Source organism: Altererythrobacter ishigakiensis, assembly GCF_001663155.1.
Lineage (GTDB): Bacteria > Pseudomonadota > Alphaproteobacteria > Sphingomonadales > Sphingomonadaceae > Erythrobacter > Erythrobacter ishigakiensis.
In genome coordinates, this window is sequence record NZ_CP015963.1 from 398,711 (window position 1) to 451,797 (window position 53,087).

69 protein-coding genes (2 of these 69 running past the window's edge) are annotated in these 53,087 nt (G+C 56.8%); 30 read left to right on the forward strand and 39 right to left on the reverse strand.

The window, feature by feature from the left end; all coding sequences use genetic code 11:
• The 4 genes from A6F69_RS01860 to A6F69_RS01875 all read left to right on the forward strand — a co-directional run.
• On the forward strand, window positions 1-1,088 hold the 3' portion of the coding sequence (locus A6F69_RS01860; RefSeq protein ID WP_067596729.1) for a sensor histidine kinase. The gene continues 139 nt to the left of window position 1, outside the view; only the last 1,088 of its 1,227 coding nucleotides appear in the window; the start codon falls outside the window, past its left edge; the stop codon is at window positions 1,086-1,088.
• Complete coding sequence (locus A6F69_RS01865) at window positions 1,085-1,882, forward strand: LytR/AlgR family response regulator transcription factor (protein ID WP_067596731.1); 798 nt, start codon at window positions 1,085-1,087, stop codon at window positions 1,880-1,882. The genes A6F69_RS01860 and A6F69_RS01865 overlap by 4 nt, the downstream gene beginning before the upstream one ends.
• Window positions 1,882-2,742: a carboxylating nicotinate-nucleotide diphosphorylase gene (gene nadC / locus A6F69_RS01870; RefSeq protein WP_067596733.1), complete on the forward strand. Its 861-nt coding sequence runs from the start codon at window positions 1,882-1,884 to the stop codon at window positions 2,740-2,742. The genes A6F69_RS01865 and nadC overlap by 1 nt, the downstream gene beginning before the upstream one ends.
• A gap of 75 nt (window positions 2,743-2,817) precedes the next feature.
• Window positions 2,818-3,567 (forward strand): SpoIIAA family protein, encoded by a 750-nt coding sequence (locus A6F69_RS01875; RefSeq protein ID WP_067596735.1) that lies wholly within the window; start codon window positions 2,818-2,820, stop codon window positions 3,565-3,567.
• A 3-nt stretch (window positions 3,568-3,570) separates the two neighbouring features.
• Here the strand turns inward: A6F69_RS01875 and A6F69_RS01880 are convergent, their stop codons facing one another.
• Entirely contained in the window at window positions 3,571-4,026 is a 456-nt protein-coding gene (locus A6F69_RS01880) for a nucleoside deaminase (RefSeq protein ID WP_067596737.1), read from the reverse strand.
• A 162-nt stretch (window positions 4,027-4,188) separates the two neighbouring features.
• On the opposite strand from A6F69_RS01880, the gene rpmB reads away from it, so the two are divergent.
• Window positions 4,189-4,479: a 50S ribosomal protein L28 gene (gene rpmB, locus A6F69_RS01885; protein ID WP_067596739.1), complete on the forward strand. Its 291-nt coding sequence runs from the start codon at window positions 4,189-4,191 to the stop codon at window positions 4,477-4,479.
• A 77-nt stretch (window positions 4,480-4,556) separates the two neighbouring features.
• Here rpmB and A6F69_RS01890 read toward each other — a convergent pair whose 3' ends face one another.
• From A6F69_RS01890 to xseA, 3 genes are read right to left on the reverse strand one after another with little or no spacing between them, the layout of a single operon-like run.
• Window positions 4,557-5,456 carry a M23 family metallopeptidase gene (locus A6F69_RS01890; protein WP_083984635.1) on the reverse strand — a complete coding sequence of 300 codons (900 nt, stop codon included), beginning with the start codon at window positions 5,454-5,456 and terminating at the stop codon, window positions 4,557-4,559.
• Entirely contained in the window at window positions 5,453-5,650 is a 198-nt protein-coding gene (locus tag A6F69_RS01895) for a DUF2093 domain-containing protein (RefSeq protein ID WP_425388059.1), read from the reverse strand. Before A6F69_RS01895 ends, A6F69_RS01890 begins: the two co-directional genes overlap by 4 nt.
• 42 nt (window positions 5,651-5,692) lie before the next feature.
• Complete coding sequence (xseA, locus tag A6F69_RS01900) at window positions 5,693-7,162, reverse strand: exodeoxyribonuclease VII large subunit (protein ID WP_067596745.1); 1,470 nt, start codon at window positions 7,160-7,162, stop codon at window positions 5,693-5,695.
• Here xseA and purD point away from each other — a divergent pair.
• From purD to A6F69_RS01915, 3 genes are all read left to right on the forward strand, one after another.
• Window positions 7,161-8,435: a phosphoribosylamine--glycine ligase gene (purD, locus tag A6F69_RS01905; protein WP_067596747.1), complete on the forward strand. Its 1,275-nt coding sequence runs from the start codon at window positions 7,161-7,163 to the stop codon at window positions 8,433-8,435. The genes xseA and purD overlap by 2 nt on opposite strands.
• 67 nt (window positions 8,436-8,502) lie before the next feature.
• On the forward strand, window positions 8,503-8,886 hold the full coding sequence (locus A6F69_RS01910) for a c-type cytochrome (protein WP_067596748.1): 384 nt from the start codon (window positions 8,503-8,505) through the stop codon (window positions 8,884-8,886).
• A gap of 74 nt (window positions 8,887-8,960) precedes the next feature.
• Window positions 8,961-9,782, forward strand: a complete 822-nt coding sequence (locus A6F69_RS01915) for a hypothetical protein (RefSeq protein ID WP_144573530.1) — start codon at window positions 8,961-8,963, stop codon at window positions 9,780-9,782.
• Between the two features lie 7 nt (window positions 9,783-9,789).
• On the opposite strand, the gene A6F69_RS01920 is transcribed toward A6F69_RS01915, so the two are convergent.
• On the reverse strand, window positions 9,790-10,800 hold the full coding sequence (locus A6F69_RS01920) for an adenosine kinase (RefSeq protein WP_067596750.1): 1,011 nt from the start codon (window positions 10,798-10,800) through the stop codon (window positions 9,790-9,792).
• A 115-nt stretch (window positions 10,801-10,915) separates the two neighbouring features.
• On the opposite strand from A6F69_RS01920, the gene A6F69_RS01925 reads away from it, so the two are divergent.
• The 3 genes from A6F69_RS01925 (at window position 10,916) to A6F69_RS01935 (ending at window position 13,044) form a co-directional block, all read left to right on the forward strand.
• Window positions 10,916-11,602 (forward strand): EI24 domain-containing protein, encoded by a 687-nt coding sequence (locus tag A6F69_RS01925; protein WP_083984636.1) that lies wholly within the window; start codon window positions 10,916-10,918, stop codon window positions 11,600-11,602.
• Window positions 11,603-11,812: 210 nt separating this feature from the next.
• Window positions 11,813-12,025: a hypothetical protein gene (locus tag A6F69_RS13265; RefSeq protein ID WP_342669864.1), complete on the forward strand. Its 213-nt coding sequence runs from the start codon at window positions 11,813-11,815 to the stop codon at window positions 12,023-12,025.
• 77 nt (window positions 12,026-12,102) lie between these two features.
• On the forward strand, window positions 12,103-13,044 hold the full coding sequence (locus A6F69_RS01935) for a hypothetical protein (protein ID WP_067596753.1): 942 nt from the start codon (window positions 12,103-12,105) through the stop codon (window positions 13,042-13,044).
• Here the strand turns inward: A6F69_RS01935 and A6F69_RS01940 are convergent, their stop codons facing one another.
• The 13 genes from A6F69_RS01940 to A6F69_RS02000 all read right to left on the reverse strand — a co-directional run bounded on the left by A6F69_RS01940 (window position 13,045) and on the right by A6F69_RS02000 (window position 21,773).
• On the reverse strand, window positions 13,045-13,515 hold the full coding sequence (locus tag A6F69_RS01940; protein WP_067596754.1) for an SRPBCC family protein: 471 nt from the start codon (window positions 13,513-13,515) through the stop codon (window positions 13,045-13,047).
• Window positions 13,515-13,871, reverse strand: coding sequence for a HesB/IscA family protein (locus A6F69_RS01945; RefSeq protein WP_067596756.1), 357 nt, complete (start codon window positions 13,869-13,871; stop codon window positions 13,515-13,517). Before A6F69_RS01945 ends, A6F69_RS01940 begins: the two co-directional genes overlap by 1 nt.
• Complete coding sequence (locus A6F69_RS01950; RefSeq protein WP_067596758.1) at window positions 13,868-14,371, reverse strand: SUF system Fe-S cluster assembly protein; 504 nt, start codon at window positions 14,369-14,371, stop codon at window positions 13,868-13,870. Before A6F69_RS01950 ends, A6F69_RS01945 begins: the two co-directional genes overlap by 4 nt.
• Window positions 14,368-15,594, reverse strand: a complete 1,227-nt coding sequence (locus A6F69_RS01955) for a cysteine desulfurase (protein WP_067596759.1) — start codon at window positions 15,592-15,594, stop codon at window positions 14,368-14,370. The genes A6F69_RS01950 and A6F69_RS01955 overlap by 4 nt, the downstream gene beginning before the upstream one ends.
• The gene (locus tag A6F69_RS01960) at window positions 15,585-16,013 is read right to left on the reverse strand and encodes a hypothetical protein (protein ID WP_067596761.1); all 429 of its coding nucleotides are present in this window, start codon (window positions 16,011-16,013) and stop codon (window positions 15,585-15,587) included. The genes A6F69_RS01955 and A6F69_RS01960 overlap by 10 nt, the downstream gene beginning before the upstream one ends.
• A complete protein-coding gene (locus A6F69_RS01965; protein WP_067596762.1) occupies window positions 16,010-16,762 on the reverse strand; it encodes a SufD family Fe-S cluster assembly protein in 753 nt (250 codons plus the stop codon). The genes A6F69_RS01960 and A6F69_RS01965 overlap by 4 nt, the downstream gene beginning before the upstream one ends.
• Window positions 16,755-17,516 (reverse strand): Fe-S cluster assembly ATPase SufC, encoded by a 762-nt coding sequence (gene sufC, locus A6F69_RS01970; protein WP_067596763.1) that lies wholly within the window; start codon window positions 17,514-17,516, stop codon window positions 16,755-16,757. The genes A6F69_RS01965 and sufC overlap by 8 nt, the downstream gene beginning before the upstream one ends.
• Complete coding sequence (locus A6F69_RS01975) at window positions 17,503-17,961, reverse strand: hypothetical protein (protein ID WP_144573528.1); 459 nt, start codon at window positions 17,959-17,961, stop codon at window positions 17,503-17,505. Before A6F69_RS01975 ends, sufC begins: the two co-directional genes overlap by 14 nt.
• A 41-nt stretch (window positions 17,962-18,002) precedes the next feature.
• On the reverse strand, window positions 18,003-18,197 hold the full coding sequence (locus A6F69_RS01980; RefSeq protein WP_067596767.1) for a hypothetical protein: 195 nt from the start codon (window positions 18,195-18,197) through the stop codon (window positions 18,003-18,005).
• Window positions 18,194-18,739, reverse strand: coding sequence for an endonuclease domain-containing protein (locus tag A6F69_RS01985; RefSeq protein WP_067596770.1), 546 nt, complete (start codon window positions 18,737-18,739; stop codon window positions 18,194-18,196). Before A6F69_RS01985 ends, A6F69_RS01980 begins: the two co-directional genes overlap by 4 nt.
• Window positions 18,736-20,232: a Fe-S cluster assembly protein SufB gene (sufB, locus tag A6F69_RS01990; RefSeq protein WP_067596772.1), complete on the reverse strand. Its 1,497-nt coding sequence runs from the start codon at window positions 20,230-20,232 to the stop codon at window positions 18,736-18,738. The genes A6F69_RS01985 and sufB overlap by 4 nt, the downstream gene beginning before the upstream one ends.
• Entirely contained in the window at window positions 20,229-20,654 is a 426-nt protein-coding gene (locus tag A6F69_RS01995) for an SUF system Fe-S cluster assembly regulator (protein WP_067596774.1), read from the reverse strand. The genes sufB and A6F69_RS01995 overlap by 4 nt, the downstream gene beginning before the upstream one ends.
• A gap of 177 nt (window positions 20,655-20,831) precedes the next feature.
• Window positions 20,832-21,773: a helix-turn-helix domain-containing protein gene (locus tag A6F69_RS02000; RefSeq protein ID WP_067596776.1), complete on the reverse strand. Its 942-nt coding sequence runs from the start codon at window positions 21,771-21,773 to the stop codon at window positions 20,832-20,834.
• Between the two features lie 289 nt (window positions 21,774-22,062).
• Here A6F69_RS02000 and A6F69_RS02005 point away from each other — a divergent pair, with 289 nt between their 5' ends.
• The 3 genes from A6F69_RS02005 (at window position 22,063) to A6F69_RS02015 (ending at window position 26,738) form a co-directional block, all read left to right on the forward strand.
• The gene (locus A6F69_RS02005) at window positions 22,063-23,103 is read left to right on the forward strand and encodes a quinone-dependent dihydroorotate dehydrogenase (RefSeq protein ID WP_067596778.1); all 1,041 of its coding nucleotides are present in this window, start codon (window positions 22,063-22,065) and stop codon (window positions 23,101-23,103) included.
• Between the two features lie 10 nt (window positions 23,104-23,113).
• Complete coding sequence (gene ggt, locus A6F69_RS02010; RefSeq protein ID WP_067596780.1) at window positions 23,114-24,850, forward strand: gamma-glutamyltransferase; 1,737 nt, start codon at window positions 23,114-23,116, stop codon at window positions 24,848-24,850.
• Between the two features lie 94 nt (window positions 24,851-24,944).
• The gene (locus tag A6F69_RS02015; protein WP_067596782.1) at window positions 24,945-26,738 is read left to right on the forward strand and encodes an AMP-dependent synthetase/ligase; all 1,794 of its coding nucleotides are present in this window, start codon (window positions 24,945-24,947) and stop codon (window positions 26,736-26,738) included.
• Window positions 26,739-26,778: 40 nt separating this feature from the next.
• Here the strand turns inward: A6F69_RS02015 and A6F69_RS02020 are convergent, their stop codons facing one another.
• From A6F69_RS02020 to A6F69_RS02035, 4 genes are all read right to left on the reverse strand, one after another.
• Complete coding sequence (locus A6F69_RS02020; RefSeq protein ID WP_067596784.1) at window positions 26,779-27,309, reverse strand: hypothetical protein; 531 nt, start codon at window positions 27,307-27,309, stop codon at window positions 26,779-26,781.
• Between the two features lie 102 nt (window positions 27,310-27,411).
• Window positions 27,412-27,711, reverse strand: coding sequence for a GNAT family N-acetyltransferase (locus tag A6F69_RS02025; RefSeq protein WP_067596786.1), 300 nt, complete (start codon window positions 27,709-27,711; stop codon window positions 27,412-27,414).
• Window positions 27,712-27,721: 10 nt separating this feature from the next.
• Window positions 27,722-28,708: a sulfur carrier protein ThiS gene (gene thiS / locus A6F69_RS02030; RefSeq protein WP_067596788.1), complete on the reverse strand. Its 987-nt coding sequence runs from the start codon at window positions 28,706-28,708 to the stop codon at window positions 27,722-27,724.
• Between the two features lie 21 nt (window positions 28,709-28,729).
• Complete coding sequence (locus tag A6F69_RS02035; RefSeq protein WP_342669865.1) at window positions 28,730-29,029, reverse strand: MerC domain-containing protein; 300 nt, start codon at window positions 29,027-29,029, stop codon at window positions 28,730-28,732.
• Between the two features lie 211 nt (window positions 29,030-29,240).
• Between A6F69_RS02035 and A6F69_RS02040 the strand changes: the two genes are divergently transcribed.
• From A6F69_RS02040 to rpsI, 4 genes are all read left to right on the forward strand, one after another.
• The gene (locus A6F69_RS02040; RefSeq protein WP_067596792.1) at window positions 29,241-30,296 is read left to right on the forward strand and encodes a COX15/CtaA family protein; all 1,056 of its coding nucleotides are present in this window, start codon (window positions 29,241-29,243) and stop codon (window positions 30,294-30,296) included.
• Window positions 30,293-30,610: a divalent-cation tolerance protein CutA gene (gene cutA, locus A6F69_RS02045; protein WP_067596794.1), complete on the forward strand. Its 318-nt coding sequence runs from the start codon at window positions 30,293-30,295 to the stop codon at window positions 30,608-30,610. The genes A6F69_RS02040 and cutA overlap by 4 nt, the downstream gene beginning before the upstream one ends.
• Before the next feature lie 301 nt (window positions 30,611-30,911).
• Window positions 30,912-31,391 carry a 50S ribosomal protein L13 gene (rplM, locus tag A6F69_RS02050; protein WP_067596796.1) on the forward strand — a complete coding sequence of 160 codons (480 nt, stop codon included), beginning with the start codon at window positions 30,912-30,914 and terminating at the stop codon, window positions 31,389-31,391.
• Complete coding sequence (gene rpsI, locus A6F69_RS02055; protein ID WP_067596799.1) at window positions 31,391-31,915, forward strand: 30S ribosomal protein S9; 525 nt, start codon at window positions 31,391-31,393, stop codon at window positions 31,913-31,915. Before rplM ends, rpsI begins: the two co-directional genes overlap by 1 nt.
• A 75-nt stretch (window positions 31,916-31,990) precedes the next feature.
• Here the strand turns inward: rpsI and A6F69_RS02060 are convergent, their stop codons facing one another.
• Window positions 31,991-32,743 (reverse strand): metallophosphoesterase family protein, encoded by a 753-nt coding sequence (locus A6F69_RS02060; protein ID WP_067596800.1) that lies wholly within the window; start codon window positions 32,741-32,743, stop codon window positions 31,991-31,993.
• A gap of 39 nt (window positions 32,744-32,782) precedes the next feature.
• Window positions 32,783-33,049, reverse strand: a complete 267-nt coding sequence (locus A6F69_RS02065) for a hypothetical protein (RefSeq protein ID WP_067596802.1) — start codon at window positions 33,047-33,049, stop codon at window positions 32,783-32,785.
• A 208-nt stretch (window positions 33,050-33,257) separates the two neighbouring features.
• Here A6F69_RS02065 and A6F69_RS02070 point away from each other — a divergent pair, with 208 nt between their 5' ends.
• A complete protein-coding gene (locus A6F69_RS02070) occupies window positions 33,258-33,569 on the forward strand; it encodes a UrcA family protein (protein ID WP_067596806.1) in 312 nt (103 codons plus the stop codon).
• Between the two features lie 102 nt (window positions 33,570-33,671).
• Here the strand turns inward: A6F69_RS02070 and A6F69_RS02075 are convergent, their stop codons facing one another.
• The 3 genes from A6F69_RS02075 to A6F69_RS02085 all read right to left on the reverse strand — a co-directional run bounded on the left by A6F69_RS02075 (window position 33,672) and on the right by A6F69_RS02085 (window position 37,236).
• Window positions 33,672-34,415, reverse strand: coding sequence for a LytR/AlgR family response regulator transcription factor (locus tag A6F69_RS02075; protein ID WP_067596808.1), 744 nt, complete (start codon window positions 34,413-34,415; stop codon window positions 33,672-33,674).
• The gene (locus A6F69_RS02080; protein ID WP_067596811.1) at window positions 34,402-35,610 is read right to left on the reverse strand and encodes a histidine kinase; all 1,209 of its coding nucleotides are present in this window, start codon (window positions 35,608-35,610) and stop codon (window positions 34,402-34,404) included. Before A6F69_RS02080 ends, A6F69_RS02075 begins: the two co-directional genes overlap by 14 nt.
• Window positions 35,611-35,709: 99 nt before the next feature.
• Complete coding sequence (locus tag A6F69_RS02085; protein ID WP_067596813.1) at window positions 35,710-37,236, reverse strand: fumarate hydratase; 1,527 nt, start codon at window positions 37,234-37,236, stop codon at window positions 35,710-35,712.
• Window positions 37,237-37,412: 176 nt separating this feature from the next.
• On the opposite strand from A6F69_RS02085, the gene A6F69_RS02090 reads away from it, so the two are divergent.
• From A6F69_RS02090 to A6F69_RS02105, 4 genes are all read left to right on the forward strand, one after another.
• Complete coding sequence (locus A6F69_RS02090) at window positions 37,413-38,000, forward strand: protein-L-isoaspartate O-methyltransferase family protein (RefSeq protein WP_067596815.1); 588 nt, start codon at window positions 37,413-37,415, stop codon at window positions 37,998-38,000.
• A 4-nt stretch (window positions 38,001-38,004) separates the two neighbouring features.
• A complete protein-coding gene (locus tag A6F69_RS02095) occupies window positions 38,005-39,489 on the forward strand; it encodes a TolC family outer membrane protein (RefSeq protein WP_067596819.1) in 1,485 nt (494 codons plus the stop codon).
• Window positions 39,490-39,558: 69 nt separating this feature from the next.
• On the forward strand, window positions 39,559-39,987 hold the full coding sequence (locus tag A6F69_RS02100) for a DUF2497 domain-containing protein (protein WP_067596822.1): 429 nt from the start codon (window positions 39,559-39,561) through the stop codon (window positions 39,985-39,987).
• 17 nt (window positions 39,988-40,004) lie between these two features.
• Window positions 40,005-40,400, forward strand: coding sequence for a (2Fe-2S) ferredoxin domain-containing protein (locus A6F69_RS02105; RefSeq protein ID WP_067596824.1), 396 nt, complete (start codon window positions 40,005-40,007; stop codon window positions 40,398-40,400).
• Between the two features lie 12 nt (window positions 40,401-40,412).
• Here the strand turns inward: A6F69_RS02105 and A6F69_RS02110 are convergent, their stop codons facing one another.
• A complete protein-coding gene (locus tag A6F69_RS02110; RefSeq protein WP_067596826.1) occupies window positions 40,413-40,706 on the reverse strand; it encodes a hypothetical protein in 294 nt (97 codons plus the stop codon).
• 121 nt (window positions 40,707-40,827) lie between these two features.
• Between A6F69_RS02110 and A6F69_RS02115 the strand changes: the two genes are divergently transcribed.
• The 3 genes from A6F69_RS02115 (at window position 40,828) to xth (ending at window position 42,488) form a co-directional block, all read left to right on the forward strand.
• Window positions 40,828-41,259: a CBS domain-containing protein gene (locus tag A6F69_RS02115; RefSeq protein ID WP_067602241.1), complete on the forward strand. Its 432-nt coding sequence runs from the start codon at window positions 40,828-40,830 to the stop codon at window positions 41,257-41,259.
• 63 nt (window positions 41,260-41,322) lie between these two features.
• The gene (locus A6F69_RS02120) at window positions 41,323-41,652 is read left to right on the forward strand and encodes a HesB/IscA family protein (protein ID WP_067596828.1); all 330 of its coding nucleotides are present in this window, start codon (window positions 41,323-41,325) and stop codon (window positions 41,650-41,652) included.
• A 38-nt stretch (window positions 41,653-41,690) separates the two neighbouring features.
• On the forward strand, window positions 41,691-42,488 hold the full coding sequence (xth, locus tag A6F69_RS02125) for an exodeoxyribonuclease III (protein WP_067596830.1): 798 nt from the start codon (window positions 41,691-41,693) through the stop codon (window positions 42,486-42,488).
• Window positions 42,489-42,551: 63 nt separating this feature from the next.
• On the opposite strand, the gene A6F69_RS02130 is transcribed toward xth, so the two are convergent.
• The 10 genes from A6F69_RS02130 to A6F69_RS02175 all read right to left on the reverse strand — a co-directional run bounded on the left by A6F69_RS02130 (window position 42,552) and on the right by A6F69_RS02175 (window position 49,074).
• On the reverse strand, window positions 42,552-43,205 hold the full coding sequence (locus A6F69_RS02130; protein ID WP_067596832.1) for a cell wall hydrolase: 654 nt from the start codon (window positions 43,203-43,205) through the stop codon (window positions 42,552-42,554).
• Between the two features lie 202 nt (window positions 43,206-43,407).
• Complete coding sequence (locus tag A6F69_RS02135) at window positions 43,408-43,695, reverse strand: DUF1491 family protein (protein ID WP_342669866.1); 288 nt, start codon at window positions 43,693-43,695, stop codon at window positions 43,408-43,410.
• Between the two features lie 53 nt (window positions 43,696-43,748).
• Window positions 43,749-44,237, reverse strand: coding sequence for a PaaI family thioesterase (locus A6F69_RS02140; protein ID WP_067596836.1), 489 nt, complete (start codon window positions 44,235-44,237; stop codon window positions 43,749-43,751).
• Entirely contained in the window at window positions 44,227-44,688 is a 462-nt protein-coding gene (locus A6F69_RS02145; RefSeq protein ID WP_067596838.1) for a PTS sugar transporter subunit IIA, read from the reverse strand. The genes A6F69_RS02140 and A6F69_RS02145 overlap by 11 nt, the downstream gene beginning before the upstream one ends.
• Before the next feature lie 127 nt (window positions 44,689-44,815).
• Window positions 44,816-45,406: a ribosome hibernation-promoting factor, HPF/YfiA family gene (gene hpf, locus A6F69_RS02150; RefSeq protein ID WP_067596840.1), complete on the reverse strand. Its 591-nt coding sequence runs from the start codon at window positions 45,404-45,406 to the stop codon at window positions 44,816-44,818.
• Between the two features lie 49 nt (window positions 45,407-45,455).
• A complete protein-coding gene (dnaQ, locus tag A6F69_RS02155; RefSeq protein ID WP_067596842.1) occupies window positions 45,456-46,148 on the reverse strand; it encodes a DNA polymerase III subunit epsilon in 693 nt (230 codons plus the stop codon).
• Window positions 46,149-46,212: 64 nt separating this feature from the next.
• Window positions 46,213-46,806: a dephospho-CoA kinase gene (coaE, locus tag A6F69_RS02160; RefSeq protein WP_067596844.1), complete on the reverse strand. Its 594-nt coding sequence runs from the start codon at window positions 46,804-46,806 to the stop codon at window positions 46,213-46,215.
• On the reverse strand, window positions 46,803-47,657 hold the full coding sequence (aroE, locus tag A6F69_RS02165; protein ID WP_067596846.1) for a shikimate dehydrogenase: 855 nt from the start codon (window positions 47,655-47,657) through the stop codon (window positions 46,803-46,805). Before aroE ends, coaE begins: the two co-directional genes overlap by 4 nt.
• Complete coding sequence (locus A6F69_RS02170; protein ID WP_067596848.1) at window positions 47,654-48,238, reverse strand: Maf family protein; 585 nt, start codon at window positions 48,236-48,238, stop codon at window positions 47,654-47,656. Before A6F69_RS02170 ends, aroE begins: the two co-directional genes overlap by 4 nt.
• On the reverse strand, window positions 48,235-49,074 hold the full coding sequence (locus A6F69_RS02175) for a pyruvate, water dikinase regulatory protein (protein WP_067596850.1): 840 nt from the start codon (window positions 49,072-49,074) through the stop codon (window positions 48,235-48,237). Before A6F69_RS02175 ends, A6F69_RS02170 begins: the two co-directional genes overlap by 4 nt.
• 328 nt (window positions 49,075-49,402) lie before the next feature.
• Between A6F69_RS02175 and hemE the strand changes: the two genes are divergently transcribed.
• The 4 genes from hemE to A6F69_RS02200 all read left to right on the forward strand — a co-directional run bounded on the left by hemE (window position 49,403) and on the right by A6F69_RS02200 (window position 52,866).
• Window positions 49,403-50,422 carry a uroporphyrinogen decarboxylase gene (gene hemE / locus A6F69_RS02180; protein WP_067596852.1) on the forward strand — a complete coding sequence of 340 codons (1,020 nt, stop codon included), beginning with the start codon at window positions 49,403-49,405 and terminating at the stop codon, window positions 50,420-50,422.
• Between the two features lie 52 nt (window positions 50,423-50,474).
• Window positions 50,475-50,933 carry a CopD family protein gene (locus A6F69_RS02185; RefSeq protein ID WP_067596854.1) on the forward strand — a complete coding sequence of 153 codons (459 nt, stop codon included), beginning with the start codon at window positions 50,475-50,477 and terminating at the stop codon, window positions 50,931-50,933.
• 205 nt (window positions 50,934-51,138) lie between these two features.
• On the forward strand, window positions 51,139-52,404 hold the full coding sequence (gene rho / locus A6F69_RS02195) for a transcription termination factor Rho (RefSeq protein ID WP_067596858.1): 1,266 nt from the start codon (window positions 51,139-51,141) through the stop codon (window positions 52,402-52,404).
• Between the two features lie 60 nt (window positions 52,405-52,464).
• On the forward strand, window positions 52,465-52,866 hold the full coding sequence (locus A6F69_RS02200; RefSeq protein WP_067596860.1) for a BLUF domain-containing protein: 402 nt from the start codon (window positions 52,465-52,467) through the stop codon (window positions 52,864-52,866).
• Window positions 52,867-52,883: 17 nt separating this feature from the next.
• Here A6F69_RS02200 and A6F69_RS02205 read toward each other — a convergent pair whose 3' ends face one another.
• On the reverse strand, window positions 52,884-53,087 hold the 3' portion of the coding sequence (locus tag A6F69_RS02205) for a nuclear transport factor 2 family protein (RefSeq protein ID WP_067596862.1). The gene runs 204 nt beyond the window's last position; only the last 204 of its 408 coding nucleotides appear in the window; its start codon lies beyond the right edge, outside the window; the stop codon is at window positions 52,884-52,886.

Here is a 53,087-nt window from a genome sequence, read left to right on the forward strand (position 1 = left end):
TGCTGGCAGTCATCATTGTGACCACGGTTACAGGCTTCTCAATCAGCCTGGTCCTGTCAGTCGTTTACCGGCAGCTTATCAATAGACAGCCCATCTTCACCTGGGGCATGACTCTGCTTGCCCTTTTGGCTGCGGTGGCATTGTACGCGTCGATAGAGGCATGGGTTCAGGGCATTTACAGCGCGGGAGTAAGTGACAGCACATTCGCGCAGCGCTTTATCGGCTTGATCTATATACCGGCGACATTGTTAGGCGGTTGGACTGCACTCTATTTCGCAACCAACTACTTCCTGACCGTTGAGGAACAGGCTGACCGACTTGAACGGCTTGAAGCGCAAGCGACAAGCGCGCAGCTGGCCATGCTGCGCTACCAACTCAATCCGCATTTCCTGTTCAACACCCTGAACTCGATCAGCACGCTGGTGCTCCTTAAACAAACCGAACCCGCCAATGCGATGCTGTCACGCCTTTCGGCCTTCCTGCGACACACATTGATCATGGAACCGGGCAGCACTGTAACATTGGCCGAGGAGATCGAGACGCTACAACTCTATCTCGATATAGAGCGGATGCGTTTCGAAGACAGGTTGCGTACCAATTTTGCTATCGAAGATGCCGCAAATGATGCTTTGCTGCCGTCCATGCTCTTGCAGCCGCTGGTCGAGAATGCCGTGAAATATGCTGTCTCCCCACAAGAGGAGGGAGCGCGCATCGACCTGACCGCGAAGGTGCAAAGCGGCCGTCTCAAGGTGCAGGTGTCTGATACCGGGCCTGGCTTGAAGGGGCCCCGCCAGGGAGATCTGCTCGCGCTAGCAAAAAAGGGCGGCGCCGACACGTCTTCGACCGGTGTTGGCCTTGCCAACATCCGCAACCGGTTAATGCAGGCCTATGGCGACAATCACCGCTTCGAAACCAGCTCAGGTTCAGGTGGCGGCTTTACTGTGTCGATAGATATCCCGTTCGAAACGGCTGACGAGCCTGCGGCCGAAGCTGAGTCCGAACCAACCCATTCACAGCCGGCCGAACCGGCGCAACCCTCGCCCTCGGTCGGCTTTCGGCCAGGGCGCCCAATGGAATCCAACGCATGACTATTCGCACAATTCTGGTCGACGACGAAAAACTGGCCATTCAGGGCCTGCAGCTAAGGCTTGAGCCGTTTGAAGACATTGAAGTGATCGCAACCTGTTCCAATGGGCGGGAGGCGATCCGGACAATCAAGACACAGAAGCCTGATCTGGTGTTTCTCGACATCCAGATGCCGGGCTTCGATGGCTTCGGGGTGGTCAAGGGCGTGATGGAGATCGACCCCCCCTTGTTCGTGTTCGTCACCGCCTATGAAGAACACGCAATTCGCGCGTTTGAAGCCAATGCGGTCAACTATCTGATGAAACCCGTTGATCCGGACAAACTTGCCGACACCATCGAACGAGTGCGCCAACGCTTGGCCGAAAAGAAGTCCGCTGACGAAGCTGACAAGCTCAAGAATGTGCTCGCCCAAGTCGCCCCCGATCAGGCCGAAGCCTTGCAAAGCGGCGAGAACGAAACAAGCGACCGGTTCGAGAAGTTGATCAATGTGAAAGACCGCGGACAGATCTTTCGCGTCGAAGTCGATACGATCGAGCGGATCGAAGCGGCAGGCGACTATATGTGCATTTACACGGCCGAGAATTCACTGATCCTGCGCGAGACTATGAAGGATCTGGAGCGCCGGCTTGACCCACGCACTTTCCAGCGGGTTCATCGTAGCTGGATCGTCAATCTGGATCAGGTGCGTCAGGTGAAGCCGCACACAAACGGCGAATGCTTTCTGGTGCTGGAGTCTGGCGCCGAAGTGAAGGTCTCGCGCTCCTATCGTGACGTTGTGGCGCGCTTCGTCCACTGATGCGGTTTGAACTTGAGGGATTCGATCTCGGCGCATTTGTGCGCGAGACTTTGGCCGAAGACCTTGGCGAAGGACTGACGGGCGGCGGGCGTGACGTCACGTCCGAAAGCGTGATTCCAGCCGATGCGCGCTTTTCCGGGGTGATGGATAGCCGCGACGCGATTGTCGTCGCAGGTCTGCCGATTGCCGAGGCGTTCTTCCGTGCACTCGAGCCCGGGATGGAGATCGAACATCTCGTCGCCGATGGCGACGCCGTCGAACCCGGAACCGATCTGATGCGATTTTCAGGCAATGCCCGCGCCATGCTGACCGCTGAACGCAGCGCTTTGAATACCGTCCAGCATTTATCTGGTATCGCCACGATGGTGCGCGCCTATGTTAACGCGATGGACAATTCCGATTGCACTCTGCTCGATACACGCAAGACCATCCCGGGCCTCAGGCACCTTGAGAAATACGCGGTGCGCATGGGGGGCGCCAGCAATCACCGTATGGGCCTGTGGGATGCTGCGATGATCAAGGACAACCATGTGTTGGTGGCCGGAAATGTTGGCGAAGCGGTGCGCCGCGCAGTCGCAGCTGGCGTCAAAGAGATCATCTGCGAGGTCGACCGGATCTATCAGATCGAGCCTGCCCTGGAAGCTGGCGCCACCCGTCTGCTGCTCGACAACATGGATCCGCCAGCATTGCGCGAAGCAGTGGCACTGGTGGGTGGGCGCGTTCCAACCGAGGCCAGCGGCGGGATCAACCTCGACACGATCAAGGCCAAGGCCGCAACCGGAGTGGACTACGTGTCCGTGGGTCGCCTGACACAAAGCGCCCCGGCGGCTGATATTGGGCTGGATTTCACGCCATTGTGAGATTCGGCGCGGCCGATAGCTGGTGATTGACGCCGATCAATGCGGCGGAGTCGCGTTTGATGTAATTGGTGATTTATGATCGAGATTGAGAAGCTATCCGAGCACGCACATCGCATGGTGGTCATCGCAGAGTTCAGACAAGATGACGCCGAGCAACTTGTCGCGTTCGCCAAAGAACGCAACGCAGCGGAAGGCGGAGGCAATTTGCTGATCGATGTAACGGCGGTCACGGATTTCACCTTGTCTGCCGTCGCCGTCGAACTCGCGCATATGCCCAGCCTTATCAAATGGATCTACGGCCTCGATCGCATAGCCGTCATATCCGACAATGACTGGGTGCGTACCGGAGCGCGGCTTGAGAGCGCGTTGCTGCCGGGTGTGGTCTATGAAGTCTACGATGACGACGAGGCCGAAGCGGCAAAGGCCTGGGTCCTCGAAGAGAGCACAGGTCCGCACGCCGGCGCAATCGAGGAACTGGAGCTAGGCAAGCCAGGTCTTGTGGGGTTCGTATTGTCAGGCCGCCTTGATCGTGAGGAATCCGAACGCGGCGTAGCCTTGGTGCGCAAACGTATGGAGGACGCAGCTTGCGACCGTTTGTTGCTGGTCATTCGCAACTGGCACGGTTTTGACCTCGACCGGTTGCTGAGCCGCGAGGTTCTGTCAGGCAAACTCGAAATAGCCCGCAAGCTGGAACGCTATGCGATAGTCGGCGGCCCCAAATGGGTACGCCGCTATGCGGAGTTTACCAGCGCGTTTGTGAACGCGGAAATAAAGTCGTTCGAACTAGAGGATCAGGACAAGGCAATCACCTGGCTCGAAAGCTGAGGATCACCTCCGCGCCTTGAAGAAATCGCGTAATATGTCAGCAGCTTCAGCTTCACCTATTCCGCAGTAGACTTCGGGCTTGTGCAGAGCCTGCGGGTGTTCAAACACCCGCGCGCCATGTTCGACCGCTCCTCCTTTAGGATCAGGTGCGGCATAGTAGAGCTTGGCGATACGCGCGTGTCCGATTGCGCCGGCGCACATCGCGCAGGGTTCCAGAGTGACATAGAGATCGCAATCTACCAGCCGCTCGCTGCCCAGCTTGGCCGCAGCTTCGCGCAAGGCGATGATCTCTGCATGGCCGCTGGGATCGGGCGGATTACGCGTGCAGTTCGCAGCCACGCTGAGCACCTCATCCCCCTTCGCTACAACCGCGCCAATCGGTACTTCGCCTTGCGCCGCGGCCCGGCGCGCGGCATCAAGCGCCAATCGCATGGGTTCGGGGATGGTCCATTTGCTCATTCGGCTGCGCTAGACTGCCCATCCCGAAGGCGCAACTTTGCTTGACGATTCGTCCGGCCCCCGCTATGCGCGCGCCTTTCCGAGAAACCTGATGGTTTCGGACCGAAATTTCCGGTCGCCGATTCGCTCGGCGATCAACCAAGACAACGAACGAGAGATATCATGTCGCGCATTTGCGAACTGACCGGCAAAGGTCGCCAGGTAGGCAACAATGTTAGCCACGCCAACAACAAGACCAAGCGTGTATTCCTGCCTAACCTGCAGAATGTTACGCTGCTGAGCGAAAAGCTGGGCCGCAGCTTCAAGTTCCGCGTATCAACCAACGGTCTGCGTTCGGTTGAGCACAATGGCGGCTTGGACAACTGGCTCTTGAAGACCAAAGACGAGAAGCTGTCTGCGCGCGCACTCAAGGTGAAGCGCGAGCTGAAAAAGGCAGCGAAAGAAGCTGCGTAAGCTTCTCCCGAAAGGGAGCTAAACACACCTAAGAGCGTGCAGAGAAATCTGCGCGCTTTTTTGTTGCCTGCCCTGAGTTAGGCGTCCGGATCTACAAACAGCAACGGGTCGAGGCGCGCATCGCGCCATTTGAGGCTCCAATGCAGGTGCGGGCCGGTTGCGCGACCCGATGAGCCGACATCGCCAATATGCTGGCCTTGTTCTACATGGTCACCTTCGCTCACCATCAGGCGCGAGGCATGCAGAAACGCACTGTTGAGCCCCTGCCCATGGTCAATGATGAGTAGATTGCCTTCCAACGAAAAATTGTCCGCCGCTAGCACCACTACGCCATCGGCAGGTGCTACGAAGGGTGTTCCCGCACCGGGCGCTATATCCAGACCGGAATGGTAGCTGCCCGGTTCGCCACGGTATATCCGCTGCGACCCGAAACGGCCGGAAATGCGACCCTTTACAGGCCAGATGAAATCCTGCTGCCAGCCGGTTGCGCCAGTTGCCTTTTCGCGTGCAGCTTTGATCGCCAGCCATTCGGGCTCGCGTTTCTTCCACCACGCTTCGCTACTTCCACCGTTGCGCTTGGCAACATTGACCTGCTCGATGCTCCACGCGCGCGGTGCGACATCGATCGGGCGATCAATCACCCGACCGTCTTCCAGAGTCACTCTAAGCGTTGACGAGCCGCTCGCGTCGCGATCAAATGCAGCAAAAAAGCTGCCGTCATGATCGACACTTAGTTCAGTGTCTCCAAGCATAGCCAAATCTGTTCCTAGCGGCACTTGGCCTCTGATCCAGCCACCCTGAGTCAGCTCGCCGGCGAACTCGATCGTCTGCCTTGTAGATATAATTTCTGCATTATCGTTGGGAGTGGCGGATGCGATAGCCAAAGTCGGCAGCATCGGGTTCGGCGCAACATCTCGCGGAGCATTCTCGCAGGCTGTCAGTGCCAACAGCGCAATTCCAGCCAGAGCTGATCTCATAATTCGCCGGTCAACCGCTTGGTTGCAATTTCACAGGTCGCATAGGCTTCCTGATACTCAGCGCTCCAATAACGCAGCTCCTCAAGCTGAATCGCTTCGCCACTAACCGCACAGCGCACGAACTTGCCTGCACCCAGCACTTTGAATGTGCTGGGGCCATAGTGAAGCTTGGCTTCGCCATTTCTCGAATTCATCAACATGAGAGACCTTTTAGCAAGCTAATGCCGAACCGACAATTAACCGAAGAGGTCATCTTGTTTCGGTGAAGGGGATGCTGGTTTCTTGCGTGCAGGCTTTGCTGCCCTCTTGGGAGAGGAGGCCTCGCCTTGACAGACGCTCAGGCGACCGTCTGCAAATTGCAGCACCAGCTCTGCTTCTTTCGCGGCAATCTCGCGGGAAGTGAGTGCCCTGTCCCCAGTATCACGCACAATCGCATAACCGCGCTTCAACGGCTCCTCAGGGTGGAATTGCTGTGCCAGCCGCGCCAGTGCAGAAAGCGCTTCCTGCTTCTGCATTATCGGGCGCCGGACAAGATCCGGGCTCAGGCGAATGCCCGCCAGCTGACGGCGCGCATCACCCATTCCGCGTTTGAGAAGCAATGGTGACAATCGTGCCGACGTGCCCGCCAGCTTCTCCCGGCCCTGCCCAGCCCGGTCACGCAATCCACGCTTCAAACGATCTGACAGCTCATCAAGTCGCTGGGCATGCGGCTGAAACAGTGCCTCGAGCTTTGGAATCCGGCGCACGCGCGCTTCCAAGCGTTCGCGCCCCAGTTCGACCGGGCGCAGCACCGCGCGCTGCTGACGATTGGCGAGATCGGCAACAGTCGCAATCAGGTCCGCACGCACCGGCACCGCCATTTCGGCCGCAGCCGTTGGCGTGGGCGCGCGGCGATCAGCGGCATAATCAGCCAGGGTGGTGTCCGTTTCATGCCCGACCGCAGAGATGACAGGGATCGGGCATTCGGCAATGGCGCGCACCACCACTTCTTCGTTGAAGCTCCACAGATCTTCGATCGAGCCGCCCCCGCGCGCGACGATGACTACGTCGGGACGAGGGACCGGGCCGCTTCCATCAAGCGCTGCGAACCCGCGTATGGCTCCAGCCACCTGCTCAGCCGCACCCCGCCCCTGCACCAGCACCGGCCACACCAGCACCTGACTAGGGAAGCGGTCCGCCAACCGGTGCAGGATATCGCGGATGACTGAACCCGTGGGCGACGTGACGACGCCTATCGTGCGTGGAAGAAAGGGCAATGGCCGCTTTCGCTCGCGCGTGAACAGCCCTTCGGCCTCCAGCTTTTTGCGTGTCTTCTCCAGCAGCGCCAGCAAGGCACCTTCGCCTGCGATCTCCAGACTGTCGATCACGATCTGGTACTTCGACCGCCCGGCATATGTGGTGAGCTTGCCGCTAGCGATCACTTCGATCCCGTCTTCGGGAACGAAGGCGAGCCGCTGCGCATTGCCGCGCCACATCACGCCGTCGAGCACGGCCTTCTCATCCTTCAGCGCAAGATAGAGATGGCCAGAGGCGGCGCGCATCACGCCCGACAATTCGCCGCGCAGACGCACAAAGCCGAAGCGATCCTCTACCGTTCGCTTCAGCGCTGCAGAAATCTCGGTGATCGAGAGAGGCTCAGCGTTGTCGCCTTGCCGCTCGCGCGCTACCAGCCCGTTATTGCCATCATCAGGGGACGAAGCGGCCATGAATATCCTTTTGCTCGGTTCAGGTGGGCGCGAACATGCGCTGGCATGGAAGCTGGCGCAATCCCCCACATGCAGCAAATTGTTCGCAGCGCCCGGCAATCCGGGAATCGCCGAAGAGGCCGAGCTGGTTGACCTCAATGCAAGCAATCATGCCGCGGTCGTCGACTTTTGCGAAGCGCATGACATCGGCCTGGTCGTAATCGGGCCGGAGGCGCCATTGGTTGACGGTTTGGCAGATAGCCTGCGCGATACCGACATTCCCGTTTTCGGCCCCAGCATGGCCGCCGCGCAGCTGGAAGGAAGCAAGGGCTTTACCAAGGATCTGTGCGAACGTGCGGGAATTCCGACCGCTGGCTATGTGCGCACATCCTCTTTGGATGAGGCGACCGATGCGCTTGCTCGTTTCGAACCGCCCTATGTCTTGAAGGCTGACGGGCTGGCCGCAGGCAAAGGCGTAGTGATCGCCGAAACCCGTACCGAAGCTGAAACTGCGCTGGCTGACATGTTTGGCGGGCAGTTCGGTGAAGCCGGCGCGGAAGTGGTGATTGAGGAATTCATGACTGGCGAAGAGGCAAGCTTCTTCGCGCTTACGGATGGCACTTCGATCATCCCTTTCGGCACTGCGCAGGATCACAAGCGCGTCGGTGATGGCGATGTAGGGCCCAATACCGGGGGCATGGGTGCCTATTCACCTGCACCAGTGCTGACCGAAGAATTGCAGGCGCGTGTGATGGCAGAAATCATCGAGCCAACCGTGCGCACCATGCGCGAGGAAGGCATGCCCTATTCAGGTGTGCTCTATGCCGGGCTGATGCTGACAGAGGCGGCCCCCAAGCTGATCGAATATAATTGCCGCTTCGGCGATCCCGAATGCCAGGTGCTGATGACACGATTGGAGAGCGATCTTGCCGCGATTATGCTTGCCTGCGCAAACGGCGCGCTCGAAGGCACAACGGGCGAGTTTTCGCCTCAAACCGCAATGACCGTGGTGATGGCGGCAAGGGGTTATCCCGGAACGCCTGAGAAAGGCGGCGCAATTGTTCTGGGAGATGCAGAGGCGACAGGGGCGAAAGTCTTCCATGCGGGGACCGCAATGCGCGATGGTCAGCTGGTCGCAAGCGGCGGGCGAGTGCTCAACGTGACAGCAACAGGCGCGAACGCAACCGAAGCGCAGAAAGCGGCCTATACAGCGGTTGATGCAATCGATTTTCCTAGCGGTTTCTGCCGCCGCGACATCGGCTGGCGCGAGGTTGCGCGCGAGGCTGATAATTGATTCAGGTCATTGCGCAAATATCATGGTCGGGCTTTGATAAAGGCGTCTTTGTGTTAAGGAATGTGCCATGAAAAAAGCCGGTTTCCCGATTATCCTGATGTTTGCGGTGGGAGCTTGCGCCTATTCTGCATCTGAGCATGGCTTGGTTGAAGGACCTGAACAAGACGCCCCTTCCTCGGCAGATTACGATCGGTTGACTTTCGCTCAGGCTGCGTGTGGTGGCTGTCATGCAGTCGAACCTCCTGATCTTTCCCCCAACCCCATGTCGCCTCCGTTTGCGGATATCGCCAATCGAGAGGGTTTAACGAAGGCGACTTTGATCAGTTGGCTGACCGATGCACACAATTATCCTGAGATGATGGATTTCGATCTCGATCCCGATCAAGTGGACGATATCGCGAGCCATATCCTTACCTTGCGTAGCGACGACTACCGAAAGCTACCTGGCTAATACTTCTGATTTGGCTTTTCCTGCGTCTTCGTGATAGGCCCTGCGTGGGTCGCGTCGAGATAAGGGGGTTCTCGATGCCTTACAAACACGCGCACTATTTTGTTGGCGCAGTGCTGCTGGTTATTTTCGGCGGCTTTTGGGCGAGTTATTTTTCGGTCGTAAACGGCCCTATGCCGCTGGCCTTCCATGTTCATGCTGTGACTTCGATGGTTTGGCTGATGCTGCTGATTGCGCAGCATATCTCAATCCACCAGCGCGCCAACGCATTCCACAAGCAGATGGGGCTGGCGAGTTTTGTGCTCTTCCCGCTGCTGATGCTGGGCTTCGTAATGATCATTAATGTAACCGCAGATCGCTTTGTTGCGCAGGAAAGCGAATTCATAGCCTATGCGGGGCCGAAATTTGGCGGAGCTCTGGCTATCGCATTGGTGGCCTATTGCACGCTGTTTTACTTGGCGCTGAAGAACCGGCGAAGGGTGAAACTTCACGCTGGCTATATGCTGGCGACGCCGATGATCCTGTTTGAATCGCCGTTCGGCAGGTTGATGGACCAGTATATTCCCTGGCTCAATGTGATCCGGACTGAAGGTCCGCACGAAGTGATGAGTTCAATCGCGTTTAGCGATCTGATGATGGTGGCTCTCGCAATGGGCTTCTATTTCATGGACCGCAAGAACGGAGCTCCATGGCTAGTGGCAAGCTGCTTCATGGCGTTGCAGGCCTTGTTCGTTTGGTTTGCTTACTTGATCCCTGGGCTGGACTCTGTCTTCGCGGCTTATGCAGCGATCCCTGAAAGCGCGACCCTTGTCGCCGGGCTCGCCGCTGGTGCCGCCGCCGGATGGCTTGGCTGGCGCGCAGGTGGCGCTCCGGCGAGGCCCGTTGCTGCGCCCGCTTGAGTTACGCTTAGCCCAGCTTTTCGGTGATCAGAGCCTTCAGATCCGCCTCGGGACGCGGGCCATAATGGCTGATCACTTCAGCCGCTGTAATCGCGCCGCGGCGAAGGCACTGTTCCAGCGGTTCGCCCTTCACGTAGCCTGAGAGGAAGCCTGCTGCGAACTGGTCGCCAGCGCCGGTGGTGTCGATCACCTTGTCGACCGGTTCGGCCTGCACTTCGGCGCGCTCACCGTGCGCAATGGCGATCGCGCCTTTTTCGCTGCGGGTCGCGACAAGAACCGGCACCTTGGGCGAGACCAACGAAACGCCAACCTCAAAATCATCCTCGCCGGTGAGCGTTGCCAGCTCATGCTCATTCACGAACAGGATGTCGATCACTCCATCCTCCAGCATCTGGCGGAAGTCATCCCCGTGGCGCTCAATCACAAAACTCTCGCTGGCCGTGAAGGCGACCTTGCGGCCTGCGCCGCGAGCGACTTCGATTGCGCGGCGCATCGCTTTGCGCGGCTCTTCGGGATCCCACAGATAACCTTCAAGATAGAGTATCTCGCTCGAGGCGATCAGCTCTTCGCTCAGAGATTCCGCCGGCAGGAATTGCCCCGCGCCCAGAAAGGTGTTCATCGTGCGCTCGCCATCAGGGGTGACGAATATAAGGCATCGCCCGGTTGCCGGTTCACCTTCGCGCATAGGCGTATCAAAATCGATCCCGGTCGCGCGCATGTCATGCGCAAATACCTTGCCCAGCTGGTCGTTGGCGACCTGGCCGATAAACGCACATTGAAGTCCCAATGTCGAAAGACCGGCCAGTGTGTTGGCAGCCGAGCCGCCAGAGATTTCGCGTGCCGGCGGCATCGCCGCGTACAATTCTTCAGCGCGCACCTCATCAAGCAACGTCATCCCGCCACGATTGAGCTGAAGCTCTTCGATCAGCTCTTCAGAGCAAGATGCAATAATGTCGACGATAGCATTGCCGATGGCGATCACGTCATAGCGGGGTTCAGTCACGCGAAGTCCTGTCATTTGAAAACTGCTAAGTTGCCGCGTCGCCTAGCGCGATGTTCGGCATTGGCCAAGCGCTGAATGGTCATGCGCAACGTTGACTTAGCGCGCAAACGCAGGGAAACGATTGGTTGTTATGGGCGCAGTGGCAAAATCCTTGGCTTTGGCATTCGGGCAATTGAGCGACCGTGCGATTTTGCGGGTATTGCTCAAGACGGTTGCGATCACATTGCTGGTCTTCGCACTGCTAGGAGTTGCGCTGTTCCAGGCGATCCTTGCAGCGAGCGCCTATGTTGGCATGAGCATAGGGGCAGAAGCGACATATTTTGTATCCTTACTACTGACCCTGTTACTTGCTTGGTTGCTCTTTCGAGTGGTCGCGCTGGCGGTGCTGCAATTCTTTGCCGACGAGATCGTGATTGCGGTCGAAGAGTGTCACTATCCTGAATGCGCAGCGACTGCGCGCAAGCTGCCGTTCAACGAAGACCTTGGCAATAGTCTGCGCGGGGTTGGCCGAGCGCTTCTGTTCAATGCGCTCGCGCTGCCGGTTGCACTGGTGCTCTTCTTCACGGCTATTGGTCCGGCAGTCGTTTTCCTGCTGGTCAACGCGGTGCTGATAGGTCGAGAGTTGACCGATATGGGTTGGTTCAGGCATCGGCCGACCACCGATGTACCTTCGCCAGTGGGCAAGATTGACCGGCTGATGCTGGGCGGGGCAATTACAGGGTTGATGGCGGTACCCATCCTCAATCTGATCGCGCCTGTTGTCGGGGCAGCAGCTGGAACCCATTTGGTTCAGATATCTCAGAGAAAATCACCGTAAGAGAATGAAATGCTTCCTTTTCGTATCATTCTGATATCACTTGCCATCACCCCCCTGCTTTCAGCATGCGTTTCATCTGGTCGAGGCCCTATCATTGTGTCGGATGGCGCCGCATCGCGCCCTGCTCCCTCGGCCCAGACCACACGCGCCCCAGCGCAGGTGATGGGCAGAGCTGGACTCGAAGGGGTCATAGGAGCAGGAGAAGCCCAGTTGCGGCGTCAGTTTGGCAACCCGCAACTAGAGGTAAGTGAAGGCGATGCGCGCAAGTTGCAGTTCGCCGGTGAAGCCTGCGTGCTCGATGTGTTTCTTTACCCTGATCGGGCTGACGCAACACTTACAGCAACCCACGTAGAGGCGCGGCGGGCTAGTGACGGTCGCGACGTTGATCGCGCAGCCTGCGTACGTGCGCTGCGCAGACGATAGTCGCGCACCCGCCCGGTAACTCTGTCTTAAGGCTGGTCTGCGATAAGATTCCCAAATCAATCAGGGAATTGCATCAAATGAGCGTTCAATTTGCCGATCTCGCTTCTCGCGTCGCTGAAGACGGGGTGATCACCAAAGAAGAACTATTCTCGCTGCGTCAGTTGGGCTGGGGCGACGGCAAGATCTTCCGCGAAGAAGCCGAAGCAATCTTTGCAATCAATGGCACAATCATTGAGCGCTCGGATGAGTGGGTGGATTTCTTTGTCGAGGCAATCGGTGAGTTCGTGCTTAATGGCACTGAGCCGCGCAATATGTGTAGTGACGAAGAGGCTCGCTGGTTGATCGGCTGCATTGATCGCGATAGCAAAATTGAAAGCATGGCAGAGCTTGAAGCGTTGGTTTGCATCATTGAGAAAGCTCAGAACGTGCCGGATTTCCTCAAGGCGTATGTCCTGCGCCAGATTGAGCAGGAAGTTATGACCGGCGTCGGCCCGACCCGCTGTGGCGGCGAGCTGTCGGCAGCACACATCTCAGCTGCAGAATGTAAGATATTACGCCGCGTGATCTTTGCCAGCGGCGGCTATGGCCCGGCTGCGGTCAGCCGGTTTGATGCTGAACTGCTGTTCCGCCTTAAGGATGCCACCCTGCAGGACGAGAACTCACCGCTTTGGGATGAACTCTTCGTCGATGGCGTGGCGAATTACCTCAAGGGGTTCCAGCTTCAGAATGCGCAGCTTGACCATGCGCGCGTGAAAGAGCTCGAGGCATTCATCGCAGACAACGAAGTACGGGTTGGACGCTTCATGGGCGCTATGGCCCGCGAACTTCCGCAAGTTCAAAACCATTTCGGCAAGATATTCGGCAAGAAGCCCGCAGGGGTGAATTACACCGAAGCGGCAGCCGCCGGCAATCTGGTTGATGACTTCGAGCAGGCTTGGCTGGAAAAGATGGTCGATGCAGATGGCGAGGTCGACGATCTGGAACGCGCGCTGCTCTCTCGGATCATCGAAGAGGGTTGATTACATCTTCAGCGAGGCAAAGCCGGCTTTCGCCAATCGGCGCAGCCGACGCTGACGATGCGCAAAGAACAGCCGAATGAACGGAAAGGCGAACAGCGAGAGCCATCCGGCGTCATAGCTGACCCGATCGGTATATCGGGTGCCATCGCCTTCTCGCGCGACTTCGATAGTGTGGGTCCATTGCGTCAGCAATGGGCTGTAACCGCTATCCTTAAGCGTGCGAGTTTCCGCGCCTTCGGAAGGGAAGCTGATCACAATCGCCTGCCATCCAATCGGGACCAATCCAAAAAACTTCATCGCACCGCGATACTCGCCTTCTTCCCAAAGCTCAGGAAACGCGTCGCTTCCCATCGGTGAGAACTTCACCAACGGCGCGGCGACGTGAAGGAACAACGCTGGCCTCTCGACCGCGGCCCAAACCTCCTCGGATGTATTCGGTAGATAGCTCGATAATTCGAAGCCAAATGGCATCAGACCATGAAGCTTTCGCCGCAGCCGCAGGCCCCCTTGGCGTTGGGATTCTCGAATACAAAACCGGCGGTGAAGTCGTCTTCAACCCAATCCATGGTGGAGCCGACCAGGTACAGCACGCTCGCGCCATCGATGTAGAAGACACCGCCGGGTGTTTCGATCTTCTCATCGAACTTGGCTTCTTCGGTTACGTAGTCGACGGAATAGGCGAGGCCCGAGCAGCCGCGACGCGGGGTCGAAAGCTTGACGCCAATCGCATCGTCAGGAGCCTTGCTCATCAGTTCAGCAACGCGCGCTTCAGCGGCAGGTGTAAGAGTGACCGCGGCAGGAACTTGGCGAGTTTTGGTGTCAGTCATAGCATTCCGAGCTCCAAGCGGGCTTCGTCGGTCATCTTGTCGGGGCCCCACGGGGGGTCCCAAACCAACGCTACCTCAGCATCGCGAATGCCCGGCACACTGGCGGCGCGCAGTTCGACTTCGCCCGGCATAGTTTCAGCCACCGGGCAATGTGGTGTCGTCAATGTCATGGTGACCAGCGCATCAGCCTCATCGCTGATCTCCACACCGTAGATCAGGCCAAGGTCATAGATATTGACTGGAATCTCCGGGTCGTAAATCTCTTTCAGCGCTGAGATGACGGCATCATGCAATTCGCCACCCGGTTCGCCAGGCGAGAGATTCTCCGGCTTCTTCGCAAGGAACCCCTCGAGATAATCTCGCTTGCGCTCCATCGTTTCGCGCGGAGATCCCACATCCGGATCAACAGCGTCTTCCACGCGCGCACGCGGAGGTTTCACAACCTCCTCGACGGGCGATGGTGCTGCAACAAACTCCTTGTCCTCGGATGGCTTGTTCATCCGAAAATCCTCCTCGTCCTCGCTATGCCATTCAGCAAAGCTTCGATATCGCTTTCATCCGAATACAGACCGAAACTAGCGCGCGCTGTCGCTGGCACGCCAAGATGATCCATCAATGGCTGCGCGCAATGATGCCCAGCACGGATCGCTACATTCTCTTCATCCAATATGGTGCCCAGATCGTGCGGATGAACCCCGTCCATCATGAAACTGACGATGCCGGCACTGTCTGCTGGACCGTAAATGGTGACATCATTCATCTTGCCAAGTTCATCGCGCAGTTTTCTCACAAGATCAGCTTCGTGCGCATGGATTGTATCGAGGCCGATGCCGTCGACGAAATCAATCGCCGCGTGCAGCGCAACCGCTTCTGTAATGGCTGGCGTACCCGCTTCAAAACGCTGCGGCGCCGGCGCGTAAGTCGTCCTGTCGAATGTCACGCGATCGATCATCGCACCGCCGCCTTGATATGGGGGCATGCTGTCGAGAATTTCAGACCGCGCCCAAAGCGCGCCAATTCCGGTTGGCCCATAAAGTTTGTGCGCGCTGAAGACATAGAAATCGCAGTCGACATCGGCCACATCAAGCTTGAGGCGCGGCGCAGCCTGACAGCCATCCAACAGTAGCTTTGCCCCGACGCCATGCGCCAGTTTCGCCGCCCGCTTGGCGTCAAGCACTGAGCCGAGCACATTGGAGACATGCGCGAACGCCACCAGCTTGTGCCGTTCGGTCAATATGGCTTCCGCAGCATCCAAATCGATCCGCCCATCCTCAGTGATCGGGCAGACGTCAATTTGCGCACCCACACGCTCCGCCAGCATCTGCCAGGGCACGATGTTGGAATGGTGCTCAAGCATCGAGAGCAGGATGCGATCGCCTTCACCGATATTAGCAGCGCCCCAAGTTGCCGCGGCCAGATTGATCGCTTCAGTCGCGCCACGCGCGAAAACGATCTCTTCCTCACTGCCGCCAATAAAATCGGCTGTGCGGCGTCGAGCCGCTTCATAAGATAGCGTCATTTCGGCAGAGCGCGCGTAGACGCCGCGATGCACTGTCGCATAATCCGCGCCCAGTGCCCGCGCCATTGCATCGACAACCGCCTGCGGCTTTTGTGCCGTGGCCGCAGTATCGAGATAGTGCCACGGCTTTCCGCCTGCCGTCGTCAGGCCGGGGAAATCCGCTTTGCGGTTATCAACGGAAGGGGGGGCAAACGTCAGGGACATACTTCCTTGGTCCACTGGCCAGCGTTCTCTCCGCGAGCGCATTTGCGACGCATGCCTGCTTCAACAGCTTGCCATTGCCCTTCACTGAATTTGACTCCGAGGCGCCACTGTGCGGCCTGAACTGAATCATTTGCCAGGCCATCGGCAGTCACGATCATGATGCGCATGGATCGATCAGTGGGATGCTTGACCTCATAGGTATCCGCATCATTGCGATGGAGACCGAAGCGCTGAAGATAAAACTCGGCGATGTCGCGCGGCTTGTCATATGTGATGCCGTAACGCTCGATAGGTGTAAATGCATCAGCAGGCGGCACTGCCGGATCCTCGTCATCTTGAGCTGAAGCTGCGGCGGCGCCTGCGCAAAGAAGCAGCACCGAACCGGCGACTTTTGTGATCGATTTGGCAAAAAATTTCATATGCTTCCCTCCAGTTTCTCGAGCGCCCGTGACAAGAGCTCTTCGCGAGAATCTTCATCCGTCATTTCAACAAAGGCATCGCCGATGAAGGCTTGTACCTGAAGTTTACGGGCAAGCTCCGGCGGAATGCCCCGAGCTGCCATGTAGTAAGCTGCGTTCTGGTCTAATTCGCCGATCGCTGCACCATGGGCGCACTGTACGTCATCAGCGAAGATCTCCAGCTCTGGCTTGGTGTTTGCAGTCGCGCCTTTCTCCAACAGCAGAGCACGGAAGTTTTGCGCCGCGTCAGTTTTCTGCGCGTCTTTCACCACTTCGATCCGGCCGAGAAAATTGCCGGTCGATTGCCCCCAATGTACGGCCCTCACCGTCTGGTTCGAGGTCCCGTGTGGTTCAGCATGGATCGTGCGGGTAACAAACTCCTGTGTCGTATCGCCGCCGCCCACTGTCACGCCGCCAAATTCGAAATGCGCGCCCTCTTCCAGAGTCACGTCCACTTCCAACCGCGCATATGGGCCCGCTGCGTTAAGCGCGAAGATGGCATAGCGCGCGCCCTTGCCGATACGGACTCTGAGCCGCTCGACACCTGCGGTCATTACCCGCGTGTCTTCACGCTTTTGACCAGACGGAATGTCGAGCTCTTGCCAGTTGTTAAGCGCAGCGAGCTCTGCTGCCGCGAGAAAACTCGCATCGGCATAACGCCACGCCTCATCACGGTTCGTTGGTCGATCAAGAGTAGCCGCTTCAGGCATCGGCCATTGCCTCAGCCATCAGCGCATCATAACCCTCTTCTTCTAGACGCAATGCCAGTTCAGGCCCGCCTGTCTGAACAATGCGGCCCGCAGCAAGCACGGAAACTTTGTCCGGCCTCACCACATCGAGCAACCGCTGATAGTGCGTGATAAGCAACACGCCCTTATCCGGTGACCGCATGATCGCATTGATACCTTCTCCGACCACGCGCAGCGCATCGATGTCGAGGCCGCTGTCCGTCTCATCCAGCACCGCAAACTGAGGATCTAGAATGCCCATTTGCACCATTTCGGCGCGCTTCTTCTCTCCCCCCGAAAAGCCGACATTCACTTGCCGCTTGAGCATTTCCATGTCCATGCGCAGCAAGCCAGCCTTCTCTTTCGCGACCTTGAGGAATTCGCCGCCAGACAGAGGCTCGTCGCCGCGCGCCTTACGCTGCGCGTTCAAGGCTTCCCGGAGGAACTGCACATTGGAAACACCGGGAATCTCCACCGGGTACTGAAAGCCCAAGAACATGCCTGCAGCCGCGCGCTCATGCGGTTCCTGATCGAGGAGGTTCTCCCCCATGAATGTGACAGACCCTGCCGTCACTTCATAACCAGGGCGGCCGCCCAGGACATAGGCAAGTGTCGACTTGCCCGCTCCGTTAGGGCCCATGATCGCGTGGACTTCGCCCGCACTGACCTCAAGCGAGAGCCCATTCAGGATCTGTTTGCCGTCAATTTCGGCGTGGAGGTTTTCAATCTTCAGCATTGTTTGCAGCTTCTTCTTCTAAATCCAGAGAGGTTCTGTCATCGAGCGGCGCCGTAGAGCGCTGATGCGTGGCCTGGTATTGCGCCAACACCTGACGGCGCTGTTGGAAGCGGTCATCGATAAACCGCCCGCGTTGCACATGGATATAGCCGACTGTGTCGAACGCGCGCTTTACATCTTCGGGCGTGAACTGGTCGGCGCGCCCGCGGCGATCCATCATCCGGTTCGACGCCTTGATCGACTCTTGATAGACCTTGGCACAACGCGGGATGTCCGTGCGATGCTGGTCTTCGAAATCAGGCACGCCGCGCGCAATCCGATTGCCATAATTGAGGCAGCGCCGGTAATCCTCGATGAATGGCGTGATCGCGACATCATAGGCGAGTTCCCATGTCTCGCTGATCACAGGGGAAGACGTGTTTTCCCGCGGCGACTCAGTCTGCATTGCTTGCAGTGAAAAAGCCAGGGCGAGGGATGCAATGAGCATCAAAAGACCTCCATCATGGTAGGGAAAAAATAGATCGCGATTGCTGCGAATACGATCATCAGGAATTTGCCCGGAATTGAAAACCCGCGGGTCAGATTCATGACCAGTATCGAAATTGCGGCGAGTGCAGGAAGCAGAAATGACAGAATCTTCTGCATGTCCGGCGACATCAAATCATCCAAACCAGGTATCATCGCTCGTCCCCTTCATAGCTGGAACGACCCGATGATTGATTGTTATTGTGTTTGTTCTGGCGCGGCGCAGAGCGCTCGAAATGCTCGCGCCGTGCCTCGCGCTTGTCGCCGATCCTCATGCGCATGCCGGCGGTAATCCGCTCAAGCACGGCATCCATATTCTCGAGGACATCCCTGGCCTTGATGCGCATCACACGGATATTGACCGCCTCCAGACTCTTGTCGCGGCGCTTGGCTAGCGTTTCGTCCGCACCTTCCTCATCGATCATGATTGCCATGCCAAGATTGTGACAATTGAAGTCAACGATCGCGCTGCCGACCACGGCAAAGCGCTTGAACGTATAGCGGCCCAGATCAGCCTTGGCGAAACGCGCGGCGAGCGCCTTGTGTGCCTCGGACGGGAAACGGCGCATCTCGCGCGCCTGCTCGTGCAGCGCGTCCAAACGCTTCTCCGAGATTTCCCAGCCGCGGCCCTTCTTCTTGAGATTGGGCGAGTTGTTAGTTGGTGTGTCGGACAGTTTGAGGGTCTTGCGCTCAGTCACCCCACGCTCCCCTCAAGCGAAATCGCCAGCAGCTTTTGCGCCTCGACGGCGAATTCCATCGGCAGCTCTTTCAGCACATCCTTAGCAAAGCCGTTCACGATCAGCGCCACCGCCTCTTCTTCGTCCAGCCCGCGCTGCATCGCGTAGAACAGCTGGTCATCGCTGATCTTGGATGTGGTCGCCTCATGCTCGATCTGGGCCGAGGGGTTCTTCACTTCGATATAGGGCACCGTGTGTGCGCCGCAATCCGATCCGAGCAGCAGGCTGTCGCATTGGGTGAAATTGCGTACACCGTCGGCATTGGGGCCAACGCGCACCAATCCGCGATAGGTGTTGTTCGATTTGCCCGCTGAAATACCCTTCGAGATGATCGTCGAGCGACTGCCCTTCCCATTATGGATCATCTTGGTGCCGGTGTCGGCCTGCTGATAATTGTTGGTTACAGCGACAGAATAGAATTCGCCGACGCTGTCTTTACCGTTCAGAACGCAGGAGGGATACTTCCATGTCACCGCGCTGCCGGTTTCAACCTGCGTCCAGCTGATTTTCGAACGCGCGCCCTGACACAGCCCGCGCTTGGTCACGAAATTATAGATCCCGCCCTTGCCCTCGGCATCCCCCGGGTACCAGTTCTGAACGGTCGAATATTTGATCTCTGCATCTTCCAGCGCGACCAGCTCAACCACTGCGGCATGCAGCTGATTCTCATCGCGCATGGGCGCTGTGCAGCCTTCGAGATAGGACACATAGCTGCCCTTCTCGGCTACGATCAGCGTGCGCTCGAACTGACCGGTGTTCTCCGCATTGATCCGGAAATAGGTGCTGAGCTCCATCGGGCAGCGCACGCCCTCTGGCACGTAAACAAAAGTACCATCTGAGAAGACCGCGCAGTTCAATGTCGCAAAGAAGTTGTCATGCTGCGGCACAACCTTGCCCAGCCACTTCTTCACCAGATCGGGGTGTTCCTTGATCGCTTCCGAGATCGACAAAAATATGACGCCCGCTTTCTTTAATTCTTCGCGGAAAGTGGTTGCGACAGAAACGCTGTCGAAAACAGCATCGACCGCGACCTTGCGTGCCCCCTCTACCCCGGCGAGAACTTCCTGCTCTGCCACAGGTATGCCCAGTTTATCGTAAACCGCCTTGATCTCAGGATCGAGCTCGTCGAGCGACTTGAGCTTCTCTTTCTTCTTGGGCGCGGCGTAGTAATACGCATCCTGATAATCGATCTTGGGATAGCCGACCTTTGCCCAATCTGGCTCTGCCATGGTCTGCCACAGGCGGAAAGCTTTCAACCTCCATTGGAGCATCCATTCAGGCTCATCCTTTTTGGCCGAGATGAACCGAACCGTATCTTCAGTAAGACCCTTCTCAGCAAATTCGGTTTCGATGTCCGCAGACCAACCATGCTCATAATCAGCCGCTTTGGCCGCAGCTTCCTTCGCATCGCGGTCGATGATGTCTTCGTCCTGGATGTCGATATTCTCGCTCATGCCGGTTCCCTGGCCATTTCTTTTTCTGCGCGAGCAAGGCTGATTAGCGAAATCTCCGCGAGCGCGCCGCGCAAGGCATTGTTGATCATCGGCCAATGGGGTTTGACCGAACAGTTGTGGTCGACCGCGCAGTCTTGCCCTTCCACACAGGCGGTCAGTGCAATCGGCCCTTCGACTGCTTCAACGATATCTGCAACGCTGATCGCAGCGGCAGGTCGGGCCAGCTGCAAACCCCCGCCTGCGCCGCGCACTGATCGCAGCAATCCCGCGCCGGTCAGTTTGCTAACCACCTTCTGGACAGTTGGTGCAGGCAGACCGGTCTCGTTTGCCAATTCGGCAGCTGACACTCGCCCACCGCCACAATGGCGCGCAGCCGCGCTCATGATAACGACAGCATAGTCCGCAAGGTTCGATAGTCGCATAGGGCCTTTACATAAATTGGACTGATTCGTTCCGATTTGCGAGATAGGCGCGGAATTGCTTGGATTCAACGCGAAACACCTTGTTGCGAGTCGTTAGCGATTATCCTCGGGTCAGCCAGTTTGCCTGATCAGAATAATCAAGCTCTGAAAACCACCCGTAAGGATCCTCTCTGCCAGCTATTTGCTCCTTAGTCGGTCAGTAGGGCCAATAGGGTCAATCTCACGAAAATTCCTGAGGTCAAGCATCTCAGTCAAATAGGGGGAATCATCATCGGTCAGCCGCGACGGTGTTCGGCCAGCAAATAAACGAATCTCACGGATCATATGCGATTGGTCGTAAAAGGCTTCTCCCAGCTTCGCCTCGTACTCTGGCGCAAGTGTCGGCAAAGACAGCAATCCAGCCGCCCTAAGCGCGCGATATTTTCTTGCCAGCGCTTGCGGTGGCAGCCCGAAATAGCGTTCTATCAGGCGCTGCGCCTGCCTCTCCGAATATGAAATCTCGGCATGGAGGTCTTCGAGCGCGGGGTTGAGGTCCCCGCTTAGCCATTGAATGACAGCATGGATCAGTTTGGCGTGCCGTGGCTTGACCGGATTCAAATTGGCCTCGATGAAGCTGCACAAGGCTTCAGCGCAATCGGTGCCGCTCTTTGTGCCGTTAAGATAGGCATCGCACAATGATATGCCCACCTCCTCAACCTCTGGTCCCAGCCAATCTGCGGCGCGATAAAGCCTGTTTCCATGTTCGCCCGCATCCATACCGGTGAAGGCGGCCCACCCAAGTGGCGTCATGACAGCGCCAATTGCATGGAATGGTCCTCGCACCTCGAAAGGTGCGGCCACGGAGAACGGCGTCAACAAGTTAACCTGATTGCTGGGATCTACGCGACCGTCACGAAATCGCATCTCGCCCTCGCCATATGGAAAAATCACTAAGTGGCCGATCGCGGCGGGCTGGATATCGTGAATTTTCTTCTCGTCGCAACGGTAATGATAGAGCGTCGTGATATAGGCGCTCAGCGCAACCGGCACTGGTAGATACTCGAGCTCGAAGTGGCGGGCCGGAGTTAGCTCAAATTTCTCTCCACTCACTCCGGACTGGGCGTCGGTCCGCTTGTCCATGTCTGTTTTACGACTCCCCCGAGGCGCTTCTTGTGGCACCAAATGAAAAAAAGGCGGCCCCTGTTAAGGGACCGCCCTAGAAGTTGAGGAACTCTTCGCATCGCTGCTCCGAGCCCTTCGGGTCGCAGATCCCTACTAGCCGAATCATTACCATTCGAATTGTATGCAAACGACAAGGATTCAGTTTGGCGCTCTTTTCTCTTATTATCTGTTTGAGATTATTAACTAAGCGCGTCAAGTGATCCTTGATGCTCGACACCGGTGGCGCGCATTGCCATAGGCTGGACCAATGTTATTCCAACTCGTGCGTCCAGCGATTTTTGCACTCGACTCAGAATCCGGTCACAGATTGGCTCTGGACGGCTTGAAGCTGCTTCCCAGACGTGCACCGCCACCCGGCGGTCCACTCGTCATCGAAGTTGCAGGCGTCGCTTTCCCCAATCCTATCGGCGTAGCCGCCGGTTTTGACAAGGATGCCGAAGTACCAGATGCTTTATTGGGTCTGGGGTTTGGCTTTACAGAAGTAGGGTCGATCACCCCTCTCCCGCAATCAGGCAACCCGAAGCCACGCCTGTTCCGTCTGATCGAGGACCGGGCGGTTATCAACCGCATGGGATTTAATAATGGCGGCGCGAATGCGGCACTTGAGAGACTGGAGAAACGTGCAGGTCGGCCGGGAATTGTCGGAATCAACATAGGCGCGAACAAAGATTCGCCGGATCGTATCGCTGACTACGCCGTGATGACCAGAAAGATGGCGCCCCACGCCAGCTATCTTGCAGTCAATATCTCCAGCCCCAACACCCCTGGCCTTCGCGCCCTGCAGGACGAAACCGCTCTGACAGAGTTGCTCGATGCGGTGGTCGAGGCTCGCGCCGAAGTGGCCTTGGATGCACCGCCGCCGATCTTCCTAAAGGTCGCGCCTGATCTTGAACCCGCCGATATCGACGCGATCGCGCGGATCGCGGTGGACAAGGGACTGGGTGCCCTGATCGTCTCTAACACTACGATCTCCAGGCCGTCGCTTCGCTCACGCCATGCAGATGAAGCGGGTGGTCTGTCTGGCGCCCCATTGAAGCCACTCGCGACGCAGCGAATACGCGACTTCCGCAAGGCCACAGGCGGCCAAATGCCGCTCATCGGCGTGGGTGGGATTTCATCAGCAGAAGACGCATGGGAACGGATCAGAGCCGGTGCCAGTCTGGTCCAACTCTATAGCGCGATGGTCTATGAAGGGCCCGGGCTGGGCAGACGAATTGTTCGCGGGCTTGAGAAGATAATAAAGCGAGAAGGCTTTAAGAGCGTTGCGGAAGCAGTCGGAAGCGAATAGCCCTCCGCCCATGACACTCAAGAAATTGACAGCACTGTTCGTTCTACCGCTGGTGAGCGCCTGTGTAGGCTATGGCTCGGGCACTCACGGGTCTCCATTGGAAATGACCTTCGCTCAAGAAGAAGTCTTGGACGAAGGCGCAGTAAGCGCCGCCGATCCTCGCGCTCAGGCAGCTGGTGAAGAGATTCTAGCAAAGGGCGGTAGTGCAACAGACGCCGCCATCGCTGTGATGCTGGCGCTGACTGTGGTCGAGCCGCAAAGCTCCGGAATTGGGGGGGGGGGATTTCTCATCCGCGGTACTGCCGATGGCAATGTCATATCCTATGACGGCCGCGAAACCGCACCCTCCGGCGCGACACCCGAATGGTTTCTCAATGAAGACGGCTCGATGCCCGGCTTCCGGGAGTCTGTGGAAAGCGGGCTGAGCGTTGGTGTGCCCGGAAATATCCGCATGGCTGCCCTAGCGCATGAACGCCACGGCAGGCTTGCCTGGGCTGATCTGTTTGGACCCGCCATCAAGCTGGCGCGCGACGGCTTCGGCATGAACCAACGCATGCACAACGCGCTGGCGCGCCGACCCGAATTTGTCGGCAGAACGAAGGCGGCACAGCAGCTATACTTCGATGGAGAAGGCAAAGTTCTGCCGGCCGGATCGTGGATCCGCAATGAGGCTCAAGCGCAAGCATTCGAAGCGATTGCAAAGGCAGGGCCCGATGCATTCTATACGGGTGAATTGGCCGCTCAGATTGTTTCCGTCACTCGCGCTGATACCCCGCGCGATGGCGCAATGACGGCCCAGGATCTTGCCGGCTATAAACCTAAAGTGCGCGATGCAGTATGCGGAAACTATCGTAGCTATCGTATTTGCAGCATGGGTCCGCCCAGCTCTGGCGGGGTCGCTGTTATCCAGATGCTGGGTCAGCTTGAGCGGTTCGACCTCACCGCGCTTGGCGCGAACAATCCGCTTACATGGCACCTGTTCCTCGAATCTCAGCGGCTCGCTTATGCAGACCGTGAAATCTACATGGCAGATTCAGACTTCGTTCCTGTTCCGGTCGCCGGGCTGATCGACCCTGACTATATCGCGATGCGCAGTCAATTGATCGACCCTGATGCGCGACAAGAGGAGGTTGCGCCCGGCACACCTGATGGCGTCACCGTGGCATGGGCCGACGGCAATGAGCCCGAAGAACATGGCACATCGCATTTCTCGGTCGTCGATGCAGCGGGCAATATGGCCAGCTACACCTCGACTATCGAAAGCGCGTTCGGCTCGGGACTCATGGCGCATGGTTTCTTTCTCAACAACGAGTTGACCGATTTCAGCCGCGCGCCGGAAGTTAATGGCAAACCAGTGGCGAACCGGGTCGAAGGCGGCAAACGCCCGCGCAGCTCTATGTCACCCACAATCGTGTGGGACCCCGATGGCAAACCCTTCATGATTGTGGGTGCGGCCGGAGGGCCCACAATCCCGGTTTCAACGACGCGCGCGATTATCGGTGCAATCGATTTCGGGCTCAGTGCCGAAGAAGCGTTGGCTCTGCCTTTCGTTATGTCATTCAGAGGGGCCACAATGGTCGAAGAGGGGACCTGGTTGGATGAGGAGATCGATCTCTTAGGTCCATTGGGGTATAGGCAGATCATCCGGCGTGAGGCGCCGATCAAGGTCAATGCCATCCTGCGCGAAGATGGCGTCTGGGTTAGTGCGCGCGATCCGCGCATCGAGACGCTGCTTGAAGTTCCCTAGCGTCAAGTAGACTTGCCGCCTGATTTTCCGGGCATTAAAGCACAGCAAAAGACTATAAGGGGCGATCACCCGTCCCGGGAGCAGGAGCAAATCCGTGGCGCTGGCCGATATCGATAATGCGAACAATCTCGTTGAACTATTTCTGTCGCGCGCCGATCAGAAGGGCAGCGCGCCCTTTCTGGCTGCAAAGCAGAACGGTGAATGGGTTACGCGATCATGGCAGGAAACAGCCGATCAGATCTGCTTGATTGCCGAAAATCTACGCAAGCTTGGGCTGAAGCGCGGCGATCGGGTTTGCATCGTCAGTGAAAACCGGCCTGAATGGTGCATCGCGGATATCGCGATCATGGCCGCCGGCTGCGTGTCAGTCCCGACCTATATAACCAACACTGCGCGCGATCACGCGCATATTCTCGACAATTCCGGCGCGCGCGCGGTGTTTGTTTCCAATGAGAAGCTTCTCGGGCCGCTGCATAATGCGATCCAGTCCACCGGACTCATCGAGCACGTCATTGGCTTCGAGGATTTGCACCGCCATCAGTCAGGCAGCTTTGACTATCATGGCTGGGATCAGATAACGGCGGGCGATGCACGCGCCGCACGCAAGGCAGTCGACGAGAGGATGGCGGGCATCGGCCGCGATCAGACAGCTTGCATTATCTACACCAGCGGCACCGGTGGCGCGCCACGCGGCGTATTGCAGCATCACGGAGCCATTCTTTGCAACGTGGCGGGCGCCGCCGAAATCTTGATTGATGACTTCGGCATTCAGGACGAACGCTTCTTGAGCTTCCTCCCCGCAAGCCACGCCTATGAACACACAGGGGGCCAATTCCTGCCCATCGGCGTAGGAGCGGAAATCTACTATTCAGAAGGGCTAGAGAAGCTCGCCAGCAATATCGAGGAAACCCGCCCAACCATCATGGTGGTCGTGCCGCGCCTGTTCGAAGTGTTACGCACGCGTATCATGAAGACGGTCGAGAAACAGGGCAAACTCGCCAACTATCTGATGGATAAGGCCCTTATGATGAGCGAGACAGGGCGCAGGCGCAAACGTGACAAACCAATGGATTTCGTAATCGAGAAAACATTGCGCCCCAAAATCCGCGCACGCTTTGGTGGCCGGATAAAGGCCATGGTATCTGGTGGCGCGCCGCTCAATCCAGATGTTGGCAATTTCTTCGAAGCGATGGGACTCACCATGCTGCAGGGGTACGGCCAGACAGAAGCCGGGCCGGTGATAAGCTGCAATCGCCCCAAAACCGGGCTCAAGATGGACACCGTCGGCCCCCCCATGCGCGGTGTGGAAGTCAAGATCGCCGACGACGGCGAAATCCTGGTGCGCGGCGAGCTGGTGATGAAGGGATATTGGCGCAACGAGGCAGAAACTGCGCGTACCATCAAGGACGGTTGGCTGCATACGGGTGATATCGGCCATCTCGATGAAGCGGGTCGGATCGTAATTACTGACCGCAAGAAGGACATGATCGTCAATGACAAGGGTGACAATGTCGCGCCTCAGAAGATTGAAGGCATGCTGACATTGCAGCCAGAAATTGCGCAAGCGATGGTGAGCGGCGACAAGCGGCCCTATGTCGTTGGCCTGATCGTGCCTGACCCCGAATGGGCGGTTGAATGGTGCAAAGCCAATGACGAGAAATTCGATATGAAGGCGCTGCAGGGTTTGCCCGCGTTCAAATCGGCGGTGCGCGCCGCTGTCGACCGCGTGAACAAGGACTTGTCGGTAATCGAGAAGGTACGCCAATTCGCCTTTGCGGATGAAGGCTTCACCATTGAGAACGAAGAGATGACGCCGAGCATGAAAATCCGCCGTCACAAGATTCGCGATCGCTATCAGGAGCGGATCGACGGGCTGTATCGGAGTTGACAGCTAGCGTTTGATTTTGGGTCGTTAGCAGACCTTCATCTCAAGCCGCTTCGGCAGCGTCGATGTATTCCGGATAGAAAGCAGGCTCACGGTCTGACCAGCCGGGCGCGGTCGCAGCGGCTTCGCTCAACGACTGGAGCAATTGCTTGCGCGCTTCCGGCTTAATTTGCGGCAAAGCCGACGCGGCGCAGAATGCGCTGGGCAACCACGGGCGCACATCAGCACCCAGAAGTCGCTCATACAAAAAACGAAAGGCCGAGAAACAGCTGATTTTATCTTGCGACAAATCAAAGGCCGCCACGCGCACCAATTTGCCAATAAATGCTTCAATACCTTGTATCGTCGCGTCGTGCGGGATGGTCTCCCGCAGTGTCTTCAATTCCTGATAAGCAACATATTGGCTGCGGATCGCGGCGTTCTCGCCCTCGTTGCGCGCCCACAGCTTGAACGCATCCTGACGGCCGAGCCCGATATCGAGGCTACGCTTGATATAGCGTTGTTCCGCCGCAGAGAAGTTCGCGAATTCGCGCATCTCGTTGATGGTCATCGATGCAGTGCCGGTAACGGCCATGGGTCTTGCTCCTCAATTGCAAGGAGCAGTTTCGCCCAGTGTGGTTAATTATCGGTAACCATGAATGGATTAATCGCGCTGAGAACCATGGGAGGACTCAGCCTATCCCTGAATCACGTCCGACCACTCAGGGTGGCGATCGGATTGCGCCTTCAGGAATGGACACAAAGGAATGATCTTTATCCCATTCTCTCTCGCATAGCCCACCACATGTGCCGCTAGAGCTTTGCCGACGCCTCGCCCGGCCATGCTGTCCGGTACACCGGTGTGATCGACAATGATCAACTTCTCGTTCGCGCGCGAAAATGTCATTTCGGCTTCATCAGATATTCTGGGCAGGCGCGCAACAAAACGGCCTTTGCTGCCCTGATCTTCAAAAGCAAATGTGATCGCCTCATTCATGACTGCTTCCCTAGATAAGCCCGGCGAGCGGGCTTGATGGATCGGCATACATGCGGCGGCCCATTCGGCCAGCCAGATAGGCTTCACGGCCGGCCTCAACGCTGAGCTTCATCGCACGCGCCATGCGGATCGGGTCCTTCGCTTCAGCAATGGCTGTGTTCATCAAGATGCCATCACAGCCTAGCTCCATGCCGACTGCCGCGTCACTGGCGGTACCAACCCCCGCATCGACCAGCACGGGCACACTCGCGCCTTCGACAATCAGGCGGATCGTTACCTGGTTTTGGATGCCAAGCCCTGAGCCGATTGGCGCGCCTAACGGCATAACCGCGACGGCGCCCGCATCTTCCAATTGTTTCGCAGCGATCGGATCATCGACGCAGTAAACCATCGGCAGAAAGCCCTCTTTGGCGAGCACTTCGGTCGCCTCGAGGGTTTCCTTCATATTGGGATAGAGCGTGCGCGCCTCGCCCAGTACCTCCAGCTTGACCAGATCCCAGCCGCCCGCTTCGCGCGCCAGGCGCAAGGTGCGGATCGCGTCGTCTGCGGTGAAGCATCCCGCAGTATTGGGCAGATAGGTGATCTTCTTGGGATCGATATAGTCGGTCAGCATCGGCGCATTGGGATCGCTGACATTCACGCGCCGCACGGCTACTGTGACGATCTCTGCACCTGCAGCTTCTACTGCTGCCGCATTCTGCTCAAAATCCTTATACTTACCGGTTCCGACAATCAGGCGCGAATTGAAAGTGCGCCCGGCCACTGTCCAGCTATCACTTGCTCCTTCAGCGCCGCCGCCGACAAAGTGAACAATTTCCAGGACATCACCGTTTGCAAGAGGCGCTGCCTCCAGGGTCGAGCGGGGGGCGATCTCGCGATTGCGTTCTACCGCCACCTTGGCCGGGTCAAGTTCCAGCTCGCGCACCAGTTGCGCGATCGTTTGGGCATTGGTCTGACGGGTATCGCCGTTAAGGGTGATTGTCTTTAAGTCGCTCATATCAGCGCGACATAGGCAAGATTAGCGCGCAGGCAAGTGCGAACGCAGATTCAGGAAGTGCCCTGTCGCCACGAGGGCAACACCAATCATTGTGAAGACTACTTCGTAGAAACCGTGAGGCATCGCCAGCGCACCGCCCATGAATGTCAGCCCGACCATAGCGGTTACAAACGGCGCGGCGCGCCGATGGCGCAGCGCGCCCCAACCAATGGCAACCGCGGCAATAATCAAGGCGATTGCCAAGCCGACACGGTGAATCTCTGGCGAAAGCAGAAAGTGCCCCCCTGCCCCAAGAAAAGAGACAATAACAATCGTTAGCACGCAATGTAGCAAGCACAGGCTCGAAAGCCATATGCCAGCGCGGTCAAGCCGCTGCCGAATCGAGAGTGCGAAGGAGCTCATGGTGAGGCGTAGCATGTATGTTATGGTGTATCATCTTTCAAGACACATGTTCTGATGAATGTCGCTTTCGCAAACCATGTTGCGTAGATTGGACTTGCGATTTTGCCGCCCCGGCAGCACTTAGCCCTGCATGACTGCGAATGCCGATACGAACTCTGCGCAACAGCCAGTTCCAGGCCCACTGGCGCTGTGGCTTTATTCAGTCGCCGTTCTGGTAGTGGTGATTGTCGCGGTTGGTGGAATCACGCGCCTGACCGAAAGTGGGCTGTCTATAACGCACTGGAGCGTGGTGTCGGGTATCCTTCCGCCTCTCTCCGATGCGGCATGGCAGGCGGAGTTCGATCTCTATCGCCAGACAGGAGAGTACCGCTTCGAGAGCGGGCCGGCAGGTATGGACCTGGCAGCCTTTAAGTTCATCTATTTCTGGGAATGGTTCCACCGCATTCTGGGCCGGCTAATCGGGCTCGCCTTTCTGCTTCCTATGGTTTGGTTCTGGATCCAGGGGAAGATCCCGCAAGGGTACAAGCTGCGTCTGCTTGCTCTGTTCGCGCTGATCTGCGGGCAAGGCGCGCTAGGTTGGTATATGGTTGCATCGGGAGTTGGCACCGATCTTACCGATGTCAGTCACTTCCGCCTTTCTGCGCATCTTCTTACTGCTCTATTTTTGCTCGGCGGTGTCATCTGGACTGCGCGTGATCTGCAAATGCTGGCGCGGGATGAAACTGCGCGGCCAGTTAATTTGACGGGCCCCTCAATTCTGATTGCGGGCGTGTTGTTTATCCAGCTTTTGCTGGGTGCGTGGGTCGCGGGACTAAATGCGGGGCACGCCGCATATGATTGGCCATTGATGAATGGACGATTCTTGCCCCAGCCGGATTTGTCACAAGGATGGCTTCGGGCACTAACTCACGATCCTTTCCTGCTTCACTTCATGCATCGATGGTGGGCATGGATTGCTGTTGCTGCTCTTGTCTGGTTGGCGCGCCGGGTGCGCAAGACTGATCGTGCTGCTTCGATCGCCATCCACAGCGCTTTCGGCACCATGTTCCTGCTTGGCATTGCGACGGTGTTGACCGAAGTTTCTTTATGGGTGGCCGTTGCACATCAGTTGGTGGGCGCGTTGCTTGTCACAACGGTTGCGTGGGGCATGCACTCTGATGGCAGAGCCCGGGCGGGCACGCCATGAGTGCTATGGTCTATTGCCCTTTTCCCGATCACGAAGCGGCCAGACGGGCTTCCAATACCCTTCTCGACAAGAAGCTAATTGCATGCGCCAACATCATCGGCGAGACGGAGTCGATTTACGATTGGAAGGGCGAGCGTTCGACCGATCATGAAGTCGCTGTTTTATTCAAGACGTCAAAAGAGCGACTTAATGATACAGTGGGCTGTCTGGCCCAGATACATCCCTACGATACGCCCGCAATCATCGGTTGGCACTGCGATGTAATTTCAGAAGCAACGGGCGCGTGGATCGAAGAAGTGACGCTTGGTTCCTAGCGCATGCTGACCGGATAGAGCGGGCATTGTCTAGCAATCTTATTGTTAAGCGATGCGATGCGAGTATTGGGACCAGTCGCGCGTACTCAGCCGGTTCCTTGAGACGGCTGGATTTGTGCTAAATCTAGCGATAGGCCCCCTGCGGTATTATTTTACCTCCCCCGAAAGGCCCGGTTTTGCTTGACTTGTGGGCCCTAAAGCGACATTTGCCTGCCGTTCTCGCAAGCGCAGCATTGTCTGCGTGCGTGATTCGAAGCCGCGGCATTTGGCTGCGGCTTGTTTAATTTAGGAATGTGAACCCATGAAGGCGCTTAGCAAGCAGACTCAGTCGGTAAAGCCGGCAGAGGTCGAAAAGAAATGGCACCTGATTGATGCAGACGGCCTCGTTGTTGGCCGTGTCGCTTCGATCATCGCCAACATCCTGCGCGGCAAACACAAGCCGAGCTACACCCCGCATGTAGATTGCGGTGACCACGTAATTGTCATCAATGCCGATAAGGTGAAATTCACCGGCAAGAAGATGGCTGACAAGGTCTATTACAAGCATACCGGCCACCCGGGCGGCATCAAGGAAAGCACCCCTGCCAAGGTGTTGGAAGGCCGCTTCCCAGAGCGCGTGCTTGAAAAAGCTGTAGAGCGCATGATCCCGCGCGGCCCACTTGGCCGTCAGCAGATGCGCGCGCTGCATCTCTACAACGGCACCGAGCATCCGCATGACGGTCAGAACCCGGCTGTGCTCGATGTTGCTTCCATGAACCGCAAGAACAAGGTCACAGCATAATGGCTGACGAAACCAAGAACGAAACCGTTTCGGATCTCGCGGATCTGAAGGAAATCGCCGCTGACGCACCACAGGGTGACGCAGCAGAGATCGCTGCTGTTGCTGACGTTCCCCTGCGCGAGCAGGAACTCGATCAGTACGGTCGCGCTTATGCAACCGGCCGCCGTAAGGACGCTGTTGCCCGCGTTTGGCTGAAGCCAGGCACCGGCAAGGTAACCGTCAACGGCCGCGACCAGGAAGTGTACTTCGCACGCCCAACGCTGCGCCTAATTATCAATCAGCCGTTCGCGATCACCGAGCGTGAAGGCCAGTATGATATCGTGGCAACTGTTCGCGGTGGCGGCTTGTCGGGCCAGGCTGGTGCAGTAAAGCATGGCATTAGCCAGGCTTTGACGAAGTATGAGCCTGCTCTGCGCGCAACCGTGAAGGCAGCTGGCTTCCTTACTCGCGACAGCCGTGTGGTTGAGCGTAAGAAATACGGTCGCGCAAAAGCACGTCGTAGCTTCCAGTTCTCGAAGCGCTGATTTTCAGCTCTTTGGCTCAAAACAAGAGGGCGGCCTTTCCGGGCCGCCCTTTTTGTATGTCGGGTTGTCGCTGGTCTAATTCACAAAGTTGCGCTGTTCGACATCAATCAAGCCGGACCGATCAATCTGTAGAATATTAAACGAAGGCGGCGCGCCTTTGCGCAATCGGGTGGACAGTGTGCCTGCTCCGATCATTCTCATGGCGAAGTTGTCACGCGAACGGACCTGATCAAACGGGAAATGAACGTGCCCTGTGAGCACGACCGTGGCGCCTGCCGCTGCAAGTTCGGCGAAAGCCAAATCGCCCCGGATCGTAGGGTTCTTCACGCCATCACGCTCAGGCAACAGAGGGTGATGGCATGCAACGATCTTTGGTCGCGGATCGTCGTGCAATTCGCGCAGCAACCCGAGCGCTGCGTCCAGTTTCTTGCGCGTCACCACGCCATCAGACCATGGCCAGCGCATCTGCGCGGGCACGTTGGTATCAAACGGGACGATCAACGCATGTTCGAGTTCGAGTTGCGCACCTACCGCTTTTTCCAGTTCCCCAAATCGGGCGTACGGACTGCGGAAACGCTCCCACAGATTGTAATACGGCATATCGTGATTACCTGGCTGCAGCATAATGGGAACCCGAAGCCCGGAAAACCAATGGGCGGCAGCAGCATACTGTTTGTGCGTCGCACGCTGCGTGAGATCGCCGGTGCACACAACCGCATCAGGCCGCTCGTCCCGCACAGCCCTTTCAAACCAAGCCATGGCTGCGCGATCTTCGACTCCGAAGTGAGTGTCACTGACATGAAAGATCGTGGTTGATGCCTCGGCCATTGCGCTGCGACTAGCAGATTGTGTGCGCCTGAGAAGCGCTCAAACGCGATCTGTCAGTATTAACCAAGCCGCCAGCGCGTTGAGGCAGCTATACGCCAAATAGGCCCAGGCCAGCCCAGGCCAGCCATTGGCCGCCAGCAATAGCGCAGCCAACAGAATCAGGAACTCGGTAGCCATCGTGAATCGCCCGCCCAACATATGCACGAAGCCGGGCATTTGGCCGAGCAATGGGTGGCCGCTCTCCAGCACCGCCTTGTGAAGTGCGAAATTGCCGATCCCGAGTACAAAGATAACTACTAGTGCCATTGTTACATTATTGCGTATTCATTTGTCGGTTGGAAATAGCTGTTCGTCGGATGGTTTCGGCCATCGGTCAGGTAGCAGCCGCGCTGGTCGAACCACTTTCTCATATTGTCGAGGTTGCGCTGCGACCAGTTCATGCTCTGACTATAACATACTCACACGGTTCGGGCTCTCCCCCTTTTTACATGCCCGGCCGTGAGTGGAGGATGATATGAGAAAAGGCATATTGGTTGCCGCAGGTGTTGGCGCGATGATCATCGCAGCCCCGGCCGCAGCTGGCAACGACACACAAAATAGCAAATCGGTTGTAACTTACGAAGACCTCGACCTCTCGACTAGCGAGGGCCGTAAGGAGTTGGACCAACGCATCACCATTGCAGCTCGCAAGAACTGCGGTCTTGGTCGTCACACAACAGGTTCCCGAACAATTTCAAGAGAGCAGCGCCGCTGCGTCGCCTCGGCCGAACGTCAGGCAAAAAGCGCGCTGGCGCCCATTGTTGAAGAACAACAGCTAGGCGGTTGATCTAGCTGACCCCCTGCACAGTTTCGTGCAGACTTGCGGCCTGAACCCATTCCAGTCCCGGGGTTCAGGCCGCTTCTTTTTTGCGGTTGAGGCGTGGCGCGCCTAGCGGCCGGCCATCGCTTTCACTTTGGGAAGATAGGTTCGCCCGATCCTGAGCGCATCGCCATTATCGAGTTCCGCCGACCAAACGCCAAGCCCATCGTGGCGCAAGCCGCGAATACGGTCTTTGCGCAGGATTGTTGAGCGATGAATTCGGATGAACTCAGCTGGATCAAGGCGCTGTTCCAAACCAGCAATGGTTTGCAGCAGCAGGTAGCTGCGATCACCCACATGCAAGCGCACATAGTCGCGCTCGGCATCAATACGGCTGACCTCGCTGACTGCAATACGCAAGAGCTCCGATCGATGCGGGACCCACAGTTCTTCGAGCCACTGGCTCTTTGCTTCGTTGCCGTTACCCCGGCGCGATACAGCGCGTTCAATCGCGCGAGCCAGCCGGTCTGATGCAACTGGCTTCAACACATAATCAACCGCATCCAGATCAAAAGCTTCGACGGCAAAATGGTCATGCGCAGTGACAAAGATTACCGCTGGAGGATTGTCATTCTTGGCCAGCTCTTTTGCAACGCCCAAGCCATCCATCTCAGGCATGGTCATATCGAGCAAGATCAAGTCAGGCGAAAGTTTGTCGGCAAGCCTTAACGCGGCAGCCCCGTCGCTGGCTGTCCCGATGACATTGATGGTGGGGACTTCGGCGCAGATCACCTGGATGCGCTCAACCGCAAGCGGTTCATCATCGACGATAAGGGTGCGCAGAGGCACTTCGGTATGTTCAGTTTCTGCCATTACGTGTCAACGGTATGCGGATTTCAGTGCGATATCCACCAGGTACTGGGCCGGATTCAAGGATTATGTCAGCTCCAAATCGCGCTTCCAACCGATCCCGAACATTGGCAAGGCCGATGCCAAAGCCCTGGCGTCCGTTTTCGGGCACGCCTGGCCCATCATCACGGACGGTGAGCACAAGCCGGTCGAATTCTTCGCGCGCCTCGACGATGATTGTCACGGGGCGATTCACCGGGGAGACTGCGTATTTGACCGAATTCTCAATTAGTGGCTGCAAGATCATGCCGGGTACGCGCGCGTCCGCCAATTCCGGCGGAAGATCGAAGACACTTTTCAAGCGCTCCGGGAATCTTACGGCTTCAATTTCGAGATAAAGCTGCTGCAGATCAAATTCGTCATCAAGCGCGACATCCCCTGTTGGGTCGTCAGCCAGGCTATGCCGATAGAAACGCGACATCGTCTGGATCATCTGTTCGGCTGCCTGTGCCTTGCCGGTCATGACCAGCGAAGACAGCGAGTTCAGCGTATTGAACAGGAAGTGCGGGTTGACCTGATAACGCAATGAGCGAAGTTCGGACGCTTTAGCCGCTTCGCGAAATTCACTAGCACGCCGTTCGGCCACCCGAGCCTTTTCGCCAGTCAGCAGCGCAAGATAAAGCGAGCACCAAGCTAACATCATGAAATAACGACTAAAGGCGATATCGCTTAGCGGCCCGAGAAATGCGAACATCCCAAGCGAAGCTTGCTGGCGCTCAAGATACGCGTCTCGTTCTTCAAGAAGATTGGCCTCAGCCTCTGCTCTGAGCCTAGCCTGCTCCTCATCCTCTTCACTGTCTCCACCGATCACATCAACGATCATCTCTTCCATCTTGGAGTTCATTTCGGAGAAGACGGTGTTGTTGATCTGCGCCAACATCAGAGCCGCCGGCATCGAGAATACAAGTGCTGCAATGGCCTTGGTTCGTAATGATTTTGCGTCAAAGAAACGAAGAACAAACCAGAGTGCAAGTGTGACCAGTACCCCGCCAATCACTACAATGGCTCGCAACGCCATCATCTCGGTGGACAGCCCGAATCCGAGGATCTCCCAGCGGATCGAGGCAAGTACATAGTATACCGCCCATAGGACGATGATCGACAACAGCACCAGCTTGAATGGTACCCTGACGGGCGATTGGTTTGCGACGTTCTTCATTAGAATTGCCCACTAGCGCCGCACACCCGCAAAGGCGAATCCGTCGTCGGGCAGAGAATGCCGTTCATCGAAAGTTCATCGAACAGCCAGCCTTGCCGATCAGCCATTTTCGAGGAGTTTTTCCTTCGAAATCCGTTCCTTCCATTGCGCTGGCGCCAGTTTATGTACGTTGGTCCCATCACTATCGACAGCTACAGTCACAGGCATGTCTTTCACGGTGAACTCGTAGATCGCTTCCATGCCAAGGTCTTCAAAGGCGACCACCTTGGCTTCCTTGATTGCGCGGCTGACAAGATAGGCCGCTCCGCCGACCGCCATAAGATAGGAAACCTTATACCTGCTGATCACCTCGACAGCATCATGACCGCGCTCTGCCTTGCCGATCATGGCAAGCAAGCCCAGGTCCAGCATCATCTCGGTGAATTTGTCCATGCGCGTGGCGGTGGTTGGGCCAGCCGGACCAACCACCTCGCCCATCACCGGATCAACCGGCCCGACGTAGTAGATAGCGCGGCCTTTGAAATCGACGGGCAGCTCTTCGCCTCTGGCAAGCATGTCCTGAATGCGCTTGTGTGCGGCATCACGCCCGGTCAGCATCGCGCCGTTCAACAGCAAGCGATCGCCCGCCTTCCAACTTGCAACTTCCTCTTGCGTCAAATTGTCGAGATCGACGTGTTTGGCCTCACTGTCAGGCGCCCACTCAACTTTGGGCCATGCATCAAGATCGGGCTTCGGCAGATAGGCCGATCCTGATCCATCCATGGTCACATGCGCGTGACGGGTTGCGGCGCAGTTCGGTATCATCGCCACGGGCTTGCCGGCGGCATGACATGGCCAGTCGAGAATCTTGACGTCGAGGATCGTGGAAAGACCGCCCAGCCCCTGAGCACCCACGCCTTGTGCATTGACTGCATCGAAAATGTCGATCCGCAATCGTTCAATATCGGTTTGAGGGCCGCGCTGTTTCAGCTGCGCCATATCAATCGGATCCATCAGGCTTTGTTTGGCGAGCTTGAGGCAGTGCTCTGCCGTACCGCCGATGCCAATGCCCAGCATACCCGGCGGACACCAGCCCGCACCCATCGAGGGGATCTGCTCAACCACCCAATCGACGATATTGTCCGATGGGTTCATCATTTTGAACTTGGACTTGTTCTCGCTGCCGCCGCCTTTTGCCGCGACATCAATATGGATCGAATCGCCAGGCACCATTTCGACTGAAAGAACACAGGGCGTGTTGTCGCGCGTATTGCGGCGCGTGAAGGCGGGGTCAGCCAGGATCGAAGCACGCAGCTTGTTCTCAGGGTGATTGTACGCGCGGCGCACTCCTTCATCGACCACGTCCTGAAGGCTCTTGGCCGATTCGAGCCGGCAATTCTGCCCCCACTTGATGAAAACATTGACGATGCCGGTATCCTGACAGATTGGGCGGTGGCCCTCTGCACACATGCGGCTGTTGGTCAGGATCTGGGCAATCGCGTCCTTAGCGGCTGGACCTTGCTCGGCCTTATAGGCCTCACCCAGTGCCTGAATGTAATCCATCGGGTGGTAATATGAGATATATTGCAGCGCATCCGTGATCGTTTCGATCAGATCGTCTTCGCGGATAATGGTCATGTCGCTCATCGAAGCTGTGCTCCTGTCGGTCGAAACTGGTCTTCTCACGCCTCGTGGCACTTCTAAGTCGAAAATCCAATTGCAAACATCGGCTTCTGGGTTGCAAAGAACTTGGCTGACACACGCACAAAGGCTAGAGGTGATTGACGTAGTGTATTGTGCATGTAATACAGTCGGTGAAGACAATGACCAAGATTGATCCCTTTGCAGCCCGTAAGGCCATGATTGACAGCCAGCTCCGCACCAGCGGGGTGAATGAGCCGTTCGTGATCGCCCGAATGAGTGCGGTTGCACGAGAAGACTTTGTGCCTGAGAATGCCAAGTCTATCGCCTATATGGACCGTGCGATTCCACTGGGCGATGGCAAAGCGCTTGCCGCACCGCTGGTGCATGGCAAGTTGCTCGCCGAAGCTCGCCCCTCACTTGATGACAGCGCGTTGGTGGTAGAGAATGGTTCTGGCTACTTGGCAGAATTGGTCAAGCCTCTGGTCGCAAAGCTCGACACAAAGTCAGCTGAAGAGATTGCCTCCGGCAAGAAGGGCCGCAAGACCTACACTTTGATCCTGATTGATGGCGCGATCGAGGCCTTGCCCGACGCGCTTGCCAAGCGTTTGGCAGAAAACGGAAGGATCGTGACCGGCCTGATAGAGCGCGGCGTTACGCGCATTGCAACTGGACACAGCGTATCCGGAAATGTCGTGCTACAGCCGGTTGCCGATATCGGCATTCCCTTGCTGCACGCTTTCGACAAGCCCAAGGAATGGAGTTTTTGATTTGATGGTGCGGAGCAAGACCTGGCGGCGTTCCGCCGCGCTACTCGTTTTAAGCTCCGCATTGGTTCCGGCCTCTGCGCAGGCCGACACGCTGCGCGAAGCTTTGGCGCGCGCTTATGAGACCAACCCAACGTTGGAAGCAGCGCGAGCTCAGCAACGCGCAACGGATGAAGACGTGCCAATCCAGCTTTCGCGAGCCGGACCAGATGTCAGCGCAGTCGCCAATCACATCGAATTCGTGAAAGTCTCGCCTAATAGCTTCACCGCACCCGAGCGCCGGTTCCAAGGCGGTATCGATGTGACAGTGCCAATCTACTCAGGCGGCGCTGTCAAAAATGGCATAAAGGCGGCGAAGGAGCGCGTTGCGGCAGGCCAAGCCGATTTGCGCGGCACCGAAAGTTCCATCTTTAGCCAAGTGGTGGCTGCCTATATGGATGTGCTGCGCACCGAAGCATTAGCGACCCTGGCAGGAAATCAGGTCGATGTGTTGGGCGTAAATTTGGAAGCTACTAATGACCGATTTGAAATCGGCGAACTGACACGCACCGACATTGCACAATCGCAATCACGCCTTGCAATTGCACAGAGCGATTTCCGCAATGCTCAAGCCAATCTGATTGCGGCGCGAGAGACCTATATTCAGCTGGTTGGAAGCGCACCTAATGATCTTCAGGCACCGCCGCCACTACCCGGTCTGCCAGATACAGTCGGAGAAGCTGTTACGGTAGCGTTGGAGTACAATCCCGATCTGATCGCAGCCAAGGAGCGCGCGGAAGCAGCCGGATACGATTCCGAAGTGGCCGGAGCGGGCCGTTTGCCAACAATTGGCGGCTTCGTAAATTACGACTACACCGATTTCTTCGGAACGCTAGGAGGACCGATTTCGGCAAATTTCGCGCAAGATGAGACAACTGCCAATGTTGGAGTTCAGCTCACCATCCCGCTTTATCAAGGTGGTCGCCCCGCCGCGCAGCAGCGGCAGGCTTACGCGCGCGAAAATGCGGCCCTCGAAAATATCATAGCAACTGAACGTAATGTTATTGCGCAAACTCGTTCTGCCTATTCTAGCTGGCAAGCATCGCAAGCTGTGATCGAGAGCTCTCAGGCGGCTGTTGATGCTGCCGAGCTGAGCCTAGAAGGCGTTCGCGCGGAAAACTCTATCGGCAACCGTACGATCTTAGACGTCCTCAATGCAGAACAGGAGTTGCTGTCTGCTCGAGCGCAGCTCGTGACCGCACGGCGCAATGCCTATGTTGCCGGCTTCAGTGTGCTGGCCGCGATGGGCCGCGCCGAAGCACGCGATCTTAATCTGGACACTGGCGGCGTTCTGTACGACCCGGTAGTCAATTACGATCGGGTGCGGAACAAGATCTTTGATTGGCATAGGGACCCCGAACCCGAAGCAAAATCAACACGAACCGTTGACATCCCTGGCCCTGACGCGATGATTGGGCCGCCTGATGAGTCGGGTGACGTCAAAGATTATTGACGTCACTAGCATTCCCGGGCGTTCGCAGTTTGAGATATATCTCGGGGTATGACAGGGGTTTAGCGCGCCATGCCGCATAACAACGAAGCATCGGTTGAAGAGATTCTTGAGTCGATCAAGAAAGTTATAGCGCGCGACAATCGCGAGATACCTCCTGCTGTCCAGATTCCGGAAGAAGGCGGCGCGTTTGCGAGCGAAGATGACGACGTACTCGATCTGGGCGAGATGGAAGTGGCTGAGGAGAACGACCCTTCCGAGGCACCACTGACAACCGACGAAGTGCAGAAATCCATGCGCGAGAATTTCGAGGCTTTGGCGATGTTGGCCGAGCCCGGTGCACGACCGCAAATTGTACGCTCCGGCGAAACATCACTTGAAGGCCTTGTTCGAGAGATGCTGCGCCCGATGTTGGCTGAGTGGCTCGACACCAATCTGCCGGGCATGGTCGAGAAGATGGTGCAGGCGGAAATTGCCCGTATAGCTGGCAAACGCGGCTGAACCGAAACTATTCACCCATGTCACAACGTAGCCCACTTGAAGATGCCCGGTTGGGCCTCGCCAAGCTTGGCGGAGAGACTATAGAGCGGCACATCTTCCTTTGCGCCATGAGCGAAAAGCAAAAATGCTGCGCGCGTGAGGAAGGCGAGGCCGCCTGGAAATTCCTCAAGCGGCGCTTGAATGAGCTGAAGCTATCAGGTCCGAAACGCATCAACCCCGCAGGCAAACTCTGCGGCGGGGTTCAACGCACCAAGGCGGATTGTTTGCAGGTCTGCGCCGCCGGCCCAATCGCGGTCGTGTATCCAGACGGGGTTTGGTATCATTCAGCGAGCGAGGAGGCACTTGAACGGATCATTCAGGACCACTTGATCGGTGGTTACCCGGTTGAGGAATACCGCCTTTCCAATAGCTAAGTGCGATGCAGCTCAGTCCTCTTCGTGTCTAGGCAAATTGTTGTCGACCGAGGCATCATGACCCGTTCCATTGGACAGGAATACCAGTCCCATCAACGCGCTGGTCAGTAACATGGTGAAGCCCACACCCAGAGCCACCGCTATATAAAGATGGATCGATACCGCGCCGTTGAACTTGTAGAGCAGCGCGATCGCGATCAGAACGACACCCACCGTCACCAGGAACATGAATCGCATTATCCGGCGATAGCGCGCCCATGCGTATGCCGCGTTTTCCGGATCGTCTAGGGGTGATTTGCCGACCATGTCTCTGCACATGGAGGCTCGGGTCGACGGATGCAATCTCCATTTCCATGCGATTGATTCGCCTTTTCGCAAGGAAAGTGGCATGTTTTGCAAGGAATCAGGCTTCAAAGGAGAAGAGCCCATGACCATCGCGCGAATCATAGAGGGGCGCAGCGGATCGCAGGTTATCTCTTGCGATTCGAATGCAACCATGCGCGAGGCGGTGGCGCTACTGGCCGACAAACGCATCGGTGCGGTGCCTGTTATGCGTGGTGGAAACGTTGTCGGGATTTTTTCGGAACGCGACGTTATCTACAAATTGGCGCATGAGGGGGAGGTCTGCCTGAACCGCCCACTTGAAGAGGTGATGACAGCGCCGCCAATCACAGTGGAACCGACGACACTGATCAATGATGCGCTTGCCTTGATGACTCGCCGCCGGATTCGTCACCTGCCCGTGTTGGAAGATGGCGCCATGGTCGCATTCATTTCAATTGGCGATCTGGTCAAGTTTCACACCGATGAAATCGAGCACGAGGCGGAAGCAATGCGTGAGTACATTCAGACCGCCTGAGCGCGCGGTTATGAGTCAGCGCATCTTGCTGTTAAGCTAAGGACCCCCTAAATTCGGATAGTTATGGCCGAAACGCTTACATTGACTCCCGCAGCTGCCAAGCGCGTGTCCTGGATTGCCGAAAAGCAATCCAAACCTGCAATCTTGCGCCTTTCAGTCGAAGGGGGCGGTTGTTCAGGCTTTCAATACAAGTTCGATCTGGCCGATGCGCCTGAGGGCGATGACGCAGTTAGCGAAACTGATGGCGTTCAACTTGTCGTCGACCCGGTAAGTCTTGATCTGGTATCCGGAAGCGTAGTCGATTTCGTGGAGTCACTGGGCGGAGCGGCATTTCGCGTGGAGAACCCGCAGGCTGCTGCCGGATGCGGATGCGGCTCAAGCTTCGGTATTTAGGTTAGACGCATGGTGCATCTTCAGGCACTAATGCCCGAATGAAAATCGCGACTTACAACATCAACGGTATCAAGGCGCGCCTTCCAAGGCTGAAGGAGTGGCTCAGCGAGACACGGCCAACGGTTGCCTGTCTGCAAGAGATCAAGAGCATGGATGAAAACTTCCCGGGCGATGAGTTCGAGGAAGCGGGTTATCACGCGATCTGGCATGGTCAGAAAAGCTTCAACGGTGTCGCCATTCTCGTCGATAAGGAATCTGGGTTGGGCGAAACTGTTGAGGTTCAGCGCGGCTTAGGGATTGATGGCCCGAAAGAAGGCGAGGGTGAGCAAGCGCGCTATCTCGAAGCAGATGTTGGGGGTGTGCGTATCGTTTGCATTTACCTGCCCAATGGCAATCCGCAGCCAGGACCCAAGTTCGATTACAAGATTGCATGGATGGCGAGGCTGCGGGCACGCATGGCGCAGATCTGGGCTGAAGAAGTGCCTGCCGCCGTTTTGGGTGATTTTAATGTCATTCCTGAGGATAATGACGTGTGGGCCACCAAAGCCATGGCCGACGATGCCTTGATGCAACCCCAATCGCGTGCCGCCTATTCACGCCTGTTAGCAGACGGCTGGACCGACGCAGTGCGTACACACAATCCGCGCGGCGGCGTGTGGACATATTGGGATTACCAGGCAGGCGCATGGCAGCGCGATCACGGATTCAGGATCGATCATATTCTGCTCAGCCCTGAATTGGCCGATCGGTTGGATGCGGTGGGCGTCGACAAGGAGCATCGCGGCCGCGAGAAGGCAAGCGACCATGCACCTGTTTGGGCGGTTTTGCGGGACTAGAGCGCAAAAGGGCCCGTCTGTTGCCAGACGAGCCCCGTTGTTCAATCCGACCAGACCGATCGATCAGCGATAAAAGATATGCTGGTTGATCGTTGCTCGCGCGATCATCTTGCGGTTCCAGCTCGGATTCACATATTTCGCGTGGAAATAGAGCGAGTCAGCTGCTTCGGATTCCCACAAACCTTCATGTGCAATCCGCGCGATTGCCTTCGCCCGGTCCCAAGCTGCCGATCCCTTGTTGATGAGCGGCATTGCGCCGCCACGCACGAATGAGAATTGCGCGCGCTGATAAACAACGCCGCAATAGCTCGAAGGGAAGCGCGAACTCTCAGCGCGGTTGATCACGACCTGCGCCACCGCCAGTTGCCCGGCCAGCGGTTCACCGCGAGATTCAAAGTACACCGCACCGGCAAGGCAGCGCATCTGCTCGGACAGTGCAAAATCAGTGTCGGTCTGCGAGACCAACTCGCGCAAATTTGAGGCATCGCCTGGCTGGGCGTCGCCCGCGTTGCTGTCGTCAGCAACCGGCTGCACCACTTCCTGCGATACGAATACAGGCTCTGATGCCGTCTTGGCATCAGCCGTAGCGGCTTGCGCTACTACTGCTTCAGGTTCTGCAACCTGGGCAGCCGCGCCGGACATCTCAGCGCTTGCAAATGTAAGCCCCAGCGCAACCACAGTTGTGGCAGCCCCGAGCCCATGGCTCCTGCGAGTCATAAATCCATTTAATTAGGCGGTGAGCTAGCTCCGTCGCAGGCTGGGACCGTTGCCTTTTTGGCTTATCAATAGTGGTCTAGTTACTTGGCCTGCCGGCCGCCCCCCGTCTGCGTGCTAGCGAGTTCGACCGTATTGCCGAACATGCGCCGCCTACGCGCCTGGAAGCTGGGGGGCAAATAGTCTGGTTTCCGATCAGGTCAAGTTAACGCGGCAGGGATGCGACGAACCGTGCACCATCAGCGATATCTACCTCCAAAATCCAGATATCGGGGTCCTGGTTCTTGCGCCTCTCAAGATAATCAAAAATTTCTTCTGGTTTTTCAGTGTTTTGCTGCTTTGCAGCAATAAACGGTCGCGAGCCGTCCAATTGTGGCATTTTTTCGAAAAGAACGGCGTTCTCACCACGATAGATAGTTAAGATCAGGATCGTTCCAGCGTCTCTTTCGCCCTTTGCGGTAACCATTGCGAAACCACCGGCAGATTCTGCCAAACGGATTATCGCGGAAACTTCGAGATGTGCTGGTAGCCGAGCGTCCAAAGCGTTTACTCCGCTGGGCTCGAGTACCCTGGCAGGCTCGATAGTGCGATATGCGAACGCATGAACGTGCCAGTGCCACGGCCAATTTCATCGCCTTCTGCATCCACCAGACGAGATTCAGCAACAAACACCCGCCTCTTGCCGCTGATCCACATACCCTCCGCTACAACTTCACCGGCGCGCACCGGTTTGGTGAAGTGCAGGTTGAATGACGTAGTCAGCAAAAATCGGTCTGTCGCACGCGTATTCGCAGCGTAGAAAGCTGCATCATCGAGCATCTTAAAATAGATCGTGCCGTGGGCAGCGCCGGCCGCATGGAAAACACTTTCCTCGACTTGGAAGATGATCCGCGAACGGCCGTCTCCGGTGATTTCAAGCCTTGAGTTGAATTTCTCATTGATCGGAGCTGAAGCGTAGAGACGTTCCAACGCGCGATGGTGCAGCTCAGCACCCTGGCTCGAGGCACTTGCTATGCTGCCGGCTTCACGCGGCATCGCGTTCCAGACGGCTTGAAAGCAATGCATACATCGCCTCGGTGTCGGGCGCCTCGATCAATGCATCACGCATATTGTCGTCGCGCGCCAGCCGCGAAATTGCCGCTAGAGCGTGCAAGTGGCCAGCGCCAGCATCGTCAGGCGAAAGCAACCCGAAAATCAGGTCAACCGGCATGCCGTCCGCCGCAGCGAAATCGACCGGGCTTTCCAGTCGAAGCAGGACCGCGACCGGCCGATTGACCAATGGCGAACGCGCGTGGGGAATGGCGACTCCATTACCGAATCCGGTGGAGCCGAGCTTCTCGCGCTCCTCTAATCCATCGAGTACATCCGACGCGTCCGCATTGTAACAATCCGCAAACAGCGCACCAACGCGTTGAAGCACTAGCTCCTTGGACGCCAGACAGTCGGTTGCGACCGCTTCTGGAAGCAATTGAAAATTCACATTCATTTCAGGCTGTTTTCACGTTTGGTGTTCTTGTTTCAGCGACCCCAACCATCGAGAGCCACTCCTCAAGGAGTGGTTTTATTCAGATGGTGTCCGTTTTTCTTTGTGCCTGCCGCCACGTCTTAGCGGCCTAGCCCCCACGCGGCTCAACCCAACCGATCGAGCCATCGGAGCGGCGATAAACCATATTATGCCGCCCAGTTCCAGCATTTTTGAAGAAAAGCGCATTCGTGTGCCGCAGGTCGAGCATCATGACAGCATCCGCGACACTTGCTTCAGGAATATCCACGCTAGTCTCAGCAATGATCGGTGGAGCATCGCTCGAAACTTCGTCTTCGCCTTCGTCGCTGGCGAAAATCGTATATCCCGCTTCTTCGACTACATAAGCCGCATCTTCTTCGGCGCGCGCATGATCGGCTTGCTCGTGCCTGTCCTTGAGCCGCCGCTTATAGCGCCGCAATTGTTTGTCGATCTTCTCAGCCGCCGCATCGAGCGCCTGATGCGCGTCAGCAGCGTCGGCATGCGCCTTTAGGATCAATCCCTGCATGACGTGGGTGACTATATCGCAAGCGAACATGCCTGCGGGTGCCTTTCCAAAAGTGACATGCGACGAAATCGCGCGGTCAAAATATTTGTCGACGATGCCGCCCAATCGATTATCCACATGCTCTCGCAATGCATCACCGGTTTCGATCTGATGGCCTGACACGCGAATATCCATAAGCGCGATTTCCTCCTGCTTGTTTCTGAAGGCATGTGCCTTCAAAGCCTTAACTCGACCAGACCGGATTCTCGATCCGTTCGAGGAATTCCTTGTGGCGCGCAATCTCCGCTGCGCTGGCCGCGTGGGGGCGTGGTTCACGTCGTGGGCCATTCGGCGCTGTCGGACGTGATCGGCCACCCTCGGCCTCACCATCACTTTGAAGATCGGCTGCCAGCTCCAACCCGATCTGCCGCCCACCCATCAGCTCGACATAAACCTGTGCAAGCAATTCGGCGTCGAGAAGCGCGCCGTGCTTTACGCGGTGGCTGCGATCCACACCGTAGCGAGAACACAGGGCATCGAGCGAAACCTTCGCTCCCGGATGCCGTTTCCGAGCTATCGCCACGGTATCAACCATGCGGCTCATCTCGATCGGCTTGCGTCCAATCAACTCGAGTTCACTGTTGAGAAATCCGAAGTCAAAGCCGGCGTTATGGGCGACCAGCGGCGCGTCTCCCAGAAATTCCAAAAGCTCGTCAGCCTGCGACGCAAACAGCGGCTTTGTCTCAAGGAATGAAATTGAAAGCCCATGTACTGCCTCTGCAGCAGAGGGCATGTCGCGTTCAGGATTGTAGTAAGCGTGATAAGTCGCACCGGTCGCAACCCGATTGACCATTTCGACACATCCAATTTCAACCATCCGATCTCCAGACTTGGGGTCCAGGCCGGTGGTCTCAGTGTCAAAAACGATTTCCCGCATTGGATATACTATCGGACTGAGTCAGCGATTTGGCAAGCGATTCTGGATCGTGGCCAAAGCTATCTTACGCAGCACCAAGCTTTGCGATCAATTCGGCGACTGCTGCCTCGGTCTCTCTCAGCGATACGCCTGTATCGATGACAAAGTCCGCGGCTTCCCGTTTTTCTGCATCCGGAGTCTGTAGCGAGAGGATATGGGCAAATTTCTCCGGCGTCATGCCTTCGCGGGCCAGAACCCGCTGGCGCTGTACCTCCGCTGGCGCAGATACGACTAAGACTGTGTCAACGTTCTCGTGGCCGCCCTTTTCGAACAACAACGGTATATCGAAAACAACCATTGGTGCGCCGCCGTGCTCGATCAGGAATTCAACGCGCTTGGCTGCAACTGCCGGATGCACGATGGCCTCCAATCTTGCGAGCGCTTCGGGATCACCGAAAACCCGGGCTCCAAGCGCATCTCGCCTGACACCTTCGTCACTGGTTGAGCCAGGGAACGCTGCTTCGATCGATTCGATCAATTCGCCACGCGGACCCTGCATCTTGCGAACTTCTGCATCGGCATCAAAAACAGGGACGCCGTGCCGTTCAAACATCTCGGCAACGGTAGACTTGCCCATACCAATCGAGCCGGTGAGACCGATAATGCGTGGGTGCGTCATTTGGTCAGCAGCTCCCGCAGGTCGGCATCGTGTTCACGCGGGGCGGGCAATCCGAAGAATTTTTCGAACGCGACTGCTGCCTGACCAATCAACATGTTGAGCCCGTCAATGGTGCGGTGACCGGCGGCGCGCGCATTCTTGAGGAACACGGTCTCCAGCGGATCGGTGACAATATCATAGGCAATGGCGCCTGGTGGTGCATGGCTCCAGTCAAACTTGAGGTACGGCTGGCCGCGCATGCCCAACGGGGAGGCGTTGACCACGAGATCGAAGCAACCCTCGCGGTCGTCAAAAGCAAAATTGGTCGTTTCCGCAAAGTGATCAAGATGCACGGCATGATGTTCACCGACAGGTGCAAGCTCATCAAGGATCGCGCGCGCTTTATCGGGATCGCGTCCGGCCAGTACCAACGTGAAACCATGCTCCGCTAGCGCCGTGATGATCGCACGCGCCGCGCCGCCAGTCCCCAACACACGCGCCATGCGGAAATAATGATCCTTGGCGAGCTCACTCTTCAGCGGCTCAAGAAATCCGGATGCGTCCGTGTTGTACCCAATCAACTTGTGATCTTCGCGTACCAACGTGTTTACGGCGCCGATTTTCTTTGCCACCGGATCCATGTGGTCGATCAGTGCAACAACGGCTTGCTTGTGCGGCATGGTGATATTGCAGCCGCGCCAGCCGGTCTCATCGCGGTGGGTCGCAATGTAATCGGACAGCGCGCCACGCACCACATGCTCCGCGCGATAGCTGGGTTCACACCCCAACTTCGTCAGCCAGAAATTGTGGATCGCGGGCGATTTTGATTGAGCAATCGGATCTCCGATCACTTGTGCATAGGGGATGCTCATGATGGTAATTCCCCCAGTTCGCGCAAGGCGCCAAGGACGCCTAGCAACGGCATACCCAACACAGTGAACTGATCACCTTCGATCCGTTCGAAGAGCTGCGGGCCCATCGCTTCGATCCTGAACGCGCCCGCACAATAGCCAATCTCTGGCCATTCTGCGTCGAGGTAAAACTCGATAAATGCTTCGCTGAAATCGCGCACATGAAGCTGCGCCAAGGACTGCGCGCTCCATTCGCATGTATCATCACGGACAATGGCCGCGCCGCTATGCAGCTCCATGGTTTTGCCGGAGAAGAAGCGCAAATGTTCTACAGCCTGTTCACGGGTTTCGGGTTTGTCGAAACGTTTCCCTTCACACACCACCAGGCTATCGCTGCCCAGAACCAGACGGCCGCGATATTCAGACGCGACAACCTCTGCTTTAGCGACACTGAGCGCCTCTGCGATCTCGCCAGGCGTGCACCCCTCGATCCCGGCTTCGACTGCACGCTCGTCAAGTTGCGCCGGGACAGCTTCGTATTCAACGCCAGCCGCATCAAGCATAGTGCGGCGCGACGCGCTTTTGGAAGCAAGGATGATCATATCGCACCAGTGCCTGAAGATTCAGGGGTCTTGGCCTTGTCCTTGCGCTCCTGGAAGAAACGGATCACCGCAGCTGCCGTCTCTTCGATCGAGCGACGAGTAACATCGATTACAGGCCATCCATTGTCAGCGAACATGCGGCGGGCGAACTGAACCTCTTCGCGCACTCTCTCATCATCGACATATGATGTTTCCGTGCCTTCATTGAGGGACAGCAGCCGGTTGCGGCGGACTTGCACCAGCCGTTCGGGCGCGGTCGTCAACCCAACAACCAATGGTTTGCGCAAACCGAACAGCACATCCGGTGGTGGCGACTCCATAACCAGAGGAATATTGGCGACCTTGTACCCGCGATTGGCGAGGTAGATGCTGGTAGGCGTTTTTGAACTGCGCGATACGCCGGCAAGAACAATGTCCGCCTCTTCCCAATCCTCCCATCCGATCCCATCGTCATGAGCTATGGTATAGTGGATCGCATCAACACGGCTGAAATAGGCTTCATCCATCAAATGCTGACGGCCGGGTTTGCCATGCGCTTCTTCGCCAAGCTGCGCCTCAAGCGCAGCAGTAACTGAGTCGAGAACGGGCACCGCAGGCAATCCGATCTGGCGGCAATGTTCTTCCAGTCTTGCGCGTGTCTCTGCATTAACCAGTGTAAAAAGAACCAGACCGGGGCTATCGGCAAGCGCAGGAACGATGCGGTCCAAGTGCTGGCGAGAACGCACCATCGGCCAGAAATGGCGCACAACCTCTGGATTGTCGAATTGTGCAAGCGCAGCTTTCGCGATCATCTCCAGCGTCTCGCCGGTTGAATCAGAGACAAGATGAAGATGCATGAGCGGCGTTCCGGATTAAGTTATCCCTGTGGAAGAGGGTTGGCATAAACCACGGGAGAAGTCTGAGGACAAGTTCGTGGAGCCAATCCATGCCCGCTGTCCGGGATTCCACCAAGGGCTGTGTGAACAGGCGCTCAAGCTTTCCCCAGCCTGTTGATAGCAGGCAAAAGTTTGACTCGACTCCACAAGAGTCGCGAGTCGCTGAGCATCAGCACCTTTGCATTGCGGGAAAAAAGCGGGCAGGAACCACTTGTTCCCGAAATCCACAGGGCCAACAGACTCCATAATCCTATATATAAATATTATTATATTGATTGGACTTAGACCTATGCCTGGTTTGCTACTTGATTCTCTGCGCGGTCACAAACCGGCAAGGCCACCTATGTGGCTTATGCGTCAGGCGGGGCGATACTTGCCAGAATATCGCGAACTGCGGGCGGAAAAGGGCGGTTTTCTGGACCTTGTTTATGACAGCGATGCCGCAGCCGAGATTACGATACAGCCTTTGCGACGGTTCGGCTTTGATGGCGCAATTCTTTTCTCCGATATCCTGATTGTCCCGCATGCGATGGGACAAGGTCTGGAGTTTCTCGCCGGTGAGGGACCCAAGTTGTCGCCACCATTGCTTGAAGCCAATCTGACCGAGTTTGCACCAAAGCCGGAACGTTTCGATCCAGTCTATGAGACAGTGCGTCTGTGTCGTCAGCAGATTGGCGAGAATGTAACCATGCTGGGGTTTGCCGGCAGCCCATGGACTGTTGCTACATACATGGTGAATGGCGAAGGCAGCCGCGATCAGCATGCAACGCGCGAACTCGCTTACACTGATCCAGAGCGTCTTCAGTCCATCATTGATGCGATTGTTGAAACATCGATTACCTATCTGCGTGGTCAAATCGATGCCGGCGCGGAAGCGGTGCAGCTGTTTGACAGTTGGGCAGGCAGCCTCGCGCCGGACCAGTTCGAGCGCTGGGTGATTGCTCCGAACGCGGCAATAACCGCTGCGATCAAACAATCGCACCCTGACACACCGGTTATCGGTTTCCCCAAGGGTGCGGGCGCGAAGCTGGCCCAGTATGCGAGAGAAACCGGTGTCGATGCGATCGGTCTTGATGAGACAGTGGACCCCATATGGGCTAACAAGGAATTACCGCAGGGTATGCCTGTACAGGGCAATCTCGACCCTCTGATGCTGATGGCAGGCGGCAAAGCAATGAGCGACCGGATAGAATTCATAATCGAGGCCTTTGCTGACCGCCCGCATATCTTCAACTTGGGGCATGGTATCGGTCAATTCACGCCGATCGAACATGTCGAGCAGCTAGTTGCGGCGGTGCGCGGCGAATGAACGGTTGGGCAAGGGGTGACGCAGCGATGACGCATACCTACATTGTTCAGCGATGCAGGATATTCTCGCTGTGACCTATCTTTGGCTGAAGGCTGGCCACATCATTTTTGTGGTCTTCTGGATGGCTGGCTTGTTCATGCTGCCGCGTCAGATGATCTATGTGCACCCCTCCGCTTCCGGATCCGAGGAAGAGGCCCTATGGGTCAAGCGAATGGGGCTGTTGCGCAAGATTATCCTGACTCCCAGCCTGATCGTGGTTTGGGTTCTGGGCTTGCTGATGAGTATCCAGTTGGGCCTGCTTGATGGAGCGCCGGGCTTAGGCTGGCTGCACGCCAAGATATTCGTTGTCGTGCTTCTGACGGGCTTTCACGGATATCTGGTGGCCCAGAGCAAGAGGATTGCGAAGGGAGAGCGGCCGTTGAGCGAGAAACAGCTTCGCATGCTGGGCGAGCTTCCAGGTCTCCTGCTTGTCATCATCGTAATTCTGGTCGTTGTAGTCAGGGCTTTCTGAACGACATGAACTGATTGCCTGATGACGTTATCGCAATTCCGATTGACGATAGCGGCGCGCAAATATAATTCAGATAGATCAAACCGGCATCAAGGCATCGCATGTAAGCGAAGCCAAGGTCTGCTTTCTCCAAGCCCAAAAACCTCGCCTCTTTGACGAGGTACTGACCTGTCGGCCAACATTTTCCAATACGGATACAATCAAAATGCATCTTAAAGACTTGAAAGCAAAAACCCCGGCCGAACTGGTTGCCATGGCAGAAGAGCTGGATGTCGAAGCGGCTGGCACAATGCGTCGGCAGGATCTGCTGTTCAGCATCCTTCGCGAGCTTGCCGAAGACGAAGAATACGAAGAAAAGATCATGGGTATCGGCACGATTGAAGTGCTCCAGGATGGCTTTGGCTTCCTGCGTTCGCCCGAAGCGAACTATCTCGCCGGGCCGGATGATATCTATGTTTCTCCAAACCAGATCCGCAAATGGGGTCTGCGCACCGGCGATACTGTTGAAGGTGAAATTCGTGCACCCGGAGAAGGAGAGCGTTATTTTGCGCTGACCAGCCTGAGCCAGGTGAACTTTGAGAACCCTGAAGCGGTGCGGATGCGCACCAATTTCGATAACCTTACACCGCTTTACCCTGATCAAAAGCTGACCCTCGATCCTGCCGATCCAACCGTGAAGGACAAGTCAGCCCGGGTGATCGACATTATCGCACCTCAGGGCAAGGGGCAGCGCGCATTGATCGTTGCGCCACCGCGCACAGGTAAAACCGTGCTGTTGCAGAATATCGCCAAAGCGATCACTGACAATCACCCTGAGGTTTTCCTGCTAGTTCTGTTGGTCGACGAACGTCCAGAAGAAGTAACCGACATGCAACGCAGCGTGAAAGGTGAGGTTATCTCTTCGACCTTTGACGAGCCTGCGAACCGGCACGTTCAAGTCGCAGAGATGGTGATTGAGAAGGCAAAACGCCTGGTAGAACACAAGCACGACGTGGTGATCCTGCTTGACTCGATCACGCGTCTGGGACGTGCCTACAACACAGTCGTGCCAAGCTCGGGCAAGGTGTTGACCGGTGGTGTCGATGCCAACGCATTGCAGCGCCCGAAGCGTTTCTTTGGTGCGGCGCGTAATATTGAGGAGGGCGGATCGCTCTCAATCATCGCTACTGCGCTGATCGATACCGGCAGCCGTATGGACGAAGTGATCTTCGAGGAGTTCAAGGGTACCGGTAACTCGGAGATCGTGCTGGATCGCAAGGTTGCGGACAAGCGAATCTTCCCGGCGCTTGATGTTGGCAAGTCTGGCACGCGCAAGGAAGAGCTGTTGGTTGATAAGGACAATCTGTCGAAGATGTGGGTGCTGCGCCGCATCCTGATGCAGATGGGCACTGTCGATGCGATGGAGTTCCTGCTCGACAAGATGAAGGATTCGAAGACCAACGAGGACTTCTTCGAAACCATGAACCAGTAAGGGAAATCACCGAAGCGAGAATTCGGTTTGATTTCATGGATTTGTGGTCTTTTCCCAAACATGGAGAAAAGACCACTCATTCAGATCGTCTATACCAGCCTTGTTTCGGACCGGGTTGATGCAGGCGAATTCTTTGCGATGGTTCAGGGCGCGTCACGCAATTTTGCATCCATGGGCATCACAGGCAGGCTGATCTTCGCTGACGGCAGGTTTTTTCAGGCGCTTGAGGGACCACCACTGAATTTCGACCCATGGATCAGAGATGTCGAGCGCGATCCGCGGCATCACTCTATGGCAATCGTTTTAAGGCGCTCCATTGAGAAACGGCAGTTTGAAGGCTGGCGCATGCGGCGTCTTGGTTTTTGTGACGGAGCACAGGCCATTGCTGCGTTCGAAGCGATACTTGCGCGCAGGCATGATGCGGGCTCGATAATGAGCCTCCTCGAAAACCGACTTGGCTGAGAACGGATGTTTTCCGGTTAGGACGAGGATCCTTTTTCCAGCTGAGCAGCCATCATTTCCCAGACTTTGTTTACTGCTTTGAGCGGGCGAACCATTACCTTGAAGTCGGTGATCAAGCCCTCATCGTCAAAGGTGATCATGTCGATACCGTTGACGTGAATCCCGTCCATGACGGTCTGGAACTCTAGCACCGCGGTGTTTCCATCAACCACTTCGCGCAA

Coding starts and splice junctions, on each gene's coding strand:
- A6F69_RS01865 (WP_067596731.1), top strand. CDS start 1,085: ATGACTATTCGCACAATTCTGGTCGACGACGAAAAACTGGCCATTCAG.
- nadC (WP_067596733.1), top strand. CDS start 1,882: ATGCGGTTTGAACTTGAGGGATTCGATCTCGGCGCATTTGTGCGCGAG.
- A6F69_RS01875 (WP_067596735.1), top strand. CDS start 2,818: ATGATCGAGATTGAGAAGCTATCCGAGCACGCACATCGCATGGTGGTC.
- A6F69_RS01880 (WP_067596737.1), bottom strand. CDS start 4,026: ATGAGCAAATGGACCATCCCCGAACCCATGCGATTGGCGCTTGATGCC.
- rpmB (WP_067596739.1), top strand. CDS start 4,189: ATGTCGCGCATTTGCGAACTGACCGGCAAAGGTCGCCAGGTAGGCAAC.
- A6F69_RS01890 (WP_083984635.1), bottom strand. CDS start 5,456: ATGAGATCAGCTCTGGCTGGAATTGCGCTGTTGGCACTGACAGCCTGC.
- A6F69_RS01895 (WP_425388059.1), bottom strand. CDS start 5,650: ATGAATTCGAGAAATGGCGAAGCCAAGCTTCACTATGGCCCCAGCACA.
- purD (WP_067596747.1), top strand. CDS start 7,161: ATGAATATCCTTTTGCTCGGTTCAGGTGGGCGCGAACATGCGCTGGCA.
- xseA (WP_067596745.1), bottom strand. CDS start 7,162: ATGGCCGCTTCGTCCCCTGATGATGGCAATAACGGGCTGGTAGCGCGC.
- A6F69_RS01910 (WP_067596748.1), top strand. CDS start 8,503: ATGAAAAAAGCCGGTTTCCCGATTATCCTGATGTTTGCGGTGGGAGCT.
- A6F69_RS01915 (WP_144573530.1), top strand. CDS start 8,961: ATGCCTTACAAACACGCGCACTATTTTGTTGGCGCAGTGCTGCTGGTT.
- A6F69_RS01920 (WP_067596750.1), bottom strand. CDS start 10,800: ATGACAGGACTTCGCGTGACTGAACCCCGCTATGACGTGATCGCCATC.
- A6F69_RS01925 (WP_083984636.1), top strand. CDS start 10,916: ATGGGCGCAGTGGCAAAATCCTTGGCTTTGGCATTCGGGCAATTGAGC.
- A6F69_RS01935 (WP_067596753.1), top strand. CDS start 12,103: ATGAGCGTTCAATTTGCCGATCTCGCTTCTCGCGTCGCTGAAGACGGG.
- A6F69_RS01940 (WP_067596754.1), bottom strand. CDS start 13,515: ATGCCATTTGGCTTCGAATTATCGAGCTATCTACCGAATACATCCGAG.
- A6F69_RS01945 (WP_067596756.1), bottom strand. CDS start 13,871: ATGACTGACACCAAAACTCGCCAAGTTCCTGCCGCGGTCACTCTTACA.
- A6F69_RS01950 (WP_067596758.1), bottom strand. CDS start 14,371: ATGAACAAGCCATCCGAGGACAAGGAGTTTGTTGCAGCACCATCGCCC.
- A6F69_RS01955 (WP_067596759.1), bottom strand. CDS start 15,594: ATGTCCCTGACGTTTGCCCCCCCTTCCGTTGATAACCGCAAAGCGGAT.
- A6F69_RS01960 (WP_067596761.1), bottom strand. CDS start 16,013: ATGAAATTTTTTGCCAAATCGATCACAAAAGTCGCCGGTTCGGTGCTG.
- A6F69_RS01965 (WP_067596762.1), bottom strand. CDS start 16,762: ATGCCTGAAGCGGCTACTCTTGATCGACCAACGAACCGTGATGAGGCG.
- sufC (WP_067596763.1), bottom strand. CDS start 17,516: ATGCTGAAGATTGAAAACCTCCACGCCGAAATTGACGGCAAACAGATC.
- A6F69_RS01975 (WP_144573528.1), bottom strand. CDS start 17,961: ATGCAGACTGAGTCGCCGCGGGAAAACACGTCTTCCCCTGTGATCAGC.
- A6F69_RS01980 (WP_067596767.1), bottom strand. CDS start 18,197: ATGATACCTGGTTTGGATGATTTGATGTCGCCGGACATGCAGAAGATT.
- sufB (WP_067596772.1), bottom strand. CDS start 20,232: ATGAGCGAGAATATCGACATCCAGGACGAAGACATCATCGACCGCGAT.
- A6F69_RS01995 (WP_067596774.1), bottom strand. CDS start 20,654: ATGCGACTATCGAACCTTGCGGACTATGCTGTCGTTATCATGAGCGCG.
- A6F69_RS02000 (WP_067596776.1), bottom strand. CDS start 21,773: ATGGACAAGCGGACCGACGCCCAGTCCGGAGTGAGTGGAGAGAAATTT.
- A6F69_RS02005 (WP_067596778.1), top strand. CDS start 22,063: ATGTTATTCCAACTCGTGCGTCCAGCGATTTTTGCACTCGACTCAGAA.
- ggt (WP_067596780.1), top strand. CDS start 23,114: ATGACACTCAAGAAATTGACAGCACTGTTCGTTCTACCGCTGGTGAGC.
- A6F69_RS02020 (WP_067596784.1), bottom strand. CDS start 27,309: ATGGCCGTTACCGGCACTGCATCGATGACCATCAACGAGATGCGCGAA.
- A6F69_RS02025 (WP_067596786.1), bottom strand. CDS start 27,711: ATGAATGAGGCGATCACATTTGCTTTTGAAGATCAGGGCAGCAAAGGC.
- thiS (WP_067596788.1), bottom strand. CDS start 28,708: ATGAGCGACTTAAAGACAATCACCCTTAACGGCGATACCCGTCAGACC.
- A6F69_RS02040 (WP_067596792.1), top strand. CDS start 29,241: ATGACTGCGAATGCCGATACGAACTCTGCGCAACAGCCAGTTCCAGGC.
- cutA (WP_067596794.1), top strand. CDS start 30,293: ATGAGTGCTATGGTCTATTGCCCTTTTCCCGATCACGAAGCGGCCAGA.
- rplM (WP_067596796.1), top strand. CDS start 30,912: ATGAAGGCGCTTAGCAAGCAGACTCAGTCGGTAAAGCCGGCAGAGGTC.
- rpsI (WP_067596799.1), top strand. CDS start 31,391: ATGGCTGACGAAACCAAGAACGAAACCGTTTCGGATCTCGCGGATCTG.
- A6F69_RS02060 (WP_067596800.1), bottom strand. CDS start 32,743: ATGGCCGAGGCATCAACCACGATCTTTCATGTCAGTGACACTCACTTC.
- A6F69_RS02065 (WP_067596802.1), bottom strand. CDS start 33,049: ATGGCACTAGTAGTTATCTTTGTACTCGGGATCGGCAATTTCGCACTT.
- A6F69_RS02070 (WP_067596806.1), top strand. CDS start 33,258: ATGAGAAAAGGCATATTGGTTGCCGCAGGTGTTGGCGCGATGATCATC.
- A6F69_RS02075 (WP_067596808.1), bottom strand. CDS start 34,415: ATGGCAGAAACTGAACATACCGAAGTGCCTCTGCGCACCCTTATCGTC.
- A6F69_RS02080 (WP_067596811.1), bottom strand. CDS start 35,610: ATGAAGAACGTCGCAAACCAATCGCCCGTCAGGGTACCATTCAAGCTG.
- A6F69_RS02085 (WP_067596813.1), bottom strand. CDS start 37,236: ATGAGCGACATGACCATTATCCGCGAAGACGATCTGATCGAAACGATC.
- A6F69_RS02090 (WP_067596815.1), top strand. CDS start 37,413: ATGACCAAGATTGATCCCTTTGCAGCCCGTAAGGCCATGATTGACAGC.
- A6F69_RS02095 (WP_067596819.1), top strand. CDS start 38,005: ATGGTGCGGAGCAAGACCTGGCGGCGTTCCGCCGCGCTACTCGTTTTA.
- A6F69_RS02100 (WP_067596822.1), top strand. CDS start 39,559: ATGCCGCATAACAACGAAGCATCGGTTGAAGAGATTCTTGAGTCGATC.
- A6F69_RS02105 (WP_067596824.1), top strand. CDS start 40,005: ATGTCACAACGTAGCCCACTTGAAGATGCCCGGTTGGGCCTCGCCAAG.
- A6F69_RS02110 (WP_067596826.1), bottom strand. CDS start 40,706: ATGGTCGGCAAATCACCCCTAGACGATCCGGAAAACGCGGCATACGCA.
- A6F69_RS02115 (WP_067602241.1), top strand. CDS start 40,828: ATGACCATCGCGCGAATCATAGAGGGGCGCAGCGGATCGCAGGTTATC.
- A6F69_RS02120 (WP_067596828.1), top strand. CDS start 41,323: ATGGCCGAAACGCTTACATTGACTCCCGCAGCTGCCAAGCGCGTGTCC.
- xth (WP_067596830.1), top strand. CDS start 41,691: ATGAAAATCGCGACTTACAACATCAACGGTATCAAGGCGCGCCTTCCA.
- A6F69_RS02130 (WP_067596832.1), bottom strand. CDS start 43,205: ATGACTCGCAGGAGCCATGGGCTCGGGGCTGCCACAACTGTGGTTGCG.
- A6F69_RS02140 (WP_067596836.1), bottom strand. CDS start 44,237: ATGCCGCGTGAAGCCGGCAGCATAGCAAGTGCCTCGAGCCAGGGTGCT.
- A6F69_RS02145 (WP_067596838.1), bottom strand. CDS start 44,688: ATGAATGTGAATTTTCAATTGCTTCCAGAAGCGGTCGCAACCGACTGT.
- hpf (WP_067596840.1), bottom strand. CDS start 45,406: ATGGATATTCGCGTGTCAGGCCATCAGATCGAAACCGGTGATGCATTG.
- dnaQ (WP_067596842.1), bottom strand. CDS start 46,148: ATGCGGGAAATCGTTTTTGACACTGAGACCACCGGCCTGGACCCCAAG.
- coaE (WP_067596844.1), bottom strand. CDS start 46,806: ATGACGCACCCACGCATTATCGGTCTCACCGGCTCGATTGGTATGGGC.
- aroE (WP_067596846.1), bottom strand. CDS start 47,657: ATGAGCATCCCCTATGCACAAGTGATCGGAGATCCGATTGCTCAATCA.
- A6F69_RS02170 (WP_067596848.1), bottom strand. CDS start 48,238: ATGATCATCCTTGCTTCCAAAAGCGCGTCGCGCCGCACTATGCTTGAT.
- A6F69_RS02175 (WP_067596850.1), bottom strand. CDS start 49,074: ATGCATCTTCATCTTGTCTCTGATTCAACCGGCGAGACGCTGGAGATG.
- hemE (WP_067596852.1), top strand. CDS start 49,403: ATGCCTGGTTTGCTACTTGATTCTCTGCGCGGTCACAAACCGGCAAGG.
- A6F69_RS02185 (WP_067596854.1), top strand. CDS start 50,475: ATGCAGGATATTCTCGCTGTGACCTATCTTTGGCTGAAGGCTGGCCAC.
- rho (WP_067596858.1), top strand. CDS start 51,139: ATGCATCTTAAAGACTTGAAAGCAAAAACCCCGGCCGAACTGGTTGCC.
- A6F69_RS02200 (WP_067596860.1), top strand. CDS start 52,465: ATGGAGAAAAGACCACTCATTCAGATCGTCTATACCAGCCTTGTTTCG.